This is a genomic window from Bacillus sp. FJAT-45066 (assembly GCF_002335755.1).
In the GTDB taxonomy this organism is placed as follows: domain Bacteria; phylum Bacillota; class Bacilli; order Bacillales; family Bacillaceae_I; genus Bacillus_CD; species Bacillus_CD alkalisoli.
This window is the reverse complement of record NZ_NISQ01000001.1, coordinates 2,882,985-2,940,655: the sequence shown is the minus strand read 5'-3', so window position 1 is coordinate 2,940,655 and position 57,671 is coordinate 2,882,985. Positions and strand designations below refer to the sequence as shown.

At 37.7% G+C, this 57,671-nt stretch carries 54 protein-coding genes, 7 tRNA genes, 3 rRNA genes, 1 pseudogene and 1 riboswitch (2 of these 66 cut by a window edge); of the genes and pseudogenes, 57 read left to right on the top strand and 8 right to left on the bottom strand.

Going from position 1 to position 57,671, the window contains the following annotated elements; all coding sequences use genetic code 11:
* The 16 genes from CDZ92_RS14850 to CDZ92_RS14775 all read left to right on the top strand — a co-directional run.
* Positions 1 to 243 carry the 3' portion of a KOW motif-containing protein gene (locus CDZ92_RS14850; RefSeq protein ID WP_096155953.1) on the top strand. It extends 72 nt beyond the left edge of the window, so 243 of the gene's 315 nt are visible here — the last part of the coding sequence; the start codon falls outside the window, past its left edge; it ends in the stop codon at positions 241 to 243.
* A complete protein-coding gene (gene infA, locus CDZ92_RS14845) occupies positions 243 to 461 on the top strand; it encodes a translation initiation factor IF-1 (RefSeq protein WP_096155951.1) in 219 nt (72 codons plus the stop codon). The genes CDZ92_RS14850 and infA overlap by 1 nt, the downstream gene beginning before the upstream one ends.
* A 44-nt stretch (positions 462 to 505) precedes the next feature.
* Positions 506 to 619, top strand: coding sequence for a 50S ribosomal protein L36 (rpmJ, locus tag CDZ92_RS14840; protein ID WP_000868344.1), 114 nt, complete (start codon positions 506 to 508; stop codon positions 617 to 619).
* Positions 620 to 639: 20 nt separating this feature from the next.
* On the top strand, positions 640 to 1,005 hold the full coding sequence (gene rpsM, locus CDZ92_RS14835) for a 30S ribosomal protein S13 (protein ID WP_096155950.1): 366 nt from the start codon (positions 640 to 642) through the stop codon (positions 1,003 to 1,005).
* 25 nt (positions 1,006 to 1,030) lie between these two features.
* Positions 1,031 to 1,420 carry a 30S ribosomal protein S11 gene (rpsK, locus tag CDZ92_RS14830; protein WP_096155948.1) on the top strand — a complete coding sequence of 130 codons (390 nt, stop codon included), beginning with the start codon at positions 1,031 to 1,033 and terminating at the stop codon, positions 1,418 to 1,420.
* A 175-nt stretch (positions 1,421 to 1,595) separates the two neighbouring features.
* Entirely contained in the window at positions 1,596 to 2,540 is a 945-nt protein-coding gene (locus CDZ92_RS14825; RefSeq protein WP_096155947.1) for a DNA-directed RNA polymerase subunit alpha, read from the top strand.
* A 74-nt stretch (positions 2,541 to 2,614) separates the two neighbouring features.
* Positions 2,615 to 2,977: a 50S ribosomal protein L17 gene (gene rplQ, locus CDZ92_RS14820; protein ID WP_096155945.1), complete on the top strand. Its 363-nt coding sequence runs from the start codon at positions 2,615 to 2,617 to the stop codon at positions 2,975 to 2,977.
* Between the two features lie 298 nt (positions 2,978 to 3,275).
* The gene (locus CDZ92_RS14815) at positions 3,276 to 4,103 is read left to right on the top strand and encodes an energy-coupling factor ABC transporter ATP-binding protein (protein WP_096155944.1); all 828 of its coding nucleotides are present in this window, start codon (positions 3,276 to 3,278) and stop codon (positions 4,101 to 4,103) included.
* Positions 4,088 to 4,960 carry an energy-coupling factor ABC transporter ATP-binding protein gene (locus CDZ92_RS14810; protein ID WP_096155942.1) on the top strand — a complete coding sequence of 291 codons (873 nt, stop codon included), beginning with the start codon at positions 4,088 to 4,090 and terminating at the stop codon, positions 4,958 to 4,960. Before CDZ92_RS14815 ends, CDZ92_RS14810 begins: the two co-directional genes overlap by 16 nt.
* A complete protein-coding gene (locus tag CDZ92_RS14805) occupies positions 4,953 to 5,747 on the top strand; it encodes an energy-coupling factor transporter transmembrane component T family protein (RefSeq protein ID WP_096155940.1) in 795 nt (264 codons plus the stop codon). The genes CDZ92_RS14810 and CDZ92_RS14805 overlap by 8 nt, the downstream gene beginning before the upstream one ends.
* 17 nt (positions 5,748 to 5,764) lie before the next feature.
* Positions 5,765 to 6,520, top strand: a complete 756-nt coding sequence (gene truA / locus CDZ92_RS14800) for a tRNA pseudouridine(38-40) synthase TruA (RefSeq protein WP_096155939.1) — start codon at positions 5,765 to 5,767, stop codon at positions 6,518 to 6,520.
* Positions 6,521 to 6,753: 233 nt separating this feature from the next.
* Entirely contained in the window at positions 6,754 to 7,191 is a 438-nt protein-coding gene (gene rplM / locus CDZ92_RS14795) for a 50S ribosomal protein L13 (protein ID WP_096155938.1), read from the top strand.
* A gap of 20 nt (positions 7,192 to 7,211) precedes the next feature.
* Positions 7,212 to 7,604, top strand: a complete 393-nt coding sequence (rpsI, locus tag CDZ92_RS14790) for a 30S ribosomal protein S9 (protein ID WP_096155937.1) — start codon at positions 7,212 to 7,214, stop codon at positions 7,602 to 7,604.
* A gap of 140 nt (positions 7,605 to 7,744) precedes the next feature.
* Positions 7,745 to 8,188 (top strand): DUF2521 family protein, encoded by a 444-nt coding sequence (locus CDZ92_RS14785; protein ID WP_096155935.1) that lies wholly within the window; start codon positions 7,745 to 7,747, stop codon positions 8,186 to 8,188.
* 63 nt (positions 8,189 to 8,251) lie between these two features.
* Positions 8,252 to 8,962, top strand: a complete 711-nt coding sequence (cwlD, locus tag CDZ92_RS14780) for an N-acetylmuramoyl-L-alanine amidase CwlD (protein WP_096155934.1) — start codon at positions 8,252 to 8,254, stop codon at positions 8,960 to 8,962.
* Positions 8,963 to 9,114: 152 nt separating this feature from the next.
* A complete protein-coding gene (locus CDZ92_RS14775) occupies positions 9,115 to 10,161 on the top strand; it encodes an Mrp/NBP35 family ATP-binding protein (protein WP_096155932.1) in 1,047 nt (348 codons plus the stop codon).
* A gap of 47 nt (positions 10,162 to 10,208) precedes the next feature.
* Here the strand turns inward: CDZ92_RS14775 and gerD are convergent, their stop codons facing one another.
* Positions 10,209 to 10,850 (bottom strand): spore germination lipoprotein GerD, encoded by a 642-nt coding sequence (gene gerD, locus CDZ92_RS14770; protein ID WP_096155931.1) that lies wholly within the window; start codon positions 10,848 to 10,850, stop codon positions 10,209 to 10,211.
* A gap of 151 nt (positions 10,851 to 11,001) precedes the next feature.
* Between gerD and CDZ92_RS14765 the strand changes: the two genes are divergently transcribed.
* Entirely contained in the window at positions 11,002 to 11,634 is a 633-nt protein-coding gene (locus tag CDZ92_RS14765; protein ID WP_096155930.1) for a KinB-signaling pathway activation protein, read from the top strand.
* Positions 11,635 to 11,692: 58 nt separating this feature from the next.
* Here CDZ92_RS14765 and pdaB read toward each other — a convergent pair whose 3' ends face one another.
* Entirely contained in the window at positions 11,693 to 12,457 is a 765-nt protein-coding gene (gene pdaB, locus CDZ92_RS14760; RefSeq protein WP_096155928.1) for a polysaccharide deacetylase family sporulation protein PdaB, read from the bottom strand.
* Positions 12,458 to 12,595: 138 nt separating this feature from the next.
* Between pdaB and CDZ92_RS14755 the strand changes: the two genes are divergently transcribed.
* From CDZ92_RS14755 to rocF, 12 genes are all read left to right on the top strand, one after another.
* The gene (locus CDZ92_RS14755; RefSeq protein WP_096155927.1) at positions 12,596 to 12,832 is read left to right on the top strand and encodes a hypothetical protein; all 237 of its coding nucleotides are present in this window, start codon (positions 12,596 to 12,598) and stop codon (positions 12,830 to 12,832) included.
* A gap of 274 nt (positions 12,833 to 13,106) precedes the next feature.
* Positions 13,107 to 14,707 (top strand): 16S ribosomal RNA (locus CDZ92_RS14750).
* A 188-nt stretch (positions 14,708 to 14,895) separates the two neighbouring features.
* Positions 14,896 to 17,845: ribosomal RNA gene (locus tag CDZ92_RS14745) — 23S ribosomal RNA — on the top strand.
* 127 nt (positions 17,846 to 17,972) lie between these two features.
* Positions 17,973 to 18,089, top strand: a 5S ribosomal RNA gene (gene rrf, locus CDZ92_RS14740).
* The 16S, 23S and 5S rRNA genes sit together here with 7 tRNA genes alongside, the layout of an rRNA operon.
* 74 nt (positions 18,090 to 18,163) lie before the next feature.
* A tRNA-Asn gene (locus tag CDZ92_RS14735) sits at positions 18,164 to 18,238 on the top strand.
* Between the two features lies 1 nt (position 18,239).
* Positions 18,240 to 18,313 (top strand) — tRNA-Thr (locus tag CDZ92_RS14730).
* A 16-nt stretch (positions 18,314 to 18,329) separates the two neighbouring features.
* Positions 18,330 to 18,404 (top strand) — tRNA-Glu (locus CDZ92_RS14725).
* A 73-nt stretch (positions 18,405 to 18,477) separates the two neighbouring features.
* A tRNA-Val gene (locus CDZ92_RS14720) sits at positions 18,478 to 18,553 on the top strand.
* Positions 18,554 to 18,584: 31 nt separating this feature from the next.
* A tRNA-Tyr gene (locus CDZ92_RS14715) sits at positions 18,585 to 18,669 on the top strand.
* A 124-nt stretch (positions 18,670 to 18,793) separates the two neighbouring features.
* Positions 18,794 to 18,868: transfer RNA gene (locus CDZ92_RS14710), tRNA-Gln, on the top strand.
* A gap of 1 nt (position 18,869) precedes the next feature.
* A tRNA-Lys gene (locus CDZ92_RS14705) sits at positions 18,870 to 18,942 on the top strand.
* Positions 18,943 to 19,714: 772 nt separating this feature from the next.
* Positions 19,715 to 20,614: an arginase gene (rocF, locus tag CDZ92_RS14695; RefSeq protein WP_096155925.1), complete on the top strand. Its 900-nt coding sequence runs from the start codon at positions 19,715 to 19,717 to the stop codon at positions 20,612 to 20,614.
* A gap of 69 nt (positions 20,615 to 20,683) precedes the next feature.
* Here rocF and CDZ92_RS14690 read toward each other — a convergent pair whose 3' ends face one another.
* A complete protein-coding gene (locus CDZ92_RS14690; protein WP_096155924.1) occupies positions 20,684 to 20,863 on the bottom strand; it encodes an aspartyl-phosphate phosphatase Spo0E family protein in 180 nt (59 codons plus the stop codon).
* A gap of 179 nt (positions 20,864 to 21,042) precedes the next feature.
* On the opposite strand from CDZ92_RS14690, the gene sigW reads away from it, so the two are divergent.
* The 8 genes from sigW to CDZ92_RS14645 all read left to right on the top strand — a co-directional run bounded on the left by sigW (position 21,043) and on the right by CDZ92_RS14645 (position 31,016).
* Positions 21,043 to 21,606, top strand: coding sequence for an RNA polymerase sigma factor SigW (gene sigW / locus CDZ92_RS14685; protein WP_096155922.1), 564 nt, complete (start codon positions 21,043 to 21,045; stop codon positions 21,604 to 21,606).
* Positions 21,607 to 21,626: 20 nt separating this feature from the next.
* Positions 21,627 to 22,256, top strand: coding sequence for an anti-sigma factor family protein (locus CDZ92_RS14680; protein ID WP_096155921.1), 630 nt, complete (start codon positions 21,627 to 21,629; stop codon positions 22,254 to 22,256).
* Positions 22,257 to 22,393: 137 nt separating this feature from the next.
* Complete coding sequence (cdaA, locus tag CDZ92_RS14675) at positions 22,394 to 23,227, top strand: diadenylate cyclase CdaA (protein ID WP_157842802.1); 834 nt, start codon at positions 22,394 to 22,396, stop codon at positions 23,225 to 23,227.
* Entirely contained in the window at positions 23,220 to 24,455 is a 1,236-nt protein-coding gene (locus tag CDZ92_RS14670) for a CdaR family protein (protein ID WP_096155919.1), read from the top strand. Before cdaA ends, CDZ92_RS14670 begins: the two co-directional genes overlap by 8 nt.
* Before the next feature lie 181 nt (positions 24,456 to 24,636).
* Positions 24,637 to 25,983 (top strand): phosphoglucosamine mutase, encoded by a 1,347-nt coding sequence (gene glmM / locus CDZ92_RS14665; protein WP_096155918.1) that lies wholly within the window; start codon positions 24,637 to 24,639, stop codon positions 25,981 to 25,983.
* Positions 25,984 to 26,432: 449 nt separating this feature from the next.
* Positions 26,433 to 28,238 (top strand): glutamine--fructose-6-phosphate transaminase (isomerizing), encoded by a 1,806-nt coding sequence (gene glmS / locus CDZ92_RS14660; RefSeq protein WP_096155917.1) that lies wholly within the window; start codon positions 26,433 to 26,435, stop codon positions 28,236 to 28,238.
* Positions 28,239 to 28,562: 324 nt separating this feature from the next.
* Positions 28,563 to 28,646, top strand: a riboswitch (cyclic di-GMP riboswitch).
* A gap of 12 nt (positions 28,647 to 28,658) precedes the next feature.
* Positions 28,659 to 30,575, top strand: a complete 1,917-nt coding sequence (locus tag CDZ92_RS19705; RefSeq protein WP_141395234.1) for a sensor domain-containing protein — start codon at positions 28,659 to 28,661, stop codon at positions 30,573 to 30,575.
* Positions 30,576 to 30,677: 102 nt separating this feature from the next.
* The gene (locus CDZ92_RS14645) at positions 30,678 to 31,016 is read left to right on the top strand and encodes a zinc ribbon domain-containing protein YjdM (protein ID WP_096155916.1); all 339 of its coding nucleotides are present in this window, start codon (positions 30,678 to 30,680) and stop codon (positions 31,014 to 31,016) included.
* A gap of 55 nt (positions 31,017 to 31,071) precedes the next feature.
* Here the strand turns inward: CDZ92_RS14645 and CDZ92_RS20095 are convergent, their stop codons facing one another.
* Positions 31,072 to 31,248: a hypothetical protein gene (locus CDZ92_RS20095; RefSeq protein ID WP_176483787.1), complete on the bottom strand. Its 177-nt coding sequence runs from the start codon at positions 31,246 to 31,248 to the stop codon at positions 31,072 to 31,074.
* Between the two features lie 191 nt (positions 31,249 to 31,439).
* Here CDZ92_RS20095 and CDZ92_RS14640 point away from each other — a divergent pair, with 191 nt between their 5' ends.
* Positions 31,440 to 32,453, top strand: a complete 1,014-nt coding sequence (locus CDZ92_RS14640; RefSeq protein ID WP_096155915.1) for a phosphotransferase enzyme family protein — start codon at positions 31,440 to 31,442, stop codon at positions 32,451 to 32,453.
* Between the two features lie 162 nt (positions 32,454 to 32,615).
* The gene (locus tag CDZ92_RS14635) at positions 32,616 to 33,821 is read left to right on the top strand and encodes a sensor domain-containing protein (protein WP_096155914.1); all 1,206 of its coding nucleotides are present in this window, start codon (positions 32,616 to 32,618) and stop codon (positions 33,819 to 33,821) included.
* A 30-nt stretch (positions 33,822 to 33,851) separates the two neighbouring features.
* Here the strand turns inward: CDZ92_RS14635 and CDZ92_RS19700 are convergent, their stop codons facing one another.
* Positions 33,852 to 33,995 carry a lmo0937 family membrane protein gene (locus tag CDZ92_RS19700; protein ID WP_141395233.1) on the bottom strand — a complete coding sequence of 48 codons (144 nt, stop codon included), beginning with the start codon at positions 33,993 to 33,995 and terminating at the stop codon, positions 33,852 to 33,854.
* Positions 33,996 to 34,411: 416 nt separating this feature from the next.
* Here CDZ92_RS19700 and CDZ92_RS20620 point away from each other — a divergent pair.
* Positions 34,412 to 34,543, top strand: a pseudogene (locus tag CDZ92_RS20620) (hypothetical protein); the annotation flags it as partial.
* 39 nt (positions 34,544 to 34,582) lie between these two features.
* Here the strand turns inward: CDZ92_RS20620 and CDZ92_RS14625 are convergent.
* Together CDZ92_RS14625 and CDZ92_RS14620 are read right to left on the bottom strand one after the other, a co-directional pair.
* Positions 34,583 to 35,146, bottom strand: coding sequence for a hypothetical protein (locus tag CDZ92_RS14625; protein WP_096155912.1), 564 nt, complete (start codon positions 35,144 to 35,146; stop codon positions 34,583 to 34,585).
* Between the two features lie 162 nt (positions 35,147 to 35,308).
* Positions 35,309 to 35,860 (bottom strand): hypothetical protein, encoded by a 552-nt coding sequence (locus CDZ92_RS14620; protein WP_096155911.1) that lies wholly within the window; start codon positions 35,858 to 35,860, stop codon positions 35,309 to 35,311.
* Between the two features lie 306 nt (positions 35,861 to 36,166).
* Between CDZ92_RS14620 and helD the strand changes: the two genes are divergently transcribed.
* On the top strand, positions 36,167 to 38,452 hold the full coding sequence (gene helD / locus CDZ92_RS14615) for an RNA polymerase recycling motor HelD (protein ID WP_255249830.1): 2,286 nt from the start codon (positions 36,167 to 36,169) through the stop codon (positions 38,450 to 38,452).
* A 509-nt stretch (positions 38,453 to 38,961) separates the two neighbouring features.
* Positions 38,962 to 39,936, top strand: a complete 975-nt coding sequence (locus tag CDZ92_RS14610; protein WP_096155910.1) for a nuclease-related domain-containing protein — start codon at positions 38,962 to 38,964, stop codon at positions 39,934 to 39,936.
* Positions 39,937 to 39,997: 61 nt separating this feature from the next.
* Here the strand turns inward: CDZ92_RS14610 and CDZ92_RS14605 are convergent, their stop codons facing one another.
* Positions 39,998 to 40,552: a TVP38/TMEM64 family protein gene (locus CDZ92_RS14605; protein WP_096155909.1), complete on the bottom strand. Its 555-nt coding sequence runs from the start codon at positions 40,550 to 40,552 to the stop codon at positions 39,998 to 40,000.
* 118 nt (positions 40,553 to 40,670) lie between these two features.
* Here CDZ92_RS14605 and CDZ92_RS14600 point away from each other — a divergent pair, with 118 nt between their 5' ends.
* The 15 genes from CDZ92_RS14600 to CDZ92_RS14530 form a co-directional block, all read left to right on the top strand.
* On the top strand, positions 40,671 to 41,021 hold the full coding sequence (locus CDZ92_RS14600) for a metal-sensitive transcriptional regulator (RefSeq protein WP_096155908.1): 351 nt from the start codon (positions 40,671 to 40,673) through the stop codon (positions 41,019 to 41,021).
* Between the two features lie 14 nt (positions 41,022 to 41,035).
* Positions 41,036 to 41,242: a copper chaperone CopZ gene (copZ, locus tag CDZ92_RS14595; protein ID WP_096155907.1), complete on the top strand. Its 207-nt coding sequence runs from the start codon at positions 41,036 to 41,038 to the stop codon at positions 41,240 to 41,242.
* Between the two features lie 85 nt (positions 41,243 to 41,327).
* On the top strand, positions 41,328 to 43,748 hold the full coding sequence (locus CDZ92_RS14590; protein ID WP_096155906.1) for a heavy metal translocating P-type ATPase: 2,421 nt from the start codon (positions 41,328 to 41,330) through the stop codon (positions 43,746 to 43,748).
* 12 nt (positions 43,749 to 43,760) lie between these two features.
* Positions 43,761 to 44,612: a hypothetical protein gene (locus tag CDZ92_RS14585; protein ID WP_096155905.1), complete on the top strand. Its 852-nt coding sequence runs from the start codon at positions 43,761 to 43,763 to the stop codon at positions 44,610 to 44,612.
* A 27-nt stretch (positions 44,613 to 44,639) separates the two neighbouring features.
* Positions 44,640 to 45,263, top strand: coding sequence for a nitrite reductase (locus tag CDZ92_RS14580; protein ID WP_227521560.1), 624 nt, complete (start codon positions 44,640 to 44,642; stop codon positions 45,261 to 45,263).
* A gap of 456 nt (positions 45,264 to 45,719) precedes the next feature.
* Positions 45,720 to 48,944: a BTAD domain-containing putative transcriptional regulator gene (locus tag CDZ92_RS14575; RefSeq protein ID WP_096155903.1), complete on the top strand. Its 3,225-nt coding sequence runs from the start codon at positions 45,720 to 45,722 to the stop codon at positions 48,942 to 48,944.
* A gap of 225 nt (positions 48,945 to 49,169) precedes the next feature.
* Complete coding sequence (locus CDZ92_RS14570; protein WP_096155902.1) at positions 49,170 to 50,399, top strand: substrate-binding domain-containing protein; 1,230 nt, start codon at positions 49,170 to 49,172, stop codon at positions 50,397 to 50,399.
* Positions 50,400 to 50,484: 85 nt separating this feature from the next.
* The gene (locus tag CDZ92_RS14565) at positions 50,485 to 51,249 is read left to right on the top strand and encodes an ABC transporter ATP-binding protein (RefSeq protein WP_096155901.1); all 765 of its coding nucleotides are present in this window, start codon (positions 50,485 to 50,487) and stop codon (positions 51,247 to 51,249) included.
* On the top strand, positions 51,236 to 51,940 hold the full coding sequence (locus CDZ92_RS14560) for an ABC transporter ATP-binding protein (protein ID WP_096155900.1): 705 nt from the start codon (positions 51,236 to 51,238) through the stop codon (positions 51,938 to 51,940). The genes CDZ92_RS14565 and CDZ92_RS14560 overlap by 14 nt, the downstream gene beginning before the upstream one ends.
* A gap of 19 nt (positions 51,941 to 51,959) precedes the next feature.
* Positions 51,960 to 52,829 (top strand): branched-chain amino acid ABC transporter permease, encoded by an 870-nt coding sequence (locus CDZ92_RS14555; RefSeq protein ID WP_096155899.1) that lies wholly within the window; start codon positions 51,960 to 51,962, stop codon positions 52,827 to 52,829.
* Entirely contained in the window at positions 52,826 to 53,851 is a 1,026-nt protein-coding gene (locus tag CDZ92_RS14550) for a branched-chain amino acid ABC transporter permease (protein WP_096155898.1), read from the top strand. The genes CDZ92_RS14555 and CDZ92_RS14550 overlap by 4 nt, the downstream gene beginning before the upstream one ends.
* Before the next feature lie 29 nt (positions 53,852 to 53,880).
* Positions 53,881 to 54,912: a 3-oxoacyl-ACP synthase gene (locus tag CDZ92_RS14545; protein WP_096155897.1), complete on the top strand. Its 1,032-nt coding sequence runs from the start codon at positions 53,881 to 53,883 to the stop codon at positions 54,910 to 54,912.
* Between the two features lies 1 nt (position 54,913).
* Positions 54,914 to 55,813 carry an intracellular short-chain-length polyhydroxyalkanoate depolymerase gene (gene phaZ / locus CDZ92_RS14540; RefSeq protein ID WP_096155896.1) on the top strand — a complete coding sequence of 300 codons (900 nt, stop codon included), beginning with the start codon at positions 54,914 to 54,916 and terminating at the stop codon, positions 55,811 to 55,813.
* Positions 55,813 to 56,553, top strand: a complete 741-nt coding sequence (gene fabG / locus CDZ92_RS14535) for a 3-oxoacyl-ACP reductase FabG (RefSeq protein WP_096155895.1) — start codon at positions 55,813 to 55,815, stop codon at positions 56,551 to 56,553. Before phaZ ends, fabG begins: the two co-directional genes overlap by 1 nt.
* A gap of 207 nt (positions 56,554 to 56,760) precedes the next feature.
* Positions 56,761 to 57,671 carry the 5' portion of a class I adenylate-forming enzyme family protein gene (locus tag CDZ92_RS14530; RefSeq protein ID WP_096155894.1) on the top strand. Its footprint extends 586 nt past the window's final position, so the window shows 911 of its 1,497 coding nt (coding positions 1-911); its start codon is at positions 56,761 to 56,763; its stop codon lies off the right edge, out of view.

Below are 57,671 nucleotides of genomic sequence, written 5' to 3'. Positions count from 1 at the left end.
TATGCCGTAATTATAAAAATTCTAGATGAACGTTTCGTATTATTAGCAGATGGAGAAAAGCGTAAGTTTGATCGTCCTAAAAAAAAGAACATTCATCACTTGGAGTTTTTTGATTACGTGTCTCCAGAAGTTCAGAACAGTATTACCGAAACTGGTCGTGTGACAAATGGAAAAATGCGATTTGCCTTAACAAAGTTTGTCAACGAACATGTTACTGATTTGAAGAAGGGAGAACTTAATTAATGGCTAAAGACGATGTAATTGAAGTGGAAGGTACGGTCGTTGAGACATTACCGAATGCGATGTTTAAAGTTGAGTTGGAAAATGGTCATTCTGTTTTAGCTCACGTATCGGGTAAAATTCGTATGCATTTTATTCGTATACTACCTGGAGATAAAGTAACAGTGGAACTTTCTCCTTATGATTTAACACGCGGTAGAATTACGTATCGTTTCAAATAGAACCCTAATTTCAGCACTCCGTACTACTAAGGAGGTAAGATAAGATGAAAGTGAGACCATCTGTAAAGCCGATCTGCGAAAAATGTAAAGTTATTCGTAGAAGAGGAAAAGTAATGGTTATCTGTGAAAACCCTAAACATAAACAAAAACAAGGATAATTTGAGGGAGGTGCGCATGAATGGCACGTATTGCTGGTGTTGATATTCCTCGCGACAAGCGCGTTGTTATATCTTTAACTTATGTTTTTGGTATCGGTAAAGCTACAGCTCAAAAAGTATTAGCAGAAGCTGGTGTTTCAGAAGATACTCGTGTTCGTGACTTAACGGAAGATGAATTATCTAAAATCCGTGAAGTTATCGACCGTATTAAAGTAGAAGGAGACCTTCGTCGTGAAGTTTCTCTAAACATTAAACGTTTAATCGAAATTGGTTGCTTCCGTGGTTTACGCCACCGTCGTGGTTTACCAGTTCGTGGTCAAAACACTAAGAACAATGCTCGTACACGTAAAGGTCCTCGTCGTACTGTAGCGAACAAGAAGAAATAATAGAGTAAGGAGGTAGATTACACTTATGGCACGTAAAACTAATACTCGTAAACGCCGTGTGAAAAAGAATGTAGAAGTTGGTATTGCTCATATCCGTTCTACTTTTAATAACACGATCGTAACAATTACAGATGCTCATGGAAATGCTCTTTCTTGGTCTAGTGCTGGTGCACTTGGATTCAGAGGATCTCGTAAGTCTACTCCATTCGCGGCTCAAATGGCTGCTGAAGCTGCTTCTAAAACAGCAATGGAGCATGGTTTAAAAACTTTAGAGGTTACTGTTAAAGGTCCTGGTTCTGGTCGTGAAGCAGCTATCCGTGCATTACAAGCAGCTGGACTTGAAGTAACAGCTATCAGAGACGTAACTCCAGTTCCTCACAACGGTTGCCGTCCACCAAAACGTCGCCGTGTTTAATTTTTCTGTATAAAATTTGTTATACTTGTCAATAATGGCGTATGTTATAGTATATTTAGAAAAAATACAGAAATATTAAATGTTGTTGTGCACAACGGGACATACCAATGAGGAATTTCGGATAGACATTCTACGTGTCTTTCCGGGGTTTCGACGTTTTGAAGGAGGGTTATGAATGTTAGAAATCGAAAAACCAAAAATCGAAACGGTTGAAATCAGCGAGGACGCCAATTACGGAAAATTCGTCGTCGAGCCACTCGAGCGTGGATATGGTACAACTTTAGGGAACTCCTTACGTCGTATATTACTATCCTCACTCCCTGGTGCCGCTGTTACATCTATCCAAATAGATGGTGTACTGCATGAATTCTCAACAATTGAAGGTGTCGTGGAAGATGTTACATCCGTTATCTTAAACGTTAAGAAACTAGCGCTTAAAATCTATTCAGATGAAGAAAAGACGTTAGAGATTGACGTGAAAGGTGAAGGTTCAGTGAAAGCTGGTGACATCATGCATGATAGTGATGTTGAGATATTAAATCCTGACCTTCATATAGCAACGTTAGCAAAAAACGCACACTTACGTATTCGTTTTACTGCTAAACGTGGCCGTGGATACGTACCAGCTGTTGGTAACAAACGCGAAGATCAACCAATTGGTGTTATACCAATTGACTCTATCTTTACACCAGTTTCTCGTGTATCCTATTTTGTTGAAAATACTCGTGTAGGTCAAGTAGCTAACTACGATAAACTTACATTAGACGTATGGACTGACGGAAGTATTGGAGCACAAGAAGCAGCTGCTCTTGGTGCAAAAATCTTAACAGAACACCTTAACATCTTTGTTGGGTTAACTGATGAGGCTCAAAACGCTGAGATAATGGTGGAAAAGGAAGAAGATCAAAAGGAAAAAGTCTTAGAGATGACTATCGAAGAGCTTGACCTTTCCGTTCGTTCTTATAACTGCTTAAAGCGTGCAGGAATTAATACTGTTCAAGAACTTGCAAATAAAACTGAAGAAGATATGATGAAAGTTCGTAACTTAGGCCGCAAATCTTTAGAAGAGGTTAAGCACAAATTAGAAGAGCTTGGCTTAGGCCTGCGTAAAGATGACTAGTTTTTAAGTGGAAAACTAGGCATCTTTATGTGTTTGAACGTTTCAAAACTTTCAACAAAGGAGGGAACCTCAACATGGGATACAGAAAATTAGGTCGTACAAGTGCACAACGTAAAGCATTATTACGTGACTTAGCAACTGATTTAATCATCAGCGAGCGCATTGAAACTACTGAAACTCGTGCAAAAGAATTACGTTCAGTAGTTGAAAAAATGATCACTCTAGGTAAACGTGGTGATTTACATGCTCGTCGTCAAGCTGCTGCATACATTCGTAATGAAGTTGCAAATGCTGAAACTGGTGAAAACGCAGTTCAAAAATTATTCGGTGATATCGCTCCACGTTACGAAGAGCGCCAAGGTGGATACACTCGTATCATGAAACTTGGACCTCGTCGCGGAGATGGCGCACCAATGGTAATTATCGAGTTAGTATAATTTAAGACGACAGTCATAATAGAAGGGCAGACAGTTGTAATGACTGATCTATGCCCTTTATTTTTTTACCCAATTAATCTGAATTTTAATATAATGGAATTGGATTCATAATTTCGATTCGCTTAATGAAAAACGAGCATTTTTCGTTGTTATATTTGATGTTCTCGTTATAAAGTGATTGTAATGTATCGATACAATGAAACGATGCGTTATTCGTTTAGTAGTTTAGTAAGTCATATAATATGAACGGATTCAATACAGAAGAGACGAGTTAAGATGAGTGGAGAGGAGAATTTACGTGAACGATTTTATCTTGCAAATTGATAGCTTACTATTTCAATATGAGACATTAAATGAACCTACTCTTAAAGGGATCGATTTATCTATTAAGAGAGGGGAATGGATAGCAGTCGTTGGGCATAATGGGTCAGGAAAGTCAACACTAGCCCGTATACTAAATGGTCTACTTATGCCTACTGAAGGTGACGTAAAAGTGAATGGTATTACATTAACAGAAGATACGGTATGGGAAGTTCGTAAACAAATTGGAATGGTATTTCAAAACCCTGATAATCAATTTGTAGGATCAACTGTCCGTGACGATGTTGCGTTTGGTTTAGAAAATATCGGAACACCAAGAGCAGAAATGGTAAAGCGTGTAGACGAAGCCATTAAAAAAGTGGGGATGGAATCTTTTCTAAACCAAGAACCACATCAGCTTTCTGGAGGACAAAAACAACGGGTAGCAATAGCTGGAGTTATGGCGTTACAGCCAGCTATTATCGTTCTAGACGAGGCTACAAGCATGTTAGATCCACATGGCCGTTTGGAAGTCATTCAAACGTTGCAAGAACTCCGCGCGGCGTTAGGGTTAACTGTACTTTCTATAACGCATGATTTAGAGGAAGCAACGAAAGCAGATCGAATAATTGTTTTAAACAATGGACAAATCTTTGCAGAGGGAACACCTAAAGAGGTATTTGCATTAGGTGATAAGTTAGTAGAGATTGGACTAGATTTACCGTTTGCTTTAAAGTTAAGAATGGAATTACAAAATCATGGAATCGTCTTAGAAGATACAATCAGCAATGAAGGGTTGATGGAAGAGTTATGCAAATTAAAATAACGGATTTAGAGCATACATACCAAATGAAAACCCCTTATGAAAGAAAAGCTATTTTTGATATTAACTTAACAATTCCATCTAACTCTTATACAGCGATTATTGGACATACTGGTTCAGGTAAATCCACTTTACTACAACATCTAAATGCTCTATTACAACCAACAAAGGGATCTATTCATGTAGGGGAACATGTAATAAGAGCGAATAAAAAATCTAAAAACTTAAAAGCACTTCGTAAAAAAGTGGGTGTTGTATTTCAATTTCCAGAACATCAACTTTTTGAAGAAACGGTTGAAAAAGATATATGCTTTGGACCATTAAACTTTGGTGTGCCTATAAATGTTGCGAAGGCTCGAGCGAAAGAAGCAATACTACTAGTTGGTTTGGGAGAAGAGTATTTATTCAAATCTCCATTTGATCTTAGTGGTGGTCAGATGAGGCGTGTAGCGATAGCTGGTGTATTAGCTATGGAACCAGACGTTTTGGTCCTGGATGAGCCTACAGCTGGCTTAGACCCAAGAGGTCGTAAGGAGATAATGGATTTATTTTATAATCTGCACAAAGAAAAGAAGATGAGTACGGTACTCGTTACACATAGTATGGAAGATGCTGCAAAATATGCAGATCGAATCATTGTAATGAGCAAGGGGACAGTTGTCTTAGATGGCCCACCTAGATCTATTTTCAATGAATATGAACTGCTAAAAGAGTTAAATTTAGATGTCCCAGAGACTGTTAAGTTTGTAAAAGAACTAGAGAAAAGTTTAGGGAAAACGTATGGTGAACCTTGCCTTACGATAGAGGAAGTAGCGAAGGCTACCGTATCTCTCTTGAAGGGGGATACGAACAATGAATAATTTTATTATTGGTAGATATGTTCCTGGCGAGTCAATCATTCACAAGATGGATCCGAGAGCAAAGTTGTTATTAGTATTTTTATTTGTCATCGTTGTTTTTTTAGCAAATAATGCGGTAGGTTATTTAGTTTTAGGTGTTTTTGTAGGTTCATTAGTATTGCTTACAAAGATTAGCCCTTCATTTATTCTTAAGGGATTAAAGCCGATTATATGGATCATTTTATTCACAATGATTTTTCATGTATTTTTAACGAAGGATGGGCAATTATTATTTAAATTAGGCTTTCTTGAAGTGTATAAAGAGGGCATAGAACAGGCAATCTTTATTTCCTTCCGTTTTATCTTTTTGATTACGATAACAACAATTTTAACATTAACTACAACACCAATTGAAGTGACGGACGGGATGGAAACACTTTTAGGTCCACTTAAGCGCTATCGTGCACCTGTTCATGAACTTTCGTTAATGATGTCAATTTCGTTACGCTTTATTCCAACTTTAATGCAAGAAACTGATAAAATTATGAAAGCACAAAGTGCAAGAGGTGTAGAGTTCACTAGTGGCCCAATTAAGGATAGAGTGCGAGCATTAGTACCTTTACTTGTGCCACTATTTATTAGTGCTTTTAAACGGGCTGAAGAGCTCGCTACGGCGATGGAAGCTAGAGGATATCGTGGCGGTGAAGGTAGAACGAAATTTAGGTTATTACAATGGAAAACAAGAGACTCTATGTTAATGGCTATCCTTGCTATTGTAACTATTGTCTTGTTTACAATCCGTACGTAGTAGGTGAAGAATATTTAATGAATAGAGTTATGTGCATTGTTTCATATGACGGTACGTCGTTTCAAGGCTATCAAGTACAGCCTAATGAAAGAACTGTCCAGGGAGAAATTCAGAAAACCTTATCCAAAATTCATAAGGGTGAAGAAGTGAAAGTTACTGGGTCAGGGAGAACCGACGCAAAAGTACATGCAGTCGGTCAAGTGATTCATTTTGATACACCATTATCTTTACATGAAGAAGCTTGGAAAAAAGCACTAAATGCAAATTTACCGTCGGATATTCGAATCGTTTCATCCCAAAAAATTAGTGAGAACTTTCACGCTAGATTCGATGTGGAACGAAAAGAATATCGATATAAAATTGACATAAGTAAAGATCAGAGTGTGTTTATGAGAAATTACGCATACCACTATCCTTTTGAATTGAACAAAAGTTCTATCAGAAATGCGATGAGTTATTTGCTTGGGACGCATGACTTTACAAGTTTTTGCTCCGCTAAAACAGAGGTAGAAGATAAAGTTAGAACTATTTACGAATTAGAATTACTGGAAGAGGATTCATTCTTAACCGTAAGAATTGTCGGCAATGGCTTTTTATACAACATGGTCCGAATCATTGTTGGCACTTTATTAGAAATTGGACAAGGAAAAAAAGATTCTACTGAAATATTTACCATACTGGAAAAGAAAGACAGGTCATCGGCAGGAAAAACAGCACCAGCTCATGGGTTATATTTATGGAAAGTGAATTATAAAGACGTAGAAAAGTGTTAAAAGCCATGTTTTTTGTTAAAAATGAGTACTGGTAAGCCAAGGTTGGGAATGTGTTAATGCACTTTTCAATGACAACTAAACCTGGTGTAACATTTTCTTGACAATATGGCAGATAAGATGTAAGATATCACATGGTATGTATTTTAACCCCACGATAAAGCCCCGGAAGAGTTTCATCGTGTAAAAATATAATATGACCGAAAATAATTTTTATTTTTCTAGGAGGGAAATCAATGCGTACAACGTTTATGGCGAAAGCACACGAAGTAGAACGTAAATGGTACGTAGTCGATGCTGAAGGTCAAACTTTAGGTCGTCTTGCAAGCGAAGTTGCATCCATTTTACGTGGTAAACATAAACCAACTTACACTCCAAACGTAGACACTGGAGATCATGTAATTATTATCAATGCTGAGAAAATCCATTTAACTGGTAATAAATTAAACAACAAAATTTACTACCGTCACACTATGCACCCAGGTGGATTAAAGCAAAGAACGGCATTAGAAATGCGTACTAACTATCCTACAAAGATGTTAGAACTAGCTATTAAAGGAATGCTTCCAAAAAATAGCTTAGGACGTCAAATGTTCAAAAAATTAAACGTGTATGCTGGTAACGAGCATCCACACCAAGCACAAAAACCTGAAGCTTACGAACTTCGTGGTTAATTATTAAGGAGGTTATTACTTTGGCACAAGTACAATACTACGGCACTGGTCGTCGTAAAAGTTCTGTTGCTCGTGTACGTCTAGTTCCTGGTAACGGACGCATTGTGATCAACGATCGTGAAATCGAAAACTATATTCCATTCGAAGCTTTACGTAACGTAGTAAAGCAACCTTTAGCAGCTACTGAAACAGAAGGTAGCTACGATGTATTAGTAAACGTGAAAGGTGGAGGTTACACTGGTCAAGCTGGTGCAATCCGCCACGGTATCTCTCGTGCACTATTACAAGCTGATCCAGAATACCGCGGAACGTTAAAGCGCGCTGGATTATTAACTCGTGACGCACGTATGAAAGAGCGTAAAAAATACGGACTTAAAGGCGCTCGTAAAGCACCTCAGTTCTCAAAACGTTAATTTGGACGTTCAAACTCTCAAGCCTTATTGGTTTGGGAGTTTTTTAATTTTCATTTCCTTTCTTGGAAAAACGTACTCATTCATTTTACGCATGATGAGTGTTTTTCGGTCAAACAATAACCGAGAAAGGGTGTGAAAGAATGACTGTAGTAACAACCTTCAAAGAAAAGCAACGAGAGAAGCAAATGGATTACGAAAGAAAAGTATTAAGGGAAATTTCTCTCGAAGTTTTGAGAAAAAAGACAAAAGAATTCTTCGGTCCGCAACTCTCTTTAAAAGGAAGACCGATCGTTGAGGTAGAAGAAGGGTGTATTGATTTAGCGATTGAGTCTTTCTTACTCGGGGCGTCCTATGGAAAATTTGGCTACTTAGGTGAAGAAGTAGAAAAAGTAAAAACAAGGTGCTACGTGGAAGAAAAATACTTAATAGACACACTTTATGATTACTTTACCTATTGGGGTTTCATCAGTGAGAATGAATTTGAAAGTGAATCTTTTTATTATAAATGTGAAATGTATATTGACTATTGGTGGAAAGAAGGATTCCATAAATCGTTAAAAAGGTACCGTATGCGTTTGCACTAATTATTCATAAACTTGTCCCTTGTCCCATATAGTGTTAGTAGGGACTTGCGGGAGGGATTAGGTTTGAGAAAAAAGCATATATGGGCTTTCATTACTGGTGCGTTAACATTAATATACTTATTTCAATTCCAATTTTTTAATGAAGATACATGGGAGCAATGGAATTTACCGTTGACTGGAAAGGTGATCATCTTAGACCCTGGTCATGGTGGTCCTGATGGTGGTGCAGTAGGTGGAGACATACTAGAAAAAGATGTAGCACTTCAAGTGTCCTTATACTTACGTGATTATCTTCAAGAACAAGGAGCTTTCGTCTTAATGACAAGGGAGACAGATGTGGATTTAGCAGATCCTACTACTAAAGGTTACAGTAGAAGAAAGATAGAAGACTTGCGTAAAAGAGTGGAAATGGTGAATCACTCGAATGGGGATATGTTTATTAGTTTACATTTAAATGCGATACCTTCTCCGAAGTGGAGAGGAGCACAAACGTTTTATTATCGTTCTTTAGAAGACAATGAGCGTTTGGCTAAATTTATTCAAGATGAATTAAGGACGAATTTAGGTAATACAGATAGAAGTGCAAAATCAATTAATGGCATCTATTTATTAAAGCATGCCAATATTCCAGGCGCATTAGTGGAAGTAGGCTTTTTATCTAATGCTAGTGAACGTGAATTGTTAAGGTCAGAAGAATATCAAAAGGCTTTAGCAGGTTCTATTTATAATGGCATAATGAGAAATTACACAAACGAACTAAACCCACCAGATTAATGGCGGGTTTTATTTTTTATGAAAATATGACAAAAAAATTAACGTCACCAATCTTTTTTCCTGTACAAAATACGGTTACGTTCGCAACATAGGGACAATGTGATATACTATTTTTGTAAACGAATTCATAGAACTTAATAGGGGTGAACCGTGTGATTACAAGAGAGTTAGTATTACAACAATTAAATAGTTTAAAGGACCCTTTTTTACATAAGACTTTAGAAGAAACAAATGCCATTCAAGAAATATCTATTAAAGAAGAAAAGAATCATGTTAGTGTGAAAGTGGCTATCGCAAAAACAGGTACAGCTGAACAAATGCAATTACAAGGTACTATTGTTCAACGCCTAAAAGAAGCAGGTGCTGATTCTGTAGGTTTGCGCTTTACAGATCTACCTGAAGAAACATTAGCGAAATATAGCGAGAGCTTACCTCAAGAAGAAAAATCGATAATGGATAATAACAAAACAACTTTTATTGCTATTGCTAGCGGAAAAGGTGGAGTAGGTAAGTCAACGGTTTCGGTTAACTTAGCAGTTTCACTTGCTCGTTTAGGTAAGAAAGTAGGATTAATCGACGCAGATATTTATGGATTTAGTGTGCCAGATATGATGGGTATTACAAAGAGACCAGTTGTTCGAGGGGAGCGTATCATTCCTGTAGAACGTTTTGGCGTCCAAGTTATCTCTATGGGCTTCTTTGTAGAGGATAATTCACCTGTTATTTGGCGTGGTCCAATGCTTGGAAAAATGCTTAACAGCTTTTTTAGCGAAGTGGAGTGGGGAGAGCTAGACTATTTATTATTAGACCTTCCTCCAGGTACAGGAGATGTAGCTTTAGATGTTCATTCCATGTTACCAGCTTGTAAAGAGGTTATAGTTACAACACCACATCCAACTGCAGCGTTTGTTGCAGCACGTGCTGGTGCTATGGCAATAAAAACAAACCATGAAGTAATTGGTGTTATTGAAAATATGGCTTATTTTGAAAGTAAGCTAACTGGTGAAAAAGAGTATGTGTTTGGAAAAGGTGGCGGAGACAAGCTATCAAAAGAGCTTCAGGCACCATTATTAGGTCGACTTCCGTTACAACAACCTGATTGGAATGACGAAGATTTTGCTCCTTCTGTATATCAAGAGAATCATCCACTAGGAAAAATTTATTTAGAAATGGCAAAGCAAGTAACAGATTTAGCATAAACAAAAAGGATGGCAAAGTGTAGGATTATACACTGGCCATCCTTTTTTTATCCTTGACCACCGTTACCGCCACTACCACTTTGTGCAGATTCTTCTCCGCCTTCACTACCTCCTTGTTGCCCTCCACCACCTTGGTCGGAAGGTTGGCCAGCTTGAAGTTCCTCCGCACCTTTAAGAAGTATGGCTTGTAGCTTTGCTTTGAACAATGGACTTTCAAATGTTTCTGTCATTACTTTTTGCAAATGTACTCGAAATTCTTTGCTTTGAATAACGGTTAAATATTCTTTTTGCATTTCAGGGTCTTGTAAAATTTGCATCATTAGTTCTTGATATTCAGGATCTTTCATTAAATCTTTGATTAATGTTTCATGTTCTTTCTGCATGCTTTTTGCGAATGCTTCTGCAAACTTTGGATCTTCAAAGGTTTTTGTCCAGAATTTCGCACCAGTATCAGAGTTCAAAGTTTGAGCAATAGATTCCGTTACGACTTGCTGATCTAATACTAGGTTTTGACGCATCTTCTCGTCAGCCATTACGTCTTCGATTGCTTTTTTACCCTCATCTGTTTTTAATATATCCACGACCATTTTCTTTGTTTCTTCATAATCAATTTGTCCTCCGCCTTGATCTGCGGCTGCACATCCAGAGAGAGCAAAAATGATAATGAGCAATAAAAGCCGTCTCTTCATACGTCAGACAGCTCCTTTCTACTAATATTACTACGCTTAATATGTATCAGATTTAATGAAATATACACAATTAAATATTGGGAAAGGTAGATTTTTCGCATTGCTGTTGGTACAATCAGTAGAGATATTTGAAGAAAAATGGAGGAAAAACATGAACAGTCGTAATTGGGTACGCTTGTTTATTAACACATTATTCATCGGTGGGCTTTCAACAGCTATCGTCGGTTTTGTAGTTAGATGGGACAGGCATAAAGAACTATTTGAAAACTTTCAAGTGTTAGATATATTATCTGTTACATTTTGGTTTATTGGCGTAGGTTTAATCTTTAGTGTTATAAGTCAAATGGGCTTCTTCGCCTATCTAACCATTCACCGCTTTGGACATGGAATATTCCGTTCCTACTGGACATATGTACAAGTTGTTTTAATTGCCTTCATATTATTTGACTTAGTATATTTCCGTTACTACTTCTTTGCATATGAAGGGGAGTCATGGTTACCATATTTCGCGATACCTGTATTTATGCTAATTTATGCTTTATTAGTTGCTTATGTAAAATCAGCACAAACAAACTATCACGCATTTATTCCTACGCTTTTCTTCATGATTGTTGTTACAACAGCGGAATGGTTTCCGGTTGTACGTGTAAACGATCCAAGTTGGTTATTACTAATGCTTTTTCCGTTGCTAGCATGTAACTCATATCAAATACTGGTACTTCACAAGTTAAACGAAAAATCAGCACTAGAACAAGAAGCATTAAAACAAAGGAAGAAAAAATAAAAAATGCGTCCTTTTAAAGAGGTTAATCTTTAAAAAGGACGCACTTTTTTTGTATAGATTAATCTATATTAGAGCTCTTTGTTTTTGTGTTAGAAATAAGTTCAGAAACAGAAGTCACTTTTAATTCTTTGTCTTTTAAATAGTTTAGGATTTCAGGTAACGCATCCTTCGTCTGTTTTGCACTATCTGATGCATGCATTAAAATAATATCCCCTTTATCCGCTTTAGATATGACGTTTGAAACAATGATTTCTTTACCTGGATTTAACCAATCATGAGAATCAACGCTCCAATGTACAACGGAATACCCTAATGTGGTGGCGATTTGTAACACTTCTTTATTAAAGTTGCCGTTTGGTGGTCTAAGTAAGTGAATATTCTTTACTTCTAGCTTTTGAAATACATCTTTAGCTTTTAGAATATCTTTTTTTACCTTTGCGTTATCAAGAGAAGTGTAATTTTCTGATTGATAACCCATGCTTCCAACTTCGTGACCATCGTCCACTATTCGTTTAACAACTTGTGGATGGCGCTCTGCCCAAGATGCCGATAAAAAAAACGTCGCGTTGGTAATACCTTGTTCTTTTAAGATATCCAAAATGGGTATAGCTTTCTCATCTCCCCAATCAATATCAAAGGTAAGGGCTATCTCCTTTTCTTTTCCTTCCCCTTTATAAACAGCAACAGGTCCTTTTTTCGTAGAAAACACTGGTTGATTCGAAATGTTCTCTATATATAAAATACCCGCAGTAAAAAAAGCAGTAATAACAATAATAGCTAATTGTTTCAGCTTCTTTCCGTTTACTACATAGAAAAAATTCATGCCATCCTCTCCTTGTCCACGTCTCTATTTAATACGTATTCAATCGGACAGAACTTATGCTAGGAAAAATTTATAAAAATGTTTCATAAAAAAAGAGTTAGTGGAAAAAATAGTACAAATTAATCTTGAGGTGATTGGATGTTAGGGCTTCTGTTAAGTAAAAAGGAAATTAAAGAAGTGGAATACTTATTAAAAAGAGAATTAGAGGAATTATTGCATGACTTTGAAGATAAAAGAATCGATCGAGTGGTGAAGCATGCAATGGAAGAGAGATATCAATTATTATTTCAAGTATTTACGAGAGTAGCGCCGCACTCTGAATGTGTTCAATACATAAGAAATAAACAATACTATAACCATAAAAACATATATTAATTTTATTTAATAAAAAGCATTGACTTAAATGTTACAAAGATGTTATATTATTATTCGTCGCTACGGAACACAAGCATTCACAAAGCGATAAAATAAAAAACATATTGACATGAAAATCTCAGTGTGTTATATTAATAAAGTCGCTTCTGAGCGATGAGTTAAAAATGTTCTTTGAAAACTAAACAAAACAACAGCGTGTAAGTTAATCTTTAAGATTAACAACAAACAATTAATTGACATTAGTCAGCAAACATTATGAGCATTGCTCAAACACTCTTCGGAGAGTTTGATCCTGGCTCAGGACGAACGCTGGCGGCGTGCCTAATACATGCAAGTCGAGCGAATCTGATAAAAGCTTGCTTTTTGAAGGTTAGCGGCGGACGGGTGAGTAACACGTGGGCAACCTGCCTGTAAGACTGGGATAACTTCGGGAAACCGGAGCTAATACCGGATAATATAAAGAACCTCCTGGTTCTTTATTGAAAGATGGTTTCGGCTATCACTTACAGATGGGCCCGCGGCGCATTAGCTAGTTGGTGAGGTAACGGCTCACCAAGGCAACGATGCGTAGCCGACCTGAGAGGGTGATCGGCCACACTGGGACTGAGACACGGCCCAGACTCCTACGGGAGGCAGCAGTAGGGAATCTTCCACAATGGACGAAAGTCTGATGGAGCAACGCCGCGTGAGCGATGAAGGCCTTCGGGTCGTAAAGCTCTGTTGTTAGGGAAGAACAAGTACCGGAGTAACTGCCGGTACCTTGACGGTACCTAACCAGAAAGCCACGGCTAACTACGTGCCAGCAGCCGCGGTAATACGTAGGTGGCAAGCGTTGTCCGGAATTATTGGGCGTAAAGCGCGCGCAGGCGGTTTCTTAAGTCTGATGTGAAAGCCCACGGCTCAACCGTGGAGGGTCATTGGAAACTGGGAAACTTGAGTGCAGAAGAGGAAAGTGGAATTCCACGTGTAGCGGTGAAATGCGTAGAGATGTGGAGGAACACCAGTGGCGAAGGCGACTTTCTGGTCTGTAACTGACGCTGAGGCGCGAAAGCGTGGGGAGCAAACAGGATTAGATACCCTGGTAGTCCACGCCGTAAACGATGAGTGCTAAGTGTTAGGGGGTTTCCGCCCCTTAGTGCTGCAGCTAACGCATTAAGCACTCCGCCTGGGGAGTACGGTCGCAAGACTGAAACTCAAAGGAATTGACGGGGGCCCGCACAAGCGGTGGAGCATGTGGTTTAATTCGAAGCAACGCGAAGAACCTTACCAGGTCTTGACATCCTTTTGCCTTCCCTAGAGATAGGGCGTTCCCCTTCGGGGGACAAAAGTGACAGGTGGTGCATGGTTGTCGTCAGCTCGTGTCGTGAGATGTTGGGTTAAGTCCCGCAACGAGCGCAACCCTTGATCTTAGTTGCCAGCATTAAGTTGGGCACTCTAAGATGACTGCCGGTGACAAACCGGAGGAAGGTGGGGATGACGTCAAATCATCATGCCCCTTATGACCTGGGCTACACACGTGCTACAATGGACGGTACAAAGGGCAGCAAAACCGCGAGGTCGAGCCAATCCCATAAAACCGTTCTCAGTTCGGATTGTAGGCTGCAACTCGCCTACATGAAGCTGGAATCGCTAGTAATCGCGGATCAGCATGCCGCGGTGAATACGTTCCCGGGCCTTGTACACACCGCCCGTCACACCACGAGAGTTTGTAACACCCGAAGTCGGTGGGGTAACCTGGGCACAACTTAGCCTCTTATAATTATGATAGGAAGTTAAGTTGTGCCTAGGAGCCAGCCGCCTAAGGTGGGACAGATGATTGGGGTGAAGTCGTAACAAGGTAGCCGTATCGGAAGGTGCGGCTGGATCACCTCCTTTCTAAGGAATAATACGCTTGTTGTTTTGTTTAGTTTTGAGAGAGCATTCCTCTTTCAAACTTTAGATAGTATAAAAGCTATCGAACCATGTTCTTTGAAAACTAGATAACATAAGTAATGTCAAGATACATCAAAAGTATCGTTCATCTTAGTAAATTTTCTTTATTAGATATCTATTCGCGATATCGAGGTTAAGTTATTAAGGGCGCACGGTGGATGCCTTGGCACTAGGAGCCGATGAAGGACGGGACTAACACCGATATGCTTTGGGGAGCTGTAAGTGAGCTTTGATCCAGAGATTTCCGAATGGGGAAACCCACTACTCGTAATGGAGTAGTATCTTTACCTGAATACATAGGGTAATGAAGGCAGACCCGGGGAACTGAAACATCTAAGTACCCGGAGGAAGAGAAAGCAAACGCGATTTCCTGAGTAGCGGCGAGCGAAACGGAATTAGCCCAAACCAAGAGGCTTGCCTCTTGGGGTTGTAGGACACTCAACATGGAGTTACAAAGGAACGGGGTAAATGAAGCGACCTGGAAAGGTCAGCCGTAGAAGGTAAAAGCCCTGTAGTTGAAACTTCGTTCCCTCCTGAGTGGATCCTGAGTACGGCGGGACACGAGAAATCCCGTCGGAAGCAGGGAGGACCATCTCCCAAGGCTAAATACTCCCTAGTGACCGATAGTGAACCAGTACCGTGAGGGAAAGGTGAAAAGCACCCCGGAAGGGGAGTGAAAAGATCCTGAAACCGTGTGCCTACAAGTAGTTAGAGCCCTATGTTTTTTCTTCGGAAAAAACCCGGGTGATAGCGTGCCTTTTGTAGAATGAACCGGCGAGTTACGATCCCGTGCAAGGTTAAGTCGATGAGACGGAGCCGTAGCGAAAGCGAGTCTGAATAGGGCGAATGAGTACGTGGTCGTAGACCCGAAACCAGGTGATCTACCCATGTCCAGGGTGAAGTTCAGGTAACACTGAATGGAGGCCCGAACCCACGCACGTTGAAAAGTGCGGGGATGAGGTGTGGGTAGGGGTGAAATGCCAATCGAACCTGGAGATAGCTGGTTCTCTCCGAAATAGCTTTAGGGCTAGCCTCATGTGTTAGAGTCTTGGAGGTAGAGCACTGATTGGACTAGGGGCCCTCATCGGGTTACCGAATTCAGTCAAACTCCGAATGCCAAAGACTTATCCATGGGAGTCAGACTGCGAGTGATAAGATCCGTAGTCAAGAGGGAAACAGCCCAGACCGCCAGCTAAGGTCCCAAAGTATACGTTAAGTGGAAAAGGATGTGGAGTTGCTTAGACAACCAGGATGTTGGCTTAGAAGCAGCCACCATTTAAAGAGTGCGTAATAGCTCACTGGTCGAGTGACTCTGCGCCGAAAATGTACCGGGGCTAAACGTATCACCGAAGCTGCGGACTGTTCTTACGAACAGTGGTAGGAGAGCGTTCTAAGGGCGTTGAAGCTAGACCGTAAGGACTGGTGGAGCGCTTAGAAGTGAGAATGCCGGTATGAGTAGCGAAAGATGGGTGAGAATCCCATCCACCGAATGCCTAAGGTTTCCTGAGGAAGGCTCGTCCGCTCAGGGTTAGTCAGGACCTAAGCCGAGGCCGAAAGGCGTAGGCGATGGATAACAGGTTGATATTCCTGTACCACCTTCACTCCGTTTGAGCAATGGGGGGACGCAGGAGGATAGGGTAAGCGCGCTGTTGGATATGCGCGTCCAAGCAGTAAGGCTGAGAAGTAGGCAAATCCGCTTCTCATAAAGGCTGAGCTGTGATGGCGAGGGAAATTTAGTACCGAAGTTCCTGATTTCACACTGCCAAGAAAAGCCTCTAGCGAGGAGAATGGTGCCTGTACCGCAAACCGACACAGGTAGGCGAGGAGAGAATCCTAAGGTGAGCGAGAGAACTCTGGTTAAGGAACTCGGCAAAATGACCCCGTAACTTCGGGAGAAGGGGTGCTCTGTTAGGGTGTTAAAGCCCGAGAGAGCCGCAGTGAATAGGCCCAGGCGACTGTTTAGCAAAAACACAGGTCTCTGCGAAGCCGCAAGGCGAAGTATAGGGGCTGACGCCTGCCCGGTGCTGGAAGGTTAAGGGGAGAGGTTAGCGCAAGCGAAGCTTTGAACCGAAGCCCCAGTAAACGGCGGCCGTAACTATAACGGTCCTAAGGTAGCGAAATTCCTTGTCGGGTAAGTTCCGACCCGCACGAAAGGCGTAACGATCTGGGCACTGTCTCAACCAGAGACTCGGTGAAATTATAGTACCTGTGAAGATGCAGGTTACCCGCGACAGGACGGAAAGACCCCGTGGAGCTTTACTGTAGCCTGATATTGAATTTTGGTACAGCTTGTACAGGATAGGTAGGAGCCTGAGAAGCCGGAGCGCTAGCTTCGGTGGAGGCGTCGGTGGGATACTACCCTGGCTGTATTGAAATTCTAACCCGCACCCCTAATCGGGGTGGGAGACAGTGTCAGGTGGGCAGTTTGACTGGGGCGGTCGCCTCCTAAAGAGTAACGGAGGCGCCCAAAGGTTCCCTCAGAATGGTTGGAAATCATTCGTAGAGTGTAAAGGCACAAGGGAGCTTGACTGCGAGACCTACAAGTCGAGCAGGGACGAAAGTCGGGCTTAGTGATCCGGTGGTTCCGCATGGAAGGGCCATCGCTCAACGGATAAAAGCTACCCCGGGGATAACAGGCTTATCTCCCCCAAGAGTCCACATCGACGGGGAGGTTTGGCACCTCGATGTCGGCTCATCGCATCCTGGGGCTGTAGTCGGTCCCAAGGGTTGGGCTGTTCGCCCATTAAAGCGGTACGCGAGCTGGGTTCAGAACGTCGTGAGACAGTTCGGTCCCTATCCGTCGTGGGCGCAGGAAATTTGAGAGGAGCTGTCCTTAGTACGAGAGGACCGGGATGGACGCACCGCTGGTGTACCAGTTGTCTTGCCAAAGGCATAGCTGGGTAGCTACGTGCGGACGGGATAAGTGCTGAAAGCATCTAAGCATGAAGCCCCCCTCAAGATGAGATTTCCTTTAGCGCAAGCTAGTAAGATCCCTGAAAGATGATCAGGTAGATAGGTTCGAGGTGGAAGCGTGGCGACACGTGTAGCTGACGAATACTAATAGATCGAGGACTTAACCAAATTAGAACGATACAATCACTTTCTTGATATGAACACATGTTATCTAGTTTTGAAGGAACATAAAAGAGTGAAAAACTCTTGATTTTCTTTCAAAAGTGACTATAATTATTTTATGTCACACTAATAGTCTGGTAATGATGGCGAAGAGGCCACACCCGTTCCCATACCGAACACGGAAGTTAAGCTCTTCAGCGCCGATGGTAGTTGGGGGCTGTCCCCCTGTGAGAGTAGGACGTTGCCAGGCTATTTAATTTTATAACTAACTGAGACGAGATTATAACAGACTTTTAAAACAGTTAATATTTTCTCTATTACCGTTCCACCATAGCTCAGCGGTAGAGCATTCGGCTGTTAACCGAAGGGTCGTAGGTTCGAATCCTACTGGTGGAGCCATGCTTCCATAGCTCAGTTAGGTAGAGCACTTCCATGGTAAGGAAGAGGTCACCGGTTCGAGCCCGGTTGGAAGCTTAAAAAATTCCATTCCGGCCCGTTGGTCAAGCGGTTAAGACACCGCCCTTTCACGGCGGTAACACGGGTTCGAATCCCGTACGGGTCACCAAAGTTTTTTTTCGCGAAGCGAAAATAACTTAACTAAATTACTTAATTTTAGATTATAAATTACTTATTATTATGGAGGATTAGCTCAGCTGGGAGAGCACCTGCCTTACAAGCAGGGGGTCGGCGGTTCGATCCCGTCATCCTCCACCAGAAGTTTACTTCATATTGAAAAAGAGTATATGGAGGGGTAGCGAAGTGGCTAAACGCGGCGGACTGTAAATCCGCTCCCTCAGGGTTCGGCGGTTCGAATCCGTCCCCCTCCACCATTTAACTTCGTAGATTATGGACGAGGTTTTTGTTTGAAAAAAAGGTATATATTTATTAACTTTGTGAGAGTATATGTAAGGTATTGATGGCTTTCAGTATAAAACTACTTTCATTAAAACTTATTGGGCTATAGCCAAGCGGTAAGGCATCGCACTTTGACTGCGACATGCGTTGGTTCGAATCCAGCTAGCCCAGCCAAGTGCCATTAGCTCAGTTGGTAGAGCATCTGACTTTTAATCAGAGGGTCGAAGGTTCGAGTCCTTCATGGCACATAATGAAACGTAAGCAGTCTCACTAAAGAGACTGCTTATTTTTTTATGAGTTTTTTTAGAGGCTTAGCTCAGCTGGGAGAGCGTCTGCCTTGCACGCAGGAGGTCAGCGGTTCGATCTGCTAGGCTCCACCATAATAATACATTTTTCAAGTCATAGACTAATCAATAGTTTATGGCTTTTTTGTTGTTAAGGAAATTATAAATGCTTCTAATTGTGAATACTTGGTCAGGTGAGAAAATGCAGTTTACTTTGATTGAGAAAATATAATTAAAATAGGGTGTTTGAAATTTACCTTTGCCAGAATAAAGAGTGAGAAATGAACGTGATAAAGCCAAGCAGATGAAGTTCATTTTACCCAAGAAAAAAGAAGAAAGTGAACGTGATAAGGTTGATGAAGTTCATTTTGTCCAAGAAAAAAGAAGAAAGTGAACTCGATAAGGCGGATGAAGTTCATTTTGACTAAGAAAAAAGAAGAAAGTGAACGTGATAAAGTCAATGAAGATCATTTTGCCCAAGAAAAAAGAAGAAAGTGAATGTGATAAGATCGATGAAGTTCATTTTGCTCAAGAAAAAAAAGTGAACTTGATAAGACAGATGAAGTTCATTATGCTCAAGAAAAAAAGAAAGTGAACTTCATCGACAAAAATTTTAAATATGCCCCATACGCTTTTCTAATTGCATATATATTCAAAAAATTGTGGAGTTGAGTCAATCGTTATTTTGAGGATACAATATGTATATTGGGATAGGTAGATTAAAGGAGGAATTAGAATGAAGAAAGAGATTTCGATAATTGGAGTTCCGATGGACTTAGGGCAAACGCGTAGAGGAGTGGACATGGGCCCTAGTGCTATTCGATATGCTGGAATAGTTGAGAAATTAGAAAATCTACATTTACATATTGAAGACTTAGGAGATATTGAAATTGGTAGTGCCGAAAGAACGAGTAACCGTGAAAGCAACTTGAAGAATTTGAAAGCGGTTGCGGAAGCTAGTGAAAGATTAGCTAGTACGGTAGATCAAGAAATAAAAAAGGGGAGATTTCCATTAATATTTGGTGGAGATCATAGTATTGCGATTGGTTCTATTGCTGGAGTAGCTAAACACTACAAAAACCTAGGCGTCATTTGGTATGATGCACATGGAGATTTGAACACAGCTGAAACTTCTCCTTCAGGTAACATACACGGAATGCCCTTAGCTGTTAGTTTAGGACTTGGAGATTCAACCTTAACGAAAATTGGAGGTTATGAGCCGAAAATCATGCCTGAAAATATTGTTATAATCGGTGCAAGATCGTTGGATGAGGGTGAAAAACAATTAATAAAAGAAATAGGTATAAAAGTGTATACCATGCATGAAATTGATAGAATGGGCATGACAGCAGTAATGGAGGATGCTATTAGTTATTTAAGAGAGCGTACAGATGGCGTACACCTTTCTTTAGATTTAGATGGATTAGATCCTCACGATGCACCAGGGGTTGGAACACCGGTTATTGGAGGAATATCATATCGCGAAAGTCATTTGGCAATGGAAATGTTAGCAGAAGCAGATGTTGTAACTTCAGCTGAATTTGTAGAAGTTAATCCGATATTAGATGAAAAAAATAAAACAGCTTCCGTAGCTGTTGCATTAATGGGTTCTCTTTTCGGTGAGAAATTATTATAGAAATACAAAATTCAGTCTGAAATGATAGTATATCTAACTTTGTCTACAATAGGAAAATCAGCAACGTAATTAATACGTTGCTGATTTTCGTTTATGTTTTAAGTTTATGTATTGGTTAATAAGTGTATCGAGTGTTGTGCTTGCTTCGATAACTTCTTGTGATTGTAAGTGGTGACTGGCTGATAAGTTTATCATCTCGGTACGTTTTTTTTCTATTGCATCTTTTAATTGGCATAATGTATGTGGCATGTCATCACCTCTTATAGTTAATTACTAGTACTATTTACCCTTATTTACCCGTGTTCAAATTTTTATAAACCTTTTTTAAACAATATTAGGGATTATTTGTTAAAATAAATTTTAGGGAGAATGAAACCTTTTTAGGCTTGGTTCGTATTATAGAGGACCGCCAACAGCGGAGGTAAGGTATGGAAGAGATAATTAAAAAGAGAATAAAGCAAATAAAAAAAGGCGATCAAGATGCTTTCGGCGAAATCGTCGATTTATTTAAAGATAAGATTTATCAACTTAGTTACAGAATGGTAGGGAACGCTCATGAGGCAGAGGATATAGCACAAGAAGCGTTTATACGTGCGTATATGAACATTCACACATACGATACGAATAGAAAGTTTTCAACTTGGTTGTATCGAATTGCTACTAACCTCACCATAGACAGAATTAGAAAAAAGAAGCCAGATTATTACTTAGATGCTGAAGTGGCTGGAACAGAAGGTTTAACTATGTACTCACAAGTTGCTGCCGATGTACAATTACCAGAAGAAGAACTGCAAAGCCTCGAACTTCAAGAAGAAATACAACAACAAATTTTAAGTCTACCTGATAAATATCGATCAGTGATTGTACTTAAATATATTGATGAACTATCTTTAAAAGAAATAAGTGAAATTTTAGAACTACCTGTTGGTACGGTTAAAACGAGAATACACCGTGGGCGAGAAGCTCTTAGACAACAGTTACGTAATGTTTAGTCCTGGAGGTGCCATTTAAAATGGAGAAATGTCCAACGCATATAAAAAATTATATGCATGATTACTTAGACGGTGATTTGGATGTTGAAAAGGAAAAAGTATTGAAGTCACATCTTCAAAATTGTCATGACTGCTATCAACACTTCCATGAGATAGAAAAAGCTATTTGTTTAGTGCAAAGTACTTCACATATTGCTGCGCCAAGTAATTTCACGCAAAATGTATTAAGTAATTTACCAAAAGAGAAAAAATCTATTAGTGTTAATCGATGGGTTCGTTCGCATCCGTTTTTAGTAGCTGCGTCTATTTTCCTCCTATTAATGGGAGGCAGCTTTATTGGAGGATGGCAAGACGATAATAAACTTTCGTTTTCTAATCAGCCGAACTTGTTAATTGAAAACAACACGGTTGTTGTTCCAAAAGGGGAAATTATTGAAGGTGATGTTACTGTCAGAAATGGTAATTTGCAAGTGGATGGAGAAGTAAAAGGGAATGTAATTGTGATAAACGGTGAAATACTAAATGGAGAAAACTATCTTGCTTCAGCTGGTAATGTAACTGGTGATATTCAAGAAATTAACGAACTTTTTGAGTACATGTGGTTTACAATGAAAGATACGTTTTCTAAAGCTTTAAATATATTTAAATAAAGAAAAAGGGTAATTCCATTTGGATAAGGAGTTACCCTTTTTATCATTGTAAGTTTTGTTAAAAAATATGATATAATAGGAATGTTACGTTTTCGTACTTAATAGATCAATCTTGTACTGTTAAAGGAAGTGTGAAAATGCCTTTTGGAATACCAGTTGGAGATTATCCAATCTTATCCTATTTTATAAGCATTTTAGATATACTATTAGTTTGGTTTGTAATATATAAGCTGATTATTGTCATTAAAGGTACGAAAGCAGTACAACTATTAAAAGGGATTACTGTCATCGTTATCGTACGTATACTTAGTAGCTTTTTAGGACTTAGTACGTTGCAATGGTTAATGGATCAGGCACTTACATGGGGATTTTTGGCGGTTATTATTATTTTCCAACCAGAGTTACGACGTGCTCTTGAGCAATTAGGAAGAGGTAAACTTTTCTCAAGAAGCGGAGTGCCGGAAGAGGAAGAACATGTGAAAACAGTGGAAGCTGTTGTGAAATCTGTTCAGTATATGGCAAAAAGGCGTATTGGAGCCTTAATATCCATCGAGAGAGAAACGGGTATGGGAGATTACATAGAAACAGGGATACCGCTTAATGCAAAGATATCATCGGAGTTGTTAATAAACGTCTTTATTCCGAATACACCATTACATGATGGAGCAGTTATTTTACAGAAAAACCAGGTTGCAGCAGCAGCATGCTATTTGCCTTTATCGGAAAGCCCTTTTATCTCAAAAGAACTAGGGACAAGACATCGAGCAGCACTTGGAATAAGTGAAGTGACAGATAGTTTAACAATTGTCGTGTCAGAAGAAACAGGTAGTATTTCGCTTACGAAAAATGGAGAGTTACATAGAGATTTAGACCCAAACGCATTTAGTGAACTATTAACGAAGGAACTGCAAGCAACATCGAAGAATGCTTCCTCAACACGTTGGCAATGGAGGGGGAAGAAAGATGGATAAATTTATTGAAAATCGTTGGTTCATGAAGATTATTGCCCTACTATTAGCTTTTATGCTATATATGTCAATTAATATTGATACAAACCCGTCACAACCTTTTGATAATACGTTTACCGTTTCAAGTAGAGACACTGAAACAATTACCGACATAGCAGTGAATGCCTATTTTGACAGGGAAAATCTTGTCGTTTCAGGTGTACCTCAAAATGTAACGGTGACGTTAGAAGGTCCAACAAGTATAGTTAAGCCAGCTGCCATGCAGCGGGACTTAGAAGTGTTTGTTAACTTAGTAGATTTAGATTTAGGAACACATCAAGTGCCACTGCAATATAGAAATTTATCCGATAAATTAACGGTGAAAATTGAACCAAGCTATACAACTGTTACCATTCACGAAAAAGTAACTCGAGATTTTCCTGTAGAAGTGGATTTCATTAATTTACATCAAATAGAAGAAGGCTACCAAGCAGAGCAGCCAATCGTTAAACCGAATATTGTTAAGGTTACAGGCTCAAGTGAACTAATTAGTAGAATTGCTCTTGTGAAAGCTAGAGTTGATTTAAAGGGTGCGAATGAATCAATGGAGCAACAGTCCCGCGTTGTTGTTTACGATCGTGAAGGAAACACATTGAATGTCGAAGTCGAGCCACCAGTAGTAGATGTTTCGGTACCTGTTACTAGTCCAAATAAATCAGTACCTCTTCGTATAAATCGAAAAGGGTCACTTAAGCAAAATCTAAGCATAACAAGAATAGAACCTGTTCCATCAGAAGTGACAATATACGGACCGAAGAGTGTGATTGATAGTATAGAGTTTATTGATAACATCGATATAGATTTAACAGAGATTGATGAAACAACAGAAATAGAAGTAGAAATTCCAGTACCAGATGGAGTAAGAAGAGTTGTCCCGGAAAAAATTACAATAAGAGTGGAAGTTGAAAAAGAAACACAAAAAACGTTCTTAAGTAAATCGGTAAATTATATCGGCCTGTCTTCAGGGTTAGAGTTAGCGTTTGTTAATCCGGAAAATGGAGTTATCGATTTGACAATATTAGGAGCTCCTAGTGTGTTAGAAGATGTAAGTAGTGAAGATATGGAACTATATATAAATGTGACAGACCTTGGTATAGGGGAACATGATGTCCCACTAGAAGTAAATGGACCACAAAATATTTCATGGGAATTACCGAGGAGAAATGTGCGAATTTCCATAACGGAAAATTAAGTAATCAATTTCATAATTACGGTTCGTTTAATGAAAAACGAATATTTTAGTGTAATTCATAATAATATGCTCGTTTTTTAAGGTGTATATATTCAGAATGCTATGCTATCATTCGTTTTTCGTATAGTAGTCATACATTATGAAACGGACTCAAGTAGTGACGAAAAAGGAGAGAATTATAATGGGTAAATATTTTGGAACGGATGGAGTTCGTGGTGTAGCCAACTCAGAACTTACTCCTGAATTAGCATTTAAAGTAGGGAGATACGGTGGTTACGTATTAACGAAAGACCAAACGAGACCAAAAGTTTTAATTGGACGTGATACTAGAATATCTGGACATATGTTAGAAGGAGCATTAGTTGCAGGACTTCTATCCATTGGTGCAGAAGTAATGCGTTTAGGTGTTATTTCTACTCCTGGAGTAGCCTACTTAACAAAAGCTCTTGGTGCACAAGCTGGTGTTATGATTTCTGCCTCTCATAACCCTGTGCAAGATAACGGTATTAAGTTTTTTGGACCAGATGGTTTTAAGCTTTCTGATGAACAAGAAGCGGAAATCGAAGCACTACTAGATGCAGAGCAAGATGAACTTCCAAGACCAGTAGGTGGAGAAATAGGGCAAGTTAATGACTATTTCGAAGGTGGTCAAAAGTACTTACAATATTTAAAACAAACTGTTGACGAAGAATTCACCGGTCTACATATCGCATTAGACTGTGCACACGGTGCTACGTCGTCCCTTGCAACTCACTTGTTTGCTGATTTAGACGCGGATATTACGACGATGGGAACATCTCCGAACGGCCTAAACATTAACGAAGGGGTAGGCTCTACTCATCCAGAGCAACTTGCTAAGCTAGTGGTGGAAAAAGGTGCGGACATAGGATTAGCTTTCGATGGTGACGGTGATAGAATTATTGCTATAGATGAAAAAGGACAAATTGTTGATGGCGATCAAATTATGTTTATTTGTGCAAAATATTTAAACAGTCAAAATCGTTTGCGTCATAAAACGGTTGTTTCAACTGTCATGAGTAACCTTGGATTCTATAAAGGTTTAGAAGTAAATGAGATAGAAACAAAACAAACAGCAGTTGGAGATCGTTATGTTGTAGAAGAAATGAAAAAGGGTAACTATCAGCTAGGTGGAGAGCAATCCGGCCATATCATTTTCTTAGACTACATTACAACTGGTGATGGTATGTTAACAGGTTTACAGTTAGTTAACATTATGAAAGCAACGAAAAAGAGTCTTTCAGTACTTGCTTCTGAAATGAATAAATTCCCTCAGTTACTTGTTAACGTGAAAGTAACAGATAAACACCGTGTGACAGAAAATGCACGAGTTAAAGCTGTTATAGAAGATGTGGAAGCAAAAATGGCTGGAGATGGTCGAGTTCTAGTTCGTCCTTCTGGGACAGAATCTTTAGTACGTGTAATGGCAGAAGCTCCAACGGAGGAACTATGCTTTGAATATGTTAATAAAATAGTTGCGGTGGTTCAAGAAGAGATGGGTTTAGAATAGGTTAAAAGAGGTTAGAAGAAAGATATGCGTAAATGGCACCATAAGAGCCGTCAACGCATATCTTTTTTATATGAGTTTGTTTCATCTTATTACAGATTTGGAAAGAGAATGACAGTTCTATTGACGTAATTTGAATATGTGTGTAAGATTAAACATGTTATTTTAAAAAAGAAAGGAGCGACATTATTCACTATATTTTTAAAGCGCCTGAACTAAGCAACGTTCGAAAATTAGCTTAGTTGACGAGGAGGAGGATTATCGAGAAGTTCGGCGGATACCTCCCAGTTTACAACCAAACTGAAAGCATTTATTTAAAACAAAAAGGTGACTTTTTGTACAAAAGATAAGTGCATGGTTGAAAAAATGATAAAACATGAAATGTGGGGGCAAGATGGCCCTTACTTAAGGTATGTCTTCTTGTCCCTACAATTACGGGAGGAAAACAACTTATGTGCGGAATTGTTGGTTATATTGGAACTCAAGATACGAAAGAAATTTTATTAAAGGGCTTAGAAAAATTAGAATACCGTGGTTATGATTCTGCTGGTATTGCTGTAGTGAACGAAAATGGAGTTCACGTATTTAAAGAAAAAGGTCGTATCGCTGACCTACGTGAAGTAGTGAAAACGGATGTTACAGCAACAGTTGGTATTGGTCACACGCGTTGGGCAACACATGGAGTTCCAAGTAAGGTGAATGCTCATCCACACCAAAGTGAATCAAAGCGTCTTACATTAGTGCACAACGGTGTTATCGAAAACTATGCTATTCTAAAACGTGAATATCTACAAGATGTAACGCTTGTAAGTGATACAGATACAGAAGTAATCGTACAAATTATCGATAAGTTTGTTAATGAAGGAAGCACAGTGGAAGAAGCACTTCGTCAAACTCTTTCTATATTAAAAGGATCTTATGCGATTGCTTTAGTAGACAACGAAGAGCCAGATACCATTTATGTTGGAAAAAATAAAAGCCCATTATTAGTAGGTGTTGGTCAAGATAACTTTAACGTAGTTGCAAGTGATGCAATGGCAATGTTACAAGTAACGGATCAATTCGTGGAACTAATGGACAAAGAAATGGTTATCGTAAAGCGTGAATCGGTAACGATTAAAAAATTAAATGGTGAAATCGTTGAGCGTGCTCCTTACACAGCGGAGTTAGATGCTAGCGACATTGAAAAAGGCACATACCCACATTACATGTTAAAAGAAATTGATGAGCAGCCATTAGTAATGCGTAAGCTTATCCAAAAATATCAAAGTGAAAATGGCAAATTAGCAATCGATGAAAAAATCATCGGTGCTATCAACGAAGCTGATCGTTTATATATTATTGCTGCAGGTACTAGCTACCACGCAGGTCTTGTTGGAAAACAAATGATTGAACAACTTGCAAAAGTACCAGTTGAAGTACACGTAGCAAGTGAATTCAACTACAATATGCCAATCCTTTCTGAACGTCCGTTATTTATCTTTATTTCTCAGTCTGGAGAAACAGCAGATAGCCGTGCAGTATTAGTACAAGTGAAAGAATTAGGCTACAAAGCATTAACCATTACAAACGTTCCTGGATCTACACTATCTCGTGAAGCGGACTACACGTTATTATTACATGCTGGCCCTGAGATTGCTGTTGCGTCAACAAAAGCATATACAGCTCAATTAGGTGTGTTAGCTATTTTAGCTACAGTGACGGCAGAAACAAAAGGTATGGAGCTAGACTTTGATTTAGTTCAAGAGCTAGGCATCGTTGCCAATGCAATGGAAGTACTATGTAACATGAAAGAAGAAGTAGAAGATATCGCTCGCAAATTCTTATCTACAACAAGAAACTGTTTCTTTATCGGACGCACAGTAGACTTCTATGTAGGTTTAGAAGGTGCACTTAAGTTAAAAGAAATCTCATACATCCAAGCGGAAGGTTTCGCTGGTGGAGAGTTAAAACACGGTACAATCGCGTTAATTGAAGAAGGTACGCCTGTTATTGCTATTTCTACGCAGGAGCATGTAGACTTAAGCATTCGTGGAAACGTTAAAGAAGTTGTAGCACGTGGAGCTAATCCTTGCATCATCTCCATGAAAGGTTTAGAAACAGAAGAAGATAGCTTTGTTGTACCAAAAGTTTACGACTTATTATCTCCTTTAGTATCTGTAATCCCATTACAACTTATCGCTTACTACGCAGCTCTTCACAGAGACTGTGACGTAGACAAACCACGTAACCTTGCAAAATCAGTAACAGTAGAATAATAATAAATTATGGATAGGCGAAAGTAAGGATAAACATTCCTTGCTTTCGTCTTTTTTATGCTTAGAAAAATCAATAAATAACAAAATATAGGAGTATAGAACTATAAAATGAGAATCAAGTGTGATAGTATTTACTTGTGTTATATAGGAAAATATATTCAGTTAAAATCTTTGTTTTGATATTCTATAGTCGCAAATCTAGTAGTACTTAAATAGGTTTCGTCTTTTTGTGTGCTTTTAGATTGAAATGTTTTAGGGGATTGTAAAAATTAGGTACTGTCGCAAATTGTAGTAAAATGATACATTTAAAACAATATGTACGTCATTTGAAAAAGGCATACTTGTTGAAAAATAAGGACGCAAAGCCACAGGTCTAAGGTGTAATGCTATGACGGCTGGGCTACCAAAGGAGAAAAGTTAATGAAAAAGGAAAGTATAATAAATTGCTATATTCACTATAAAACCCCATTACAAATCACTCTGCTATATGTTATTGCAGGAGTTATTTGGATCTTTCTATCAGACTATTTAATTGAAAATTTTATAACAGACCCTAGATTAGGTTCCATGATATTATTCATTAAAAAAGTACTGTATGTTTTAGTAACAGCAGTGTTCTTATTTATACTTGTGTCTAAAATTTCTATGAAAGAAAAAAAGAAATCTGATCAAAAATTGAATATTAGCGAGATAGCATTGAAGTCCTCAAAAAAGGAACTAGAAGATGTTACGAGAGCACTAGATGAGTCGTCCATTATTGCTATAACAGACCATAAAGGTGTTATAACGTTTGTGAATAAACAGTTTTGTGAAATCTCAAAGTATAGTGAAGAAGAATTACTAGGCAAAGACCATCGAATAGTAAATTCAGGGTACCATCCAAAAAAGTTTTTTAAAGAAATGTGGCAAACGATTGCAATAGGGAAGACATGGCACGGGAAAATTCAGAACCGAGCGAAAGATGGTAGCATTTATTGGGTATATACAACCATTGTACCGTTTCTAAATAGTGAAGGAAAACCATATCAATATGTTTCGATTCGTAATGATATATCAGGCGAAAAGCAAGTAGAGGAAGCTTTACAAATAAGTAAACAGCGTTATCAATCGTTATATGAATACAATTATAATGCAGTCTTTACAATGGAAAAGGATGGCAACTTTTTAAGCGCTAATCCAATGTTTGAGAAAATTACAGGTTATCAAATACAAGAAGCATACGGGAAACATTACGGACAAATGGTTCTCCCTCAATGTTTAGACTATACAAATGAACAGTTTAAAAAAGCGGCGAATGGTGTGCCTCAGAGCTACGAGTGTAGAATCTATCATAAATCAGGGCGAATCATTCCGTTAAATGTAACGAATGTACCTATTATTGTAAACGGTGAAATTATTGGGGTGTATGGTATTGCAAAAGATTTAACAGATTTAAAGAAAACAGAAAACCAACTAAAAGAAAGTGAAGCAAAGTATCGATTAATTGCGGAAAATATGACAGATCTAGTGTCTATTATAGGTCCTGATAGAGTGTATCAATATGTTTCTCCTTCATACAAGTTAGTATTAGGGTTTCACCCACGAGACTTAGTAGGAAAGGATCCCTTTCATTTAATACACCAGGAAGACTTTGAAGGTGTTACTAAGAAGTTTGGAGAAGCGGTCATGTTAAAAGAAAACCGAGTTGCTGAGTTTCGCTTTAAACATGCAAACGGTCAAGATGTTTGGGTAGAAGCATATGGTAAGCCGGTATTAGATGAAGAAGGCAACCTTTTGCATATTCAAGTTATATCAAGAAATGTAACAGAGCGAAAAATGTATGAAGCAAAGTTAGCTGAAATGGCCTACCATGACCCACTTACAGGTATACCGAATCGAAGACTTTTCCAAGAAAGGCTAGATCAAAATATAAAAGATGCAGAAAGATATCATCGTAAATTTGCTCTTCTCTATATGGATATGGACAAATTTAAGCAAATTAACGATTCACTTGGGCATGATATTGGCGATGAATTGCTCGTACAGTTTGCTAAAAGAGTACAACATAGTTTAAGAGAAAGTGACACGCTAGCTCGACAAGGTGGAGATGAGTTTATCATCTTGTTATCAGAAATAAAAGAAGAGCAAGATGCGATTATGATTGCTGAAAGGATTCTAGCTTCTTTGCAAACACCTTGGAATATTGAAGGTCATGAATTTAATACGACATCTAGTATTGGAGTTGCCTATTATCCGTACCATGGAGATAGTTCGCAGGATTTAATGAGAAGAGCAGATAAAGCATTGTATGAGGCAAAAGAAGCAGGAAGAAATAATATAAAAACTTACAATGAATGATTATAAGTAAATTATAAGTAGAAGGGTATGGGTTATGGCCATACTCTTCATTTTTCTTGTGGTAAAATGAGTATGGAATGTTAGGAAAGTGAGGAAAAAGTAATGGCAACTATACCAAACTGTCCAAAATGCAGTTCAGAATATACATACGAAGATGCAATGCTTTATGTTTGCCCAGAATGTGCTCATGAGTGGTCTGTAGAATCCGAATCAGAAATGATAGAAGAGAACGTAATAAAAGATTCGAATGGAAACGTCTTGAATGATGGCGATACAGTAACTGTTATTAAAGATTTAAAAGTGAAAGGTAGCTCCTTAGTTGTGAAAATGGGTACAAGAGTAAAAAATATAAAACTAGTGGATGGCGACCATGATATTGATTGTAAAATTGACGGTCTTGGTGCAATGAAGTTAAAGTCCGAATTCGTAAAGAAAATATAAAAAAACCAATGAAGCCTATTGTTAAGCTCTATGAACACTAACAATAGGCTTTTCTTTATTCTTCGTTACTTTTTTCATCTGTTTTCTTTTTAGCCATCCAGAAAGCTAGAATGATAAGCGGAATTGCAATAAAGAATGGAATATTAATATGACTCTGTGTCACCAGTGCTAGTAGAAATAGGGCAAAAAAACCAATAACGATATAAAGACAACCTCTCCCGAACGTTTCCATTAAAAACACCCCTTTATTTTTGGTTTTACATTTTTATATACGATTCACTAGTGTAAAAAGTTTCCACGTTTCAATGTATGAATTATTTATTTTCTTCATCACTATAATTAGCTCCAATTAGATGCAGGAAATAGAAAATAGTATAACGAAATAAGACGAGGTAATTATCTTCTTTAAAGAGGTGCGTCCATATGGAAAAATGGGTTGAACAGTTGTTTAATGATGACATATTAAAAAAAGCTGCCGGTAAGTACGGTGCAGATAGTACGGAGGCAAAGAAATTAGGCGATTTTGAAAACTATGTTTTTGAAGTAACGAAGGATTCCAAACCATTTATTTTGCGCCTTACCCATAGTTCTCATAGATCAATGGAAGAAGTAGAGGCCGAATTAGATTGGATAAACTTTTTACATGCTAACGGATTAAATGTTTCTCTTGCCCATACTTCTGAAAATAGAAGATTAGTGGAGCAACTGGATGTAGGGGATTCCTCTTTTTTTGTGAGCATGTTTGATAAAGCTCCTGGTGAGTTAGTCAAAATGCAAAGTGATTTGTTTGGATCAAAACTTTTCACATTGTGGGGGAAAGTTACTGGTAAAATGCACAAAGTTACGCAAAGTTATGAAGCTAGAAGCCATAAAAGATTACGTTGGGATGATAATGATTTAATAGATTTTCATCTGTATATGCCAGAACAAAAATTAATAGCAGAGGCGGATAAGTTAGTAAATATAGTAAAAGCACTGCCACAATCGCCGGATGTGTTTAACTTAATCCATTCAGACATACATCCAGGTAACTTCTTTTACAATGAAGGTGAGATACACGTTTTTGATTTTGATGATAGTAGCTATCATTATCTTGTGAGTGACATTGCAATACCTCTTTATTATTCCGTCTGGTTTGTACACCGAGACGAAAATTTACAAAGTCGTTCTGCCTTTGGTGCAGAGATGCTATACCATTTCTTAGTTGGTTATTTAGAGGAATATGAAATGTCGGATGACTGGCTAAAGCGAATTCCACTGTTTTTAAAGCTACGCGATTATGAACTATATTCTGTTTTTCATAAAAAGTTTGATTTACAGAATATGAGTGATCGAGAAAAAGCTGTTCTAAATCAACTGAAAGAGCGACTACTAACTGATGAACTGATCGTCCAATTAGAGTATGATAATCTAATTCAAAAAGTGAGAAAAAAATAGAGTTAGAGAGAGCTGTGCGTATTGATGCACAACTCTTTTTTATTTTCCAAAATCAGTATGTCGATTTTTGTAGAAAAGTAGGGAAGTTTCCTTATATAATAGATGTAGGAAAAATACTGTCACTTTTCGTTTCTGGAAAAATCTGATAAAAAAGGTGCAAATATGCGAAACAAGGCAAAAATATTGATAGCAGTTAGTGTTATTTCTTTAAGTTTTAGTTTTTTGCATCAAATATTAATCATTAAAACAGGACTTTTCATTCACAGCGTTCTTATTATGATGGCGATTGTTTGCAGTTGGTTCATGTATAAACAACTTATAAGTCTACGACAAGACTTGAACAAACATAAAGAAGAATACAACAAGTTAAATAAAGAACTAGAAAAACTCCAATATAAAAATCAAGAATATGAAATGTTGTTCCATTCGTTAGAAGGTGCGATTTTCTCATTTGATGTAAAGACAAATGAAACATACTTCTCAAAAGGAATGGAAGACATCACTGGATATAGTGCAAATGAATTTATTCAAAACCCAAATTTTTGGAAAGCCATTATACATTCAGAAGATTTGCCAATTGTTATAAAAAATGAGCAGCAATTACGTGCAGGGGAATCAACAAGAGTAGAATATAGAATCTTGCATAAAGAGCATGGTGCCAAGTGGATCGTAAATATTTCACAACCTGTTTTAGGCGAGGATGGCTCCATTTTAAAAATAAATGGTCAATTAATTGATATTTCTGAAAGGAAACAACTGGAAGAAGAACTAAAGCAGATGGCTTTTCATGATGACTTAACGGATCTCCCTAACCGTAAAGCGTTAGACCGACATATCGAGAAAGCTTTAGCAAGGTCAAAGCGTCATCACCACAATTTTACGTTAATGTTTATCGATTTAGATGACTTCAAAATAGTGAATGACACTTTAGGACACGATGCAGGTGATATGCTACTAAAAGACGTTGTGACGAGAATAAATGCTTGTATTAGAGAAGAAGATTTAGTTGCTCGTATTGGTGGAGATGAATTTATCGTAGTTTTTGAAGAGACGAATAAAGATGAAATTGAAGAAATAGCAAAAAGGATATTGGAAAATGTTTCGAACCCGTACATGATCCACGAGAACGAAGCGAAGATTTCGTTAAGTATAGGCGTCAGTATGTATCCAGACGATGGCCAGACGAAACAAACATTAATCGAAAATGCTGACAAAGCAATGTATTTCGCTAAAAATAACGGAAAAAACAATATTAAACTATACTCACCAGAATTGAATGAAATGGAATTAAAGAAGGTAGGACTATTAGAAAGATTCCTAAAACCACTTCAAAAAGCAAAAAATATTTTAGAAAAAAGCTTGGACTAAATAGTCCAAGCTTTTGTTTCGTTTAGCTTATTATGTTCGTCTACCAGCAAACAAATTAAATACGAGAGAAATTAACGCTAATACAAGAATGATGTGAATTAAGTTTCCTGCAATTTCAAATGAAAAACCTAAAAGCCAAAGTAATAGTAATACAACAAATACTGTCCATAACATAGAATGTTCCTCCTAAGGGTTTATTTGATATAATTCCTTATACGTCTTAATACCTCATAGTTTGTCATCTTAAACATAGTACTTATACTTATATCCGAATTTGCTACTTTTTATCGGTTTTCCTTTATAGGTTATCCTTTTAATTATTCGCAATTTTTTGTTAATACTTGAATTAATTTCATAATTACGGTTCGTTTAATGAAAAACAAATATTTTAGTTATATACAAAAAACATGTTCGTTTATTAGGTGTATAAATACAGAATACGATGCTATTATTCGCTTTTCGTATAGTAGTCATACATTATGAATCGGACTCACTTAACTTGTAAAACAATAGTATGTAGCCCATGTATTTATATAGGGGAAAATAATGGCTGCTCTGTTAAACACAACGATAGGAGAGTCACTAGAGAATGTAGAAAGATATCGCGACATAAAATTCCTCGATTTATCGAGTTTACCGATCAATTCCCAATGACTGCATCTGGAAAAATTCAAAAATTTAAGCTAAGAGAGCAGTCGACACAAGTAGTAGGCAATAAATGAAAAAGCTAGAAATGGTTTTTTACGACCATTCCTAGCTTTTTACATATCTTCTGTACGGTACGAAACTTGATAACGTCTTATAGAGCCGTCTATATTTCCGATTTGATCAGTAAATACTTTATCTCTGACCATTGTTAGCGTATTGCCATCTTTGAATGTAAATACCATTAAGTGTTCTAAGCCTTCAAAGCGGCGCTGCTCGTAGGAAGGAATATGAAGTACCACTTCTTCCACTTCTGTCCAAGCGTACTTTTCTACTTTTAATGTATTGGGAGTGCTCCAAGCTATTTCATCTTGGCCGAGTAATTGAAACGAATATGTACCGTTTACAAAGAATACAAGCGACGCTAAAACGCCAACAATCGAAATAATGATGCCTTTTCGGTGAAAGAAAAAAGAAATAAAAAAGAAAGCAGCTAATATTAAGCATCCGATGGCAAACATCCACCTAGAGTGAGTTGGGATTTTTATTAAGAACACAGAAGCTGAATCAAACAAAATCCCTTGCATAACAAAAGGTCCTACATAAACTAAAATTGGCATTATTAATAATGTAGCAAGTCCTGCCAAAATATAATAATGCTTCGATTCATGGTTTTTCATGACTTATATGCCCCCTTACTACTTATCTTCCATAATTATACGATAATATTTCCGGAATGTTTCATAATATTTTAAAAATATTACAATTATTACTTTTATTACCTTTCATAGGATGTATAAATAAAAAATCCAGGTTGATAGGAATATCAACCTAGATAAGAATTACATTCTATTTGACGCTTTAAAAGGAATGTTATGGTACATTCTTAATTCTTGGAATCTGTAAAAATTTAAGTTGAAGTCGATATTTCGTTCGAAACTAACAACTTTTCCATCATGAAAATAAAATTCCATTTTATGAAACTCGCCTCTTTGCTCTGGTACTCGAAGAACAACTTCAGATACATCTGTCCACGAGTACTTTTGTACTTTTAATGATCCTGGCTCACTCCATACAATTTCCTCTGTGCTTATCGACTGAAAATTTAAAGTTCCATATGTAAATAAGGTTAGTGCAATTATTGATCCGGCAACTGTAATTAGAACACCTTTTCGGTGAAATAAAAAGGCTAAAAATAAGAATACTGCTAGTACTCCAGAGCCAATGGTAAACATCCATCTAGATTCTGTTGGTGTTTGAAGTAGCCATACAGACCTAGAATCGAACAAGATTCCTTGGAAAATAAATGGTCCTAATAAGATGATTAAAGGCATAAAAATTAATGCCGCAATACTGCCGATCAAAAATATGTGTTTTGTTTCATAGTTATTCAATGCAAGTCAGCCCCTTTATAAATTTTATATCTATATTTATAATATAATAAAAGTTCGAAAAATTATATATTTTTTTACAATTATTACAAATTAAAGTTGTAATAATTGTTGCAAAGAGATATAATCTATTTTCTAGATGAAATAGAACTGTAAATTACTTGCACATCATAGGACTAACATACGTATTACCATGGAATTTGGACTTGGCCATTTCATGGTTTTTTGCCTTTTATGAAAGTAATAAGCTCTGTGTTTAAAGGGTGCTTTATTACATAGCCTAAGTAAAAAGTTGGAGTGTGAACGATTTTGGGAGAAAAGAAAACGCATCCTCAAATGGCAGAAGAATTAGATCGACTACAGTTCACTAGAACTTATATGGATATTGTCATTCAAGCATCAGAACTCGACGAAGAAACCTTTAAACAGAACGTAAAAGAAACGTTAGACGGCGCGGATTTTAAAGATAGTAGTTTTAGTTATATTAATATGTTAACAAATACCAATTTGTTGCAACGAACGAGAGAAGAGGTTCGTAATTTTAAAGCAATTTACCCGAAGCCGTATTTTGCTAGGGTAGATTTTTTGCGTAATGGTAAAGAGACGAAAGAAGTATTGTATTTTGGAAAAGCCTCATTATTTGATAGGGAAACACAAGATCCTATCATCGTCGATTGGCGATCTCCCATTGCCAACCTTTATTACGATGGCAGACTAGGTGAAGTTACATATGTGGCAGAAGAGGAAGAGTTTGATGGCTACTTATCACTAAAAAGACAGTTTGTTTTTGAAGAAGGAAGTTTGCAAGATATAAGAGATGTAGACTTAACAACAACAGACGAGTTGTTACAAGAGTCGCTAGCAGGAAGCTCAAGCAATCGATTAACAGATATCGTTTCCACCATTCAAGAAGAACAAAATAGAATTATTCGTGCAGATTTAAACAAACCAATTATCGTCCAAGGAGCAGCGGGAAGTGGGAAAACAACAATCGCCCTTCATCGTTTATCCTATTTTATTTATACATACGCGGAACATTTCTTACCGCAGCAATTAATGATATTAGCACCAAATAATTTGTTCATTGATTATATTTCGGAAGTACTACCGGAGCTGGGAGTCGATAACATTAAACAATCCACTTTTACAGATTACGTGAAAAGTTGTATCGGCAAAAATGTAAAACTATCACCACCTTCAGAAAAACTACAGAAATTTATTGATGACAGTCATGCTAATCCAGAAATGGTTCATTGGTTAGCTAGTTACAAAGGGTCACTTGAGTTCCGTGATGTATTGGACCGTTATTTGAAAGATATTTTAGAAGAATTAGTGCCAAAAGATGACTTTTACTTGTCGCAATTTAAACTATATAGTGCGGAGAAAGTAGCTCGATTAATGAAGGTGGAATATAGTTATCTTCCATACTACCGACGATTAGAAAAAGTAAAAGAAGTACTTCAAAACTATGTGAAAACAGAAAAGAAAAAGCTCCTATTAAAAGTGGAGAAGTTTTATGATGATAAATTGGAGAAAGCTTTGTTTAACGATAAAGTTGATCCAGAGAAACGTCGCAGTTATGTAATAAAGGCAATGGATAAAAAAGAGCTAATGTTGAGTGAAATCCAAAAAGAATCTAGGACAGCGGCGAATGCTTATGTTAGAAATATTAATAAACATACTCTATTTGCTTATTATGATCGGTTAATGTCTAGCAAATCTTTGTTAAGAAAGTACAGTAATGGGGAGCTAGATGAGTATCAAATTACTTTTATGTATGATTCCTTCATGAAGCTACGTGCGAAACGTTCTTATGAATTGGAAGATTTGGCTGCACTTTTGTATTTACGACATAAGCTGTTCGGAGTAGACAAAGAATTACGTGTGAAAAATGTGGTGATTGATGAAGCGCAAGATTATAGTTATTTTCAATTATATGCATTGAAAAGTGCCTTGGAAACGGACATGTTTACAATAGTAGGTGACTTAGCCCAAGGTATCCACTCTTATAGAGGCATTACAGACTGGCACAAAGTGAAACAAGAGATTTTCCCACGTGCTACATATACGACGTTACAAAAAAGTTACCGGACAACGGTAGAAATTATGAATATAGCCAATCAAATATTGTCATTGTTACGGATGGACTTACCTAAAGTAGAACCGGTTGTTCGTCACGGCGAAGTACCGAGGTTTTTGGCCTGTGAAGAGGATGAAGTCGCAGCTGAACTAGATGGGTTGATTCAGAACTTTCGCGGTCAAGGAATGAAAACGATCGCGATTGTTGGAAAGACGGAGCGGGAGTGCAAGAATATCGAGAAGTTGTTGAATGGAGTTGGCACTCCTTTTGCCACACAACTTTTGCGTGAGAACGAGGAAATTAATCAAAAAGATGTAGTAATTGTTCACGCTACGTTAGCGAAAGGGTTAGAATTTGATGCAGTAATTATTTGTTCGTTAGAAGAAAATTTTGTAAAGCAAGAAATTGATATAAAATTATTGTACGTTGCCATGACTCGACCGCTGCACCGCCTCGCCTTTGTAGGTAAGGGTAGGGAAGTGTTTTTATTGGACGGAGTGGCAGGGGTAGAATAAATAGCTTTGTTGTAGGAATCAAGTCGGCCACTTTATCTGACCAGGGTGTTGGAAGGAGTGGCTACTTTTTTTATATGGCGGCTTTTCACTTAATAATGGATAGGGGGGAGGGGGTATAATTTGGAATGACGCACACAAACGGACTCTTGACGCACGGTTTTTTGTTCTAGTCGAACGCAAATGGAGGTCTAGGTGCACCACTTTTGATGGTTGGCACACACAAATAGCCTCTAGTCACACACAAACTATCTAATATTAGCAAAATAACATAGGAGGGTATGCTCAAAAAGACTATTAATTAGTATTTTTTTAAAAATGAGCAGTAAAACCAGTAAAAAAAACCATAAATAGAACAAAAAATCAGCTGAACTTATCAGAAAAGCAAACCATTCAAAACTAGTGAATTAAACTTAATAGAATTCTCCCGAAAACTTTCCAATAGAAGGTGAAAATTACTCAAAAATATATTATGATATTTACGAAATCATGTTGAAAGGAGACATTAAACCTTGGTAGTACAAAAAGAAAGGAAATTACCACTTATTCTTGAAAGTTTAGAAGCAATGGATATTAGATTGCCTAATGGACATTCCATTAAACCAACAATTCTAGCTGATTTGACAAAGTGGAGAGTAGGATTTAGTGGGGAACGAAAATTAGAGTATTTTTTGAGTTTCTTTCAAGATAAAGAGTTCCACATTTTTCATGATTTGAAAATTTCTGTAGGTTCCAAGACATTTCAGATTGATACACTTATCGTATCTGCATGTGTAATGATAATAATTGAAGTGAAGAATTGGAGTGGCACAGTCCTTTTTGATGGAGAGTTTGAACAAGTTATTAGAAGTTTAAACGGATTTGATGAGGGGATGAGAAATCCAATATCCCAAGTACTTCTCCAAGAAATTCAACTGAAAGAGTGGATGGAGCAAAATAAATTTCCTTCTATACCAATCATTCCTCTTGTTGTTTTTAGTAACCCCAAGACGATAATTAAAACTACTAGATTTAACTCTAACATATCAAAGCGTGTTCTTCATGGTTACAACGTACCGATAAAAATACAAAAACTCCTAACAGCATATACTACAGAACACTTCTCCAAAACCAATATAAGAAAAATAACTAAATTACTCCTGAAAAGTCATTTTGAAAAAGTTCAAGACACTCTTTCAGGTTACAACGTTAAAAAATCAGAATTAGTAAGAGGTATCCATTGTCCGAGTTGCAAATTAATCGGTATGATAAGAAAGAATCATTATTGGACATGTCCAAATTGTCTATTCAAATCCCCGGACGCACATATTTTCTCTGTAAGGCACTACGCCTTATTAATAAGTCAAACTTTCACCGTAGCGGAGATTGCTCAATTTCTTAATGTGTCTAGATATGCTGCCTATCGGATAATCAAACAACTAAATTTACCTAACGAAAAAAGTAACACTAAAGCAACAACTTATTTTTATGAAGTTAGTGAGGGATAATCTTTATCGTGCAAAGTTGAGGTGCACCAATGTTATTCTGCACCTACCATATATTAACAAGCTAATTTCTCCGCCTTTTTATAAACACCATCCCAACCAACACAATCGCACCACCAACTAATATAACTTGTCCGACCCAGGTCCACTGCATAACTTGATAAACGGAATACGCTTCTATTAACAAAGCTGGAACCTTTCCAAGCGTACTCGCCACCGCAAAATTTAGCCAGCCCATTCCACTTGTTGCACCTGCTAATGTTACTAACCCGGACGGCATAAAAGGGAACAAACGAAAAGCTACAACTAAATAAAATGCTTCAGAGCCTGATGTTCGTTGCAATTTCCTTAGTGGTTCATATTTTTCCAACACATTTGGAGCAAAAGCCTTAATTCCTTTACGATATAAGTAAAAGCTAACAATCGCCCCAAGCGACTCTCCTAAAAATGACACAGCTGTACCGGTCCAAAAGCCAAACACGGCAATATTTGCGGCTGTTATAAAAAAACTTGGCACCACGCCTAGTATGCTAATTACAACATTGACCATAATACTCAACAGAATAGCAAGTGGCCCAACTGCCTCTAATACATCGATAAAAAAATCAGCAACATTCATCGTGAAATCACCTCCAATAACCGTAATAATTTTTAAACTTTTTTATTTTACATACCTTATAGGGGTTTACATACCGTATAGGGGTATGTTACTCTATAATCAAAAGGGGGTCAACTAGATGGAAAACCTACCTGAGCAACAACTGCCAGAAACAACAGAAGAAAGTTGTTGCCACTCTAACTTAGATAATAAACGAAAAAGTCATCACTCGGAAGCAGATAAAAAAAGTTTAATTTCACGGCTTAACCGCGTAGAAGGTCAAGTGCGCGGCGTAAAGCGTTTAATTGAAGAAGATACGTATTGCGATGATGTATTAACACAAATTGCTGCAATTCAATCTGCTTTAAATAGTGTGGGAAAACTCCTACTAGAAGGCCACATGAAATCTTGTGTTGTCGAACGCATTCAAGAAGGTGACAAAGTAGTAATTGATGAACTATTAGTTACAGTCAAAAGACTGATGAAATAAAAGGAGTGTTTAAGATGGAAAACGTAACATTAACAGTAAATGGTATGAGCTGTGGACATTGTGTGAAAGCAGTAGAAGATAGTGTCGGTTCTTTAGACGGTGTCAAAACGGTAGCTGTAGATTTAGGCGCAAAAAAAGTAGCGGTAGACTTTGACGCTTCTAAAGTTACAGTAGAAAAAATTAAAGAAACAATTGACGAAGAAGGTTATGAAGTAGAATAACGTGCTCACATAAAGCACGTTTTTTCACCAATAAAATATACCCCCGCGTGGTATATGAATAAAATAGAGGACGGTGAACAAAATAATGGCTGAACAAAACAAACAGGAAGCACATTTAAAAATAGGCGGTATGACGTGTGCAGCGTGCTCGAGTAGAATTGAGCGAGTTTTAAATAAAATGGATGGAGTAGATGAGGCAAATGTCAATTTAGCGTTAGAAACATCTACGATACAGTACGACAATAAAAAAGTCTCCATGCAAGAAATTGAAGACAGAATCCATAAGTTAGGTTTCCAAGTAGTGAAAGAAAAAGTAGAGTTTGCTATTACTGGTATGACGTGTGCTGCTTGTTCTAGTCGTATTGAAAAAGTGTTAAACAAAATGGAAGGTGTGGACAAAGCAACAGTCAACTTAGCATTAGAGACAGGGATAGTTGCCTATAACCCTTCTATTTTATCTCCAAAAGATATTGTGGCGCGTATCGTAAAAGCTGGATACGGCGCTACTTTAAAAGTAGATAATGAAGCGGATACGAAAGATCATAGGCAAGCGGCATTAGAAAAACTTACTGGAAAATTCGTTTTCTCTGCAATATTAACTTTGCCCTTACTATGGGCAATGGTAAGTCATTTCTCTTTTACTAGTTTTATTTATTTGCCAGATATGTTTATGAACCCTTGGGTGCAAATGGCACTGGCAACTCCAGTACAGTTTTATATTGGATGGCAGTTTTATGAAGGCGCTTATAAGTCACTAAGAAATAAAAGTGCCAACATGGATGTGCTAGTTGCGCTCGGTACATCTGCCGCTTATTTCTATAGTATCTACCTAGGAATAGAGGCATTAGGTACGAACGCTCATATGGTAGATCTTTATTTTGAGACAAGTGCTGTTATCATTACATTAATTTTACTTGGAAAAGTGTTCGAAGCACGTGCAAAAGGAAAATCGTCAGAAGCAATAAAGAAATTGATGGGGTTACAGGCGAAAACGGCGACTGTATTCCGTGATGGTCAAGAACAAGAAATTCCATTAGATGAAGTAATAGCTGGTGATATTCTCTATGTGAAGCCCGGGGAAAAAGTACCTGTTGATGGAGAGGTAATCGAAGGTCATACAGCGGTTGACGAATCCATGTTAACGGGAGAAAGTATTCCGGTTGATAAAAAAATTGGAGACGAAGTAATTGGTGCAACGATCAATAAAAACGGTTTTATTAAAATTAAAGCAACAAAAGTTGGAAAAGAAACAGCGTTAGCTCAAATTATTAAAGTAGTCGAACAAGCGCAAGGTTCTAAAGCGCCAATTCAACGTCTTGCAGACAAAATATCAGGTATATTCGTTCCGATTGTGGTGGTCATTGCAATCATCACTTTCCTTGTATGGTACTTTATCGTTGACCCAGGAAACTTTACTTTAGCATTAATTAACGTCATTGCTGTACTTGTTATTGCATGTCCATGTGCATTAGGCTTGGCAACACCTACGTCTATAATGGCTGGCTCAGGGCGAGCAGCAGAACTAGGGGTTCTTTTTAAAGGTGGAGAGCATTTAGAGCAAACACATCGATTAACTACAGTTGTGTTAGATAAAACAGGGACAGTTACAAACGGTAAACCTGTATTAACAGATGTTTTATTAGCAGATGGATTTTCAGAAGGTGAAGTGTTAGCGCTTATAGGGAGTGCTGAAAAACAATCTGAACATCCTTTAGCACAAGCGATTGTGGAAGGGATTGTAGAAAAAGGGATCTCTTTAGAAAGCCCGTCCTCTTTCCAAGCGATACCGGGATTTGGGATAGAAGCGACTATTAATAATCGAGCTATTTTAGTTGGAACAAGAAGATTACTGACTCAACATAATATAGATTTTCAACAAGCAATAGAGCAAATGAATGATTTGGAAACAGACGGAAAAACAGCGATGCTGATTGCTATTGATGATAAGTATGCGGGAATTATTGCTGTAGCTGATACGGTAAAAGAAACGTCCAAAGCAGCAATCAAACGTTTAAAAGATTTAGGGCTAGAAGTTGTGATGATCACCGGTGACAATGAAAGAACGGCACAAGCCATTGCAGCTGAGGTTGGTATTGACCATGTTATTGCAGAGGTTTTACCTGAAGGAAAAGCAGATGAGATTAAGAAGTTACAAGAGCAGGGAAAAAATGTTGCGATGGTTGGAGACGGAATTAACGATGCGCCAGCATTAGCAACGGCCAACATCGGTATGGCTATCGGTACTGGGACAGATGTAGCGATGGAAGCAGCGGATATCACATTAATGCGCGGCGATTTAAACAGCATTGCCGATGCTATCATCATGAGTAAAAAAACAATTAGAAACATTAGACAAAACTTATTTTGGGCGTTTGCATACAACTCAATGGGGATTCCAATAGCAGCACTAGGGTTTTTAGCACCTTGGGTAGCGGGAGCTGCGATGGCATTTAGTTCCGTTTCCGTTGTATTAAATGCTTTACGATTACAAAAAGTGAAACTTTAAGAGGTGAGTAATTTGCTAAAGTGGGTTATATCAGGAGTACTTTATGTTGGGTTAGTTATAGGTGGATATTCCCTTTACTCTTTTTATGCAGAAGATGAGAAAGCGGATCATCATGGCGACCATCAAGTCGATGAGGAAGAAAATCAACATCACGAAGAAGGTCACGAAGAAGAGCACGGTGATGACCATGGCGAGCATGGAGATCATGGGGATGCACACGGCGAATCGGAAGTAATTCCTTCTATTGAAAAAGAAGGCAATAAACTAACGGTAACGTTGCATGACCTTGACGGAAATGTTTTTGATGATTTAAAAGTAACACATGAAAAATTAATGCATTTAATCATTGTGAAGGAAGACCTAGAAACCTTTATTCATTTACATCCAGAAAAAGTAACTAGTGGTACGTTCCAAACAAACTATGACCTTGAAGAAGGTATGTATAAAGTATATGTGGATATTAAACCAAACGAAAAGTCATACGGAATAGCTCCAATGTCCTTAATGGTTGGCGACCACCACCATCACGGGGATCCTGCAACTTTAGAAAAAGAATCAGATTGGGTGAAAGTCATTGGTGACTACGAAGTAGAGTTAGATGTATCTTCGTTTTCGATGAAAGACCATATTGTCTTATCGTTTAACATAAACGGTGGGGAACCAGAGCCATATTTAGGTGCTTTAGGGCATGTAGTTATTATTGATGAAGTAATGGAAGAATTCATTCACGTCCATCCATCAAGTAAAGAATTACCTGTGTTTGAAGCGCACTTTTCTAAGCCAGGTATGTATAAACTTTGGGCAGAATTTAAACTCGATGGAACGGTTTACGCTTTCCCGTTTGTATTAGAAATTACAGAGTAATATGTCTCAATGAAGGGGTGTTACGATTTGGAGAAAAAAGTAAAGCTCGCAGTCAATGGGGGAATTAGTTTTGGTGCGAAGTTAACTAGTAAACAATTATTGGTACTAGCTAGTTATATGAAGGAAGAAGATGAAATAGAGTTAACAACCTTTCAACAACTATATATCGACGTTTTGGAAAGTGAAGTAGAAGAAGCAAAACGTGCTTTTGAAGAAGTAGGATTAGTATGTTACCCTGTTGGCAACTTTGTAAAAAGCTTAAGAACGTGTAACTTTTGTAAAGGTGCAGAAGAAGAAGGTATGCCGATTGCAATTGAGTTGAACCGCCGTATCGCAGGAAAGCCTGTACCATTTACGGTACGACCGGCATATACTGGCTGCCCTACAGCATGTGGCGAGCCGCTAGTAAATGATATCGGTGTTATTAAAATGAAAGATCATTACGACCTATATGTTGGGGGAAAAGCGAAAGGTAAAGATGCAAGGACAGGAGAGCTTTTCGCTGAGGGGTTAACAGAAAAAGACCTATACAAAACAGTCGAAACACTACTTGATATTTATGCTACAAATGGGAAAAAACGAGAAGTGTTAGCGAAGTTTGTGAATCGATTTGGATTCGAAGAACTAAAAACGGCAGTGAATAACGCATAAAGCAAGAGAGAGGGAGATTATTTCCTCTCTTTTTTGATTTTTAAAAAATGGCTGTGTTAAAGACCGCTGTTGATTTCCGCGCATATCTTCGCTTTCCGCGGGCGTTAAAGAGGAAGGTTATTTTCACTATCGTGAAAAAACCTACTCCTCATAGCATACGCTCCTGTGGGGTCTCCCGTTTCCCGCTTCTCCCGCAGGAGTCTACGATATGCGCTCCAATCAACAGCTAGATTCAAATGAAATCAACACTAAGCTTAAACATAGCCTGAAAAATAAATCTGTACAAAAAAATCAACAACTTTGTGGTAAAGAATAATTTAGAATCAAATAGCTTATTCTCACTAAGGAGTTTGTCCATTCTTGTCGATATAAGTTGAACTCGTTTTCTCCTAAATAGCAACCTACTATGTTACTATTAAAATAATAGAATTTTCGGACAAAAAGAGAGGTTATATCATGATTAAAAGTATACCGATTGTGAAAACGAAGTTTACGCCTCCTTTAATAAAAGAAACCAATATACATAGAAAGCATGTAATGAAAAAGTTACAAAGCTTTGAGCAATATAAAATGACACTCATTCACTCTGGCCCTGGTTACGGTAAGAGTACCTTAATCGCAAATTGGTTAACAAATCAAGAGAAAAAATATTGCTGGTATACAATTACACCTCTAGAAAATCATTTTTCTCATTTCTTCATTCATATCATCTCTGCTATTCAGCATACATATCCTAATTTTGGTCAACGGCTTCTGGAATACGTTCATTCAGAATCTGCCATTACACTTGAAAGAGAAGTGTCTTATCTTTGCACGGAGTTTATTAACGAGTTATATAAAATAAGGGAAACGTTTATTTTAGTGCTAGATGACTTTCATGCAATGGAGAGTTCGAAAGTTATAGAGAGTTTTGTTTTATTTTTTATTGAACATCTTCCAAAACATGTGCACTTTGTCTTATCTAGTAGGATCAGGCCAAAATGGGACTTGTTCACAAAGCTATTAGTTCATGGGGATATGCTTGAACTTACGGAAACAGACCTTACTTTTACAGAAGAGGAAGTGGAAGTATTATTTACTGATAGTTATCGAATGGAAATGACGATGAAAGATGTATTGGAAATAATGAAAAGAACAGAAGGATGGATTATTGCAATTCAGATGATCTGGCAACAAATGAAATTAAATGGAAATGTTTTATTCCATCATTGGGAAGACCAGACAAGGGAAGAGTTATTTAGATATTTAGCGTTAGAAATCTTCACGAATCAACCAGATGAAACAAAATATTTTTTAATATCAACGAGTATAATAGATGATTTACATATTAATATGATTGAAGATGTATTAGATATAAAAAATGCCACAACTTACTTAAATGAGCTATTGAACCAAAACTTATTTATCTATCAAGTCGGTATAAATCAGTATCGATATCATGCCCTATTTAAAGATTTTTTAGAAAAGCAATTAAGGATGAATGTACCGTTATTCCAATTGCTGCATACAAAAATGGGTATGTACTATGAACAAAAAGGCCAGCAAGAGCGGGCAATATATCATTATTTGCAGATGGAGAATAATGATAAAGTAGGAAGTTTATTAGAGGTACATGGACAAAGCATGTTGATAGGTGGGAAAATCGATTATCTAGCAGAAGTAATTGATCGATTGCCAACATCGATAAAAGGAAAATATCCTATTGTTTATTTCGTAGAAGGAGAAATAAACCGATATTTATGCCATTATGAGAAAGCGTTTACATGCTATGACCAATTATTAGAAAATGCTCAGTATATAAAAGAAAAACGGTTAGAAAGTTTAGGGAACGAAGGAAAAGCAAAAATATTTTTAGATACAATCCAACCCGCAAAAGCTAGTAGCTATTTAGCTAGAGCAATCATGTTAATGGAAGGGAAAGAAGAAGACGAGAATAGAATCATTCATCTATATAGCTTGATGGCCGAAAATTTAGTGAATCTTGGAAAAGCGAAAGAAGCGGAAACGTGGTTAAAAAAATGCAGAGAAGTAAAGAGTGCGTTTGAAAAGATAGAGCTTGAAGCGAGACAATATTTACGTACGGGGAAACTAGAAAAGGCAAAGCAATTGTTAGAAATTAATAAAGGAAATTTAGTACAAGAAAATAGACTTTCTCAATCTCATAGAGAAACAGATTTAATCTTATCCATTGTCTATTCCTATATGGGAGATGCAGAAAGGGCAAAGCGTTTAGCGGAGACAGGTATATTAAGGGGAGCGAACCGTAAGTCTCCTTTTGTAGAGGCATGTGGTTGGATAAGAATGGGTCATGCTGTACAAATACAAAGAAGGTATGATACGAAATTGGCAATAAAATGTTATGAAACGGCATTAACTTTAATGGATGAAATTAATATGTCGCGAGGTAAATCCGAGGCATATATGGGTCTATGCGTTTTGTATGGAAGAATTGGAGAATATGAACTTGCTATTAAAGCCGGAAGAATGGCTTTAGAAGAACCTAATCGAGTGAAAGATGTATGGTTATCTTCTTATATACATTTAGCGTTAGGAATTGCCCATTACTACAATGATAATTTTACAATGGCAGAAAAAGAATTGGCACTAAGTGAAGAAGGATTTACAGAGTGTCACTGTGCTTACGGTAAAATGGTTAATCATTATTGGCTAAGTAATTTAGCTAATGTAACGAAAAATAAGGAACTATCCACTATGTATTTAAAAAGATTTATACAAGAACAAGAGGAGTTTCCTTTCTTTTTGAAAACGCTTACTCTCTTTGGGCCAAAAGATATTCAAGAAATGATACCGATGTTTATTAGTGCGAAAAAAGAAGTGGGGTATACTCTAGAACGACTATTGAATCAGTTAGGTTTTCAAGACCTTTCGTTTCACCCTGGTTATACCCTTAAAGTGGAAACACTTGGGGATTTTCAGATTTGGTTAGGGCAAAGAAAAGTGTTAGACAAAGAGTGGAAACGAGAAAAGGCTAAAGAAATGTTTCAACTTTTTGTTACAAACAATAACAAGCTACTATCGAAAGAGGAAATTGTCTATCATTTGTGGGGGGAGCAAGACGAAGAGGCTGCTGCAAGAGATTTTAAAGTTGCATTAAATGCATTGAACAAAGTGTTAGAACCAGAGCGAAAACCAAGGGAAACTCCTTTCTTTATTTTGAGAGATGGTACTAGGTATGGGATTAATAAAAATGCTGGAGTAGAGATTGATGCCTACCAATTTAAAGAATTAGTGGAAAAAGGATTGGATGAGCGATCAAGAGCGGTTTCAAAAAATAAATTAGAAGAAGGGCTTGCCCTTTATAAAGGAGAGTACTTACCAGCTCGTCGCTATGAAGATTGGTGTACAGAATGTAAAGAAGAACTGTCAATACATTATTTACATGGAGCAGAGAAGTTAGCACAAATTTATGTAGCGGAAGAAAACTTTGAAACGGCAATTTCATTATGTGAAAAGATTGTTAAGCTGGATAGTTGCTGGGAAGAAGCTTACCGTTTATTAATGTATTGTCATTACAGAAAAAATAATAGATCTTATGCTATAAGAATTTTTGAAAAATGTAAAAAGCATTTAAAAGAGGAACTGGGAGTGGAGCCAATGGAGTCCACGGTGAGGGTGCTTGACTTATTAAGAGAATCGGTATCAGCAAATAACGTTGTATAATCTCTAAAACATCTTATGCATTTTACACCACCAACGGGTTGCCTTCATCAGCACCCGTTTTTTGTGGGCTTATCATCTATAGAACAGTGTAACTTCTTTGCAACTCCCACCATATATACTAGCCATATGTATAGGGGGATAGGGTTTAAATGGTGTAACTTGGATGTAACTTCCGTCCCTCATAATAATTAATAATTAAATATTTTTAATCAAGGGGGAGAAAAAATGAGAAAGAAACAATGGCTAGGGTGGGTAGGAGTTGTTTTAGCACTATTTATGTTAGTAGCATGTAGTTCAAATGATACATCTACGGATGGAGATAAAAAACCGGCAGATGGGGAAAAAGAAGTAATTAAAATTGGTTTATTAACATCTGTTACAGGTGCGCTTGAAGCATATGGAGCCCAAACAATTAAAGGATTTGAGCTTGGTTTGGAATATGCAACTGGTGGAACGATGGAAGTAGCAGGGAAGAAAATTGAATTCATTATTGAGGATACAGAAACGAAACCAGATGTTGCCGTACAAAAAGCAACTAGATTACTAGAAGATCATAAAGTAGATTTTATCGTTGGATCTTCTTCATCGGGTGACACGCTAGCGGTACTACCACTAATGGAAGAATATAAAAAGATTATGGTAGTAGAGCCAGCGGTGGCAGACAGTATTATTGGAGAAAACTGGAACAAATATATTTTCCGTACTGGTCGTAGTTCTTCTCAAGATGCTATTGCTGGAGCAGCTGCTATTGCTAAAGAAGGGGTGAAAATAGCTACATTAGCACAGGACAATGCATTCGGACGTGATGGAGTTAGTGCGTTTGTTAGAACAGCTGAAAGTTTAGGAGCAGATGTTGTGCATGAAGAATATGGAGACCCAGCTGGAGTAGACTTTGCAGCAAACATTCAACGTATTATAAATGCTGAGCCGGATTATTTGTTTGTTATTTGGGCAGGAGCAAACTCTCCTTGGGGTCAGCTTAATGATATGAAAGTACAAGAAAGAGGAATTAAGCTTTCTACAGGTGCTCCAGATATCGCTGCACTTTACACAATGGAAGCGGTAATAGGAATGCAAGGCTTTACCGTATACCATCATACATTACCAAACAACGAAATTAACGATTGGTTAGTAGAAGAGCACCAAAAACGTCATAACGGACAAATGCCAGATTTATTTACACCAGGTGGATTTGCTTCGGCGATGGCTATTGTTCAAGCATTAAAAGATACAAATGGTTCTACGGACACAGATCTTTTAATTGAAAAAATGGAAGGAATGACATTTGATACGCCAAAAGGACCTATGACATTCCGTCCAGAAGATCATCAAGCGTTGCAAACGATGTATGCGATTACTTTAGAAAAAGTAGATGGCTTTGACTATCCGGTGCCAGTTTTAGTACGTGAACTTTCTCCAGAAGAGAGTGCACCACCAATTATGAATAAAAGATAAGTGATTGCAAAAGGGCGACCGAGATGCGACGTGCTATGCACATAGCGGTCGTCCTTTCTATCATTTAAGCGAAGGAGTGAAAAGGATGGACATAATTTTAGAAACAAAAGGCTTAACTATAAAATTCGGTGGGCATGTTGCGGTAAATAATGTTTCCATTCAAATTGAGCGAAACCAGTTGAAATCTATTATTGGGCCAAATGGAGCAGGGAAGACAACTTTTTTCAATATGCTTAGTGGGCAATTAAAACCTTCGGATGGAACTGTTATGTATAAAGGGAAAGACATTACTTCCCTCTCCCCAACAGCGAGGACGCGTTTAGGAATAGGACGCTCCTTTCAAATTACAAATGTATTCCCGCAACTTTCATGTCACGAAAATGTTCGCCTTGCTGTACAGTCTCAGTTTGGCGTTCGATATAACTTAATAAAACATTTTACACAATACAAAGAAATAAACCAAAAAACAGAAGAACTGTTAAGTACGGTGATGTTAGATAATAAGGCGAATGAACTTGCTGTTAACCTTGCGCATGGAGAAAAGCGCAAGCTGGAAATAGCGATGCTTTTAGCTTTAGAGAGTGAAGTGCTTTTATTAGACGAACCAACAGCAGGTATGTCCTTAGAGGAAGTACCTATGATTCTAGATGTCATTAGAAAAATAAGAGACGACCGAAACCGGACAATTATATTAATTGAACATAAGATGGACATGGTTTTAGATTTGTCCGATAGCATTATGGTGTTATTCCACGGTAGTTTGTTAGCGGATGGAGACCCTAATGAAATTATGAAAAACGAACAAGTTCAATCAGCATATTTAGGAGGGCTGTCCATTGACGCTTCTTAAAGTAGATCAAATTCAAACATATATCCAACAATACCATATTTTACAAGGTGTATCGTTTGAAGTAAAAGAAGGAGAAGTAACGGTCCTTCTAGGTAGAAACGGTGCAGGTAAAACGACGACGTTAAGGTCTATTATGGGTTTAAACCCAGTGAAGGAAGGTACCATACAATTTAAAGGGAACGATATTCATCGTTTATCAACGCACAAAATAGCAAGTTTAGGGATTGGATACGTACCGGAAGATCAAGGTATATTTGGTAGTTTAACAGTCGAGGAAAATATGAAAGTTGCGATGAAGAACAAAGATGATGGAACACTCGAAAGGCTTGACTGGATTTTAAATCTTTTTCCAGATTTAAAGAAGTTTTGGAAAAAGAATGGTGGTCATTTAAGTGGAGGTCAAAAACAAATGCTTTCCATAGCTAGAGCATATGTAAATGACAACAGCCTATTACTAATTGATGAGCCTAGCAAAGGATTAGCTCCTATCGTCGTTGAGAAAGTAATGGAATCTATTATGCAAATGAAAGAGAAAACAACAGTCGTTTTAGTGGAGCAAAACTTTGTGATGGCAAGTACAATTGGGGATCATTTTTACATTATAGACGATGGTGTATCTAAACATGAAGGTAAAATGACAGAGTTGAAAGATAATGAAGAGTTGAAACGTCACTATTTAGGCATTGCCTAGTAAATAAGGGGGGAAGGCAATGGAACAGTTTATTAGTATAACAATAAACGGATTGGCTACCGGTATGTTAATCTTTTTACTTGCAGCTGGATTAACTTTAATTTTTGGACTAATGGATGTTTTAAATTTTGCTCACGGTGCCTTGTTTTTATGGGGAGCATACGCTGGGATATGGGCATTTGTGAATAGTGGGAGCTATATCGTTGGAGTAATAGCAGCTATTGTAGCTGGTGTTGCACTTGGATATTTACTAGAGCGTTTTATTATCAAGCCAGTTTACGGTAATCACATACAACAAATTCTTATAACACTTGGTGCCATGCTCGTATTAAGTGAACTCGTAAAAGTTGTATGGGGGCCAAACATTATGGTAGCGCCTTACCCAAGTTGGTTGCAGGGAAGTTGGGAGATTGGAAATATACTACTTATTAAATATCGACTGTTTATTATTGGAGTAGGGCTATTAGTATTTATTGGTCTTTTATTCTTATTAAATAAAACGAAGATAGGATTAATTGTTCGCGCAGGTGTAATAAACAAGGAAATGGTGCAAGCATTAGGTATTAATATACGTAAAATCTTTCTATTTGTATTTATGCTTGGATCAGGGATGGCAGGACTAGCTGGTCTACTATTTGGACCATATTCAGGAGTAATCTATGCTGAAATTGGTTTAGAGTACGGAATATTAGCTTTCATCGTAGTTATTATAGGTGGAATGGGAAGTGTGTTAGGTTCTATGCTAGCAGCAGTGCTTGTAGGAGTGTTAGGTGCTTATGCAGCCTTTTTTCTACCAGAAATTTCCCTTACCGTAAACTTTCTTATCATGATCGCCATATTAGTCTTTAGACCATCTGGCTTAATGGGAATGAAGGAGGCGGTTAAATGAGTAGTGTATTGCGCCTACAACAAATTCCTCGTTACAAGCTAGTATTAGCGATGATTGTAGCTGGATTATTTGCCTTTCCATTTGTTAATGATTCTAGAACATTACTAATAATGTTTACACAAATTTTTATCTTTGCGGCTTTTGCGATGAGTTATGATATTTTACTAGGTTACTCTGGTATCGTTTCGTTCGGGCATGCCATGTTTTTTGGTATAGGAGCGTATACGGTAGGAGTTAGTTTGAAAACCTTTGGACCTAGTATACAAGTCGTTTTGTTGGCTGCATTCATTACGATTATTTTCACTTCTATTGTCAGCTTTTTATTAGGAATTCTTACTTTGCGATTAAAAAGTCATTTCTTTGCGATGTTAACGCTAGCGGTATCCAGCTTGTTTGTCGTCTTAGCGGAAAAGTGGCGTTCTGTAACGATGGGAAATGATGGTTTTACGTTTGTAATCCCGGAACTATTCCGTGACCGGATGATGTTTTATCTTGTTGCATTGTCATTTATGGTGATTATTTTCTTAATATTAAAGCGATTCACAGAGTCTCCAATGGGGCGTGTTCTACAAGCAATACGAGAAAATGAATCCCGAGTAGAATCGCTTGGGTTTAAGATTATGCATTATAAAGTAACGGCCAACATTGTAGCGGGAGTTGTTGCTGGTTTGGCTGGGATTTTATACGGAATGAGTCTGCGGTTTGTCAACACGTCTGTACTCTCTGTTCAACTTACCCTAGATGCACTTTTAATAACGATTATTGGTGGGGTAGGAACATTATTTGGATCGATTGTTGGAGCGGCACTCATTGAATTTGCTAAGCACGGATTAATGGATTTAGCAAAAGTACATTGGATTTTTGAGAGATGGATTATCCTATTTGGGTCAATATTTATATTAGTAGTCATGTTCTTCCCAAAAGGAATTGTCGGGACAACAATAAACTGGTGGGCAAAATATCAGTATAAAAAAGCTGGAAAACAACTGATGAAAGATCAAACGATTAATAAAGACCTGTAGATTTAGAGGATTCGGAGTGTGAAAGTCTAATGAATAAGGTAGAAATAGGCGTCTTAAGTACTGGAGTTTACATTCCTAGCCATTGGATGACGAGTGAGGAAATTGCAAAAGTGTCCGATATACCATTAGAAATAATAGAAAAGAAGATGGGGATTAGAAAAAAGCCGATTCCAGGTATGAAAGACCATACTTGTCAGATGGGAATATATGCTGCAAAAGAAGCAATCGCCAAAGCACGTGTGAACCCAGAAGAAATTGATTTAGTTATCTATATTGGGGAGGAGCATAAGGAATATCCTTTATGGACGGCGGGAATAAAACTGCAGCAAGAAGTAGGTGCTGTCAACGCCTGGGCATTTGATGTAGCACAACGTTGTGGAACGACCATTATGGCCTTGAAAGTAGCAAAGAGTATGATGATAGCTGATACATCAATTCAAACAGTTCTACTAGCAGGGGGATACAGAAATGTAGATTTTATTGATTATACGAATCCTCGAACTAGATTTATGTATAACCTGTCTGCTGGTGGTGGCGCCATCCTGTTAAAGAAAGGCTATGCTAATAATCAGTTGCTAGAGAGTCATATTATGACAGATGGGACTTTTTCAGAAGACGTAGTGGTTGTCGCTGGTGGAACAAAAATGCCAACAAGTGTATTTACAATTGAGGCTGGCCATCATCAATTAGATGTTTTAGATCCAGAGGGAATGAAGCAACGTTTGGAGGAGAAGTCATTAGTTAATTTCATTAAAGTAGTGGACATGGCACTTCAAAAAAGCGGATACGATAGAGAAGATATTAATTATCTAGCTATCTTGCATATGAAGAAATCAGCACATGACTATATGTTAAAGGAGTTAGGTCTCATAGAAGATCAAACTATTTATTTACAAGACTATGGCCACATGGGCCAGTTTGATCAAATTTTATCTTTGCAGCTCGCTTTAGAGCAAGGGAAAATTAAAAATGGGGATATAGTTGTCCTTGTAAGTGCTGGGATCGGGTATGCTTGGGGAGCATCGGTCATAAAGTGGGGAAATGAAAAGGAGGATATCTAGTATGCTAACATCTACATTAAAAGAGGTTCAATTAAGTAATGGGGAAACTATTGCGTACCGTGAACGTGAAGGAGGAGAAGAGGTTATACTTCTCGTTCATGGAAATATGACATCTTCTAAACATTGGGACATTTTAATGGAAGCCTTTCCTTCTGAATATAAGCTATATGCTATAGATATGAGAGGGTTTGGAGCTTCCTCCTATAAAACTCCAGTTACTAGAATAAAAGATTTTTCTGATGACGTTAAAGGATTAGTAGACTCGCTTGAATTAAAAAACATTACTCTTGTTGGATGGTCAACTGGAGGAGTGGTATCACTCCAATATACGATTGATTATCCAGACGATGTAAAAAAAATTATCCTTTTAGCTTCCGGATCTACTCGTGGATATCCGTTTATGACGGTAAATGAAACAGGAGAATGGGTAAGGTTAGCTACTTTAGATGAAGTGAAAAAAGATGCCACAAAATCTATTCCTATCCAAGAAGCGTATGCTAAAGGAGATAAAGCTTTTCTGAAAAATATATGGGACATGTTAATTTATACAATGAATCAGCCTAGTGAGCAACAATATGATGAGTATTTAGAAGATATGATGACGCAACGGAATTTAACAGAAGTATATCAAGCGTTAAATACATTTAATATAAGTACGGTTCATAATGGATTGGTAGAGGGTTCTGGTGAGGTAGAAAAAATTCAAAAGCCTGTTTTAATTCTAGCTGGAGATTCGGATTTAGTTATAACACCGGATATGACGAAGGAAATAAAAGAGGATTTAGGGGATAATGGAGAATTGGTCTATTTAAAAGGTTGCGGTCACTCACCTCTAATAGATGATATACAACAGTTAATTTATTCGATGACAACGTTTTTGAAAAAACAGGGGGAGCAATAATGCGATTACAAGATAAAACAGCTATTATTACAGGAGCAGGAAACGGAATAGGAAAAGAGGCTGCGTTTACTTTTGGTAAAGAAGGAGCCAATGTAGTAGTTGCAGATTATAATTTAGAAGCTGCTGAAAAAGTGGTGGCGGATATGAATGAATTTGGAGGGAATGCCATAGCAGTTCATGTGAATGTGGCAGACCAATCTAGTGTACAAAAAATGGTGGAGCAAACTATCCAGCAATTTGGGCGCATTGATATTTTAGTAAATAATGCAGGTATTACTTCAGATGCTATGCTCTATAAAATGACTCCAGAAGCGTGGCAAAAAGTAGTCGATGTAAACTTAACTGGTGTATTTTACTGTACACAAGCGGTAATTCCACACATGATTGAGCAAGGTAAAGGAAAGATTATTTCTACTTCTAGTGTGTCTGGTGTATATGGAAACGTAGGACAGACTAATTATGCTGCAACAAAAGCAGGTGTTATTGGAATGACAAAATCTTGGGCAAAAGAATATGGTGGCAAAGGTATTAATGTTAATGCAGTAGTACCCGGATTTATTGAGACCGATATGGTAGCGAAAATGCCAGAAAGTGTGTTAGATAAAATGAGAAGTATTATCCCGCTTAAGCGACTTGGAAATCCTACAGACATCGCTAAAGCCTATTTATATTTAGCTTCAGATGATGCTGACTATGTGAACGGTACTGCACTTCATGTGGATGGTGGAATAATGATGTAAATCGGGCTGCGCTTCTATCTTGAATAAAGATGGGGGGCAGCTTTTTTTCTGACTGCTCGAGGGTGTCCGCCGCTTTCTTTTATCTCATTACGGAGTGCTCCAGTTTTTACGTCGCAGAGCGAGCGCTCTCCGCTTTTCTATGTAACTCATATGCAACTTTTATCTATTATTCTTGTATTATAAGTTGATGGTAAAGGAGGAGGTAAGATGAGCTGGGATACTGATTGGTTAACAAATCGAGCTCGTATTACCCCAGAGAGAGTGGCCATTGTTAATGGGGCTTCGGGAGAAGAGTGGACGTACAGTCAATTAAATAGAAGAGCCGAAAATTTAGCATGTTCTTTATTAAAACAAGGTATCGAAAAGGGAGATCGAGTTGCGTTATTTTCTCCAAATGCCATTTGTTACCTAGATATACTTTTTGCATGTATGAAAATTGGTGCAATTTTTGTGCCGATGAACTGGAGACTATCTTCAAATGAAGTGCATGTGGTTTTAGAAGATTGTAAACCAAAATTGCTCTTTTATACTAGGGACACGAGTCACTTCATAATAAAAAAATATATGGATAAAGCATATAGTGTAGAGGACAAGACATATAGTAGTTGGATTACTAATATCGGTTATAGAGAATACACAGAAATAGAGGTAGATTGTCCATTAGCGATAATTTATACTGGCGGTACAACAGGAAAGCCTAAGGGAGTAGTGCTTTCTCATCAATCTATTTTTTATAATACAATTAATACTATCAACAGTTGGAATATTACGGCTAACGATACAACCTTAACTTTTCTACCGATGTTTCATACAGGTGGACTGAATGTATTAACGCTCCCTGTATTGCATATTGGTGGAAAGGTTGTTATTGGAGATAAATTTGACCCGGTAGAGGCAATTCGTTTACTGAACAAATACTTTATAACTATTGCCATTTTTGTACCAACTATGTACCATTTTATGATTGAAACGCAGGAATTCCGTGAGAGTCACTTTCCTTCTATGCACACATTTTTATCTGGTGGTGCACCTTGCTCCTATAAAATTTATGAAGCTTTTGAACAAAAAGGATTGCAGTTTAAAGAAGGATATGGACTAACCGAAGCCGGACCGAATAA

Coding starts and splice junctions, on each gene's coding strand:
- infA (WP_096155951.1), top strand. CDS start 243: ATGGCTAAAGACGATGTAATTGAAGTGGAAGGTACGGTCGTTGAGACA.
- rpmJ (WP_000868344.1), top strand. CDS start 506: ATGAAAGTGAGACCATCTGTAAAGCCGATCTGCGAAAAATGTAAAGTT.
- rpsM (WP_096155950.1), top strand. CDS start 640: ATGGCACGTATTGCTGGTGTTGATATTCCTCGCGACAAGCGCGTTGTT.
- rpsK (WP_096155948.1), top strand. CDS start 1,031: ATGGCACGTAAAACTAATACTCGTAAACGCCGTGTGAAAAAGAATGTA.
- CDZ92_RS14825 (WP_096155947.1), top strand. CDS start 1,596: ATGTTAGAAATCGAAAAACCAAAAATCGAAACGGTTGAAATCAGCGAG.
- rplQ (WP_096155945.1), top strand. CDS start 2,615: ATGGGATACAGAAAATTAGGTCGTACAAGTGCACAACGTAAAGCATTA.
- CDZ92_RS14810 (WP_096155942.1), top strand. CDS start 4,088: ATGCAAATTAAAATAACGGATTTAGAGCATACATACCAAATGAAAACC.
- CDZ92_RS14805 (WP_096155940.1), top strand. CDS start 4,953: ATGAATAATTTTATTATTGGTAGATATGTTCCTGGCGAGTCAATCATT.
- truA (WP_096155939.1), top strand. CDS start 5,765: ATGAATAGAGTTATGTGCATTGTTTCATATGACGGTACGTCGTTTCAA.
- rplM (WP_096155938.1), top strand. CDS start 6,754: ATGCGTACAACGTTTATGGCGAAAGCACACGAAGTAGAACGTAAATGG.
- CDZ92_RS14785 (WP_096155935.1), top strand. CDS start 7,745: ATGACTGTAGTAACAACCTTCAAAGAAAAGCAACGAGAGAAGCAAATG.
- gerD (WP_096155931.1), bottom strand. CDS start 10,850: ATGAAGAGACGGCTTTTATTGCTCATTATCATTTTTGCTCTCTCTGGA.
- CDZ92_RS14765 (WP_096155930.1), top strand. CDS start 11,002: ATGAACAGTCGTAATTGGGTACGCTTGTTTATTAACACATTATTCATC.
- pdaB (WP_096155928.1), bottom strand. CDS start 12,457: ATGAATTTTTTCTATGTAGTAAACGGAAAGAAGCTGAAACAATTAGCT.
- CDZ92_RS14755 (WP_096155927.1), top strand. CDS start 12,596: ATGTTAGGGCTTCTGTTAAGTAAAAAGGAAATTAAAGAAGTGGAATAC.
- rocF (WP_096155925.1), top strand. CDS start 19,715: ATGAAGAAAGAGATTTCGATAATTGGAGTTCCGATGGACTTAGGGCAA.
- CDZ92_RS14690 (WP_096155924.1), bottom strand. CDS start 20,863: ATGCCACATACATTATGCCAATTAAAAGATGCAATAGAAAAAAAACGT.
- sigW (WP_096155922.1), top strand. CDS start 21,043: ATGGAAGAGATAATTAAAAAGAGAATAAAGCAAATAAAAAAAGGCGAT.
- CDZ92_RS14680 (WP_096155921.1), top strand. CDS start 21,627: ATGGAGAAATGTCCAACGCATATAAAAAATTATATGCATGATTACTTA.
- cdaA (WP_157842802.1), top strand. CDS start 22,394: ATGCCTTTTGGAATACCAGTTGGAGATTATCCAATCTTATCCTATTTT.
- CDZ92_RS14670 (WP_096155919.1), top strand. CDS start 23,220: ATGGATAAATTTATTGAAAATCGTTGGTTCATGAAGATTATTGCCCTA.
- glmM (WP_096155918.1), top strand. CDS start 24,637: ATGGGTAAATATTTTGGAACGGATGGAGTTCGTGGTGTAGCCAACTCA.
- glmS (WP_096155917.1), top strand. CDS start 26,433: ATGTGCGGAATTGTTGGTTATATTGGAACTCAAGATACGAAAGAAATT.
- CDZ92_RS19705 (WP_141395234.1), top strand. CDS start 28,659: ATGAAAAAGGAAAGTATAATAAATTGCTATATTCACTATAAAACCCCA.
- CDZ92_RS14645 (WP_096155916.1), top strand. CDS start 30,678: ATGGCAACTATACCAAACTGTCCAAAATGCAGTTCAGAATATACATAC.
- CDZ92_RS20095 (WP_176483787.1), bottom strand. CDS start 31,248: ATGGAAACGTTCGGGAGAGGTTGTCTTTATATCGTTATTGGTTTTTTT.
- CDZ92_RS14640 (WP_096155915.1), top strand. CDS start 31,440: ATGGAAAAATGGGTTGAACAGTTGTTTAATGATGACATATTAAAAAAA.
- CDZ92_RS14635 (WP_096155914.1), top strand. CDS start 32,616: ATGCGAAACAAGGCAAAAATATTGATAGCAGTTAGTGTTATTTCTTTA.
- CDZ92_RS19700 (WP_141395233.1), bottom strand. CDS start 33,995: ATGTTATGGACAGTATTTGTTGTATTACTATTACTTTGGCTTTTAGGT.
- CDZ92_RS14625 (WP_096155912.1), bottom strand. CDS start 35,146: ATGAAAAACCATGAATCGAAGCATTATTATATTTTGGCAGGACTTGCT.
- CDZ92_RS14605 (WP_096155909.1), bottom strand. CDS start 40,552: ATGAATGTTGCTGATTTTTTTATCGATGTATTAGAGGCAGTTGGGCCA.
- CDZ92_RS14600 (WP_096155908.1), top strand. CDS start 40,671: ATGGAAAACCTACCTGAGCAACAACTGCCAGAAACAACAGAAGAAAGT.
- copZ (WP_096155907.1), top strand. CDS start 41,036: ATGGAAAACGTAACATTAACAGTAAATGGTATGAGCTGTGGACATTGT.
- CDZ92_RS14590 (WP_096155906.1), top strand. CDS start 41,328: ATGGCTGAACAAAACAAACAGGAAGCACATTTAAAAATAGGCGGTATG.
- CDZ92_RS14575 (WP_096155903.1), top strand. CDS start 45,720: ATGATTAAAAGTATACCGATTGTGAAAACGAAGTTTACGCCTCCTTTA.
- CDZ92_RS14570 (WP_096155902.1), top strand. CDS start 49,170: ATGAGAAAGAAACAATGGCTAGGGTGGGTAGGAGTTGTTTTAGCACTA.
- CDZ92_RS14565 (WP_096155901.1), top strand. CDS start 50,485: ATGGACATAATTTTAGAAACAAAAGGCTTAACTATAAAATTCGGTGGG.
- CDZ92_RS14555 (WP_096155899.1), top strand. CDS start 51,960: ATGGAACAGTTTATTAGTATAACAATAAACGGATTGGCTACCGGTATG.
- CDZ92_RS14550 (WP_096155898.1), top strand. CDS start 52,826: ATGAGTAGTGTATTGCGCCTACAACAAATTCCTCGTTACAAGCTAGTA.
- CDZ92_RS14545 (WP_096155897.1), top strand. CDS start 53,881: ATGAATAAGGTAGAAATAGGCGTCTTAAGTACTGGAGTTTACATTCCT.
- phaZ (WP_096155896.1), top strand. CDS start 54,914: ATGCTAACATCTACATTAAAAGAGGTTCAATTAAGTAATGGGGAAACT.
- fabG (WP_096155895.1), top strand. CDS start 55,813: ATGCGATTACAAGATAAAACAGCTATTATTACAGGAGCAGGAAACGGA.